Annotated in this window: 43 protein-coding genes; 30 read left to right on the top strand and 13 right to left on the bottom strand. The window is 66.4% G+C overall.

Features of this window, described 5'->3' with window-relative positions; genetic code table 11:
- Positions 1-10: 10 nt before the first annotated feature.
- Positions 11-418 carry a helix-turn-helix transcriptional regulator gene (locus AAF481_18880; GenBank protein MEM7483236.1) on the bottom strand — a complete coding sequence of 136 codons (408 nt, stop codon included), beginning with the start codon at positions 416-418 and terminating at the stop codon, positions 11-13.
- Between the two features lie 158 nt (positions 419-576).
- On the opposite strand from AAF481_18880, the gene AAF481_18875 reads away from it, so the two are divergent.
- Entirely contained in the window at positions 577-1,029 is a 453-nt protein-coding gene (locus AAF481_18875) for a hypothetical protein (protein MEM7483235.1), read from the top strand.
- Between the two features lie 10 nt (positions 1,030-1,039).
- A complete protein-coding gene (locus AAF481_18870; GenBank protein MEM7483234.1) occupies positions 1,040-1,786 on the top strand; it encodes a hypothetical protein in 747 nt (248 codons plus the stop codon).
- A gap of 684 nt (positions 1,787-2,470) precedes the next feature.
- Here the strand turns inward: AAF481_18870 and AAF481_18865 are convergent.
- Positions 2,471-4,003 carry a R3H domain-containing nucleic acid-binding protein gene (locus tag AAF481_18865; GenBank protein MEM7483233.1) on the bottom strand — a complete coding sequence of 511 codons (1,533 nt, stop codon included), beginning with the start codon at positions 4,001-4,003 and terminating at the stop codon, positions 2,471-2,473.
- 495 nt (positions 4,004-4,498) lie between these two features.
- Between AAF481_18865 and AAF481_18860 the strand changes: the two genes are divergently transcribed.
- From AAF481_18860 to AAF481_18835, 6 genes are all read left to right on the top strand, one after another.
- Complete coding sequence (locus AAF481_18860) at positions 4,499-5,134, top strand: cytochrome c3 family protein (GenBank protein ID MEM7483232.1); 636 nt, start codon at positions 4,499-4,501, stop codon at positions 5,132-5,134.
- Positions 5,131-5,985 (top strand): DUF3365 domain-containing protein, encoded by an 855-nt coding sequence (locus tag AAF481_18855; GenBank protein MEM7483231.1) that lies wholly within the window; start codon positions 5,131-5,133, stop codon positions 5,983-5,985. The genes AAF481_18860 and AAF481_18855 overlap by 4 nt, the downstream gene beginning before the upstream one ends.
- A complete protein-coding gene (locus tag AAF481_18850) occupies positions 5,982-6,461 on the top strand; it encodes a hypothetical protein (protein MEM7483230.1) in 480 nt (159 codons plus the stop codon). The genes AAF481_18855 and AAF481_18850 overlap by 4 nt, the downstream gene beginning before the upstream one ends.
- A gap of 159 nt (positions 6,462-6,620) precedes the next feature.
- Positions 6,621-7,604, top strand: coding sequence for a DUF1684 domain-containing protein (locus tag AAF481_18845; protein MEM7483229.1), 984 nt, complete (start codon positions 6,621-6,623; stop codon positions 7,602-7,604).
- Entirely contained in the window at positions 7,601-8,302 is a 702-nt protein-coding gene (gene pepE / locus AAF481_18840; protein MEM7483228.1) for a dipeptidase PepE, read from the top strand. Before AAF481_18845 ends, pepE begins: the two co-directional genes overlap by 4 nt.
- A 21-nt stretch (positions 8,303-8,323) precedes the next feature.
- Positions 8,324-9,679, top strand: a complete 1,356-nt coding sequence (locus tag AAF481_18835) for a hypothetical protein (protein ID MEM7483227.1) — start codon at positions 8,324-8,326, stop codon at positions 9,677-9,679.
- On the opposite strand, the gene AAF481_18830 is transcribed toward AAF481_18835, so the two are convergent.
- Entirely contained in the window at positions 9,648-10,004 is a 357-nt protein-coding gene (locus AAF481_18830; GenBank protein ID MEM7483226.1) for a 2Fe-2S iron-sulfur cluster-binding protein, read from the bottom strand. The two genes, AAF481_18835 and AAF481_18830, sit on opposite strands and share 32 nt — an antisense overlap.
- A 194-nt stretch (positions 10,005-10,198) precedes the next feature.
- On the opposite strand from AAF481_18830, the gene AAF481_18825 reads away from it, so the two are divergent.
- The 9 genes from AAF481_18825 to AAF481_18785 all read left to right on the top strand — a co-directional run bounded on the left by AAF481_18825 (position 10,199) and on the right by AAF481_18785 (position 25,834).
- Complete coding sequence (locus AAF481_18825; GenBank protein ID MEM7483225.1) at positions 10,199-10,570, top strand: hypothetical protein; 372 nt, start codon at positions 10,199-10,201, stop codon at positions 10,568-10,570.
- A gap of 409 nt (positions 10,571-10,979) precedes the next feature.
- Entirely contained in the window at positions 10,980-13,244 is a 2,265-nt protein-coding gene (locus tag AAF481_18820) for a TonB-dependent receptor (protein ID MEM7483224.1), read from the top strand.
- 11 nt (positions 13,245-13,255) lie between these two features.
- Complete coding sequence (locus AAF481_18815) at positions 13,256-14,440, top strand: FAD/NAD(P)-binding protein (protein MEM7483223.1); 1,185 nt, start codon at positions 13,256-13,258, stop codon at positions 14,438-14,440.
- A 165-nt stretch (positions 14,441-14,605) separates the two neighbouring features.
- Positions 14,606-17,071 carry a fused MFS/spermidine synthase gene (locus AAF481_18810; protein ID MEM7483222.1) on the top strand — a complete coding sequence of 822 codons (2,466 nt, stop codon included), beginning with the start codon at positions 14,606-14,608 and terminating at the stop codon, positions 17,069-17,071.
- A gap of 124 nt (positions 17,072-17,195) precedes the next feature.
- Complete coding sequence (locus AAF481_18805; GenBank protein ID MEM7483221.1) at positions 17,196-17,606, top strand: BlaI/MecI/CopY family transcriptional regulator; 411 nt, start codon at positions 17,196-17,198, stop codon at positions 17,604-17,606.
- Positions 17,603-19,495 (top strand): peptidoglycan DD-metalloendopeptidase family protein, encoded by a 1,893-nt coding sequence (locus tag AAF481_18800; protein MEM7483220.1) that lies wholly within the window; start codon positions 17,603-17,605, stop codon positions 19,493-19,495. Before AAF481_18805 ends, AAF481_18800 begins: the two co-directional genes overlap by 4 nt.
- A 73-nt stretch (positions 19,496-19,568) precedes the next feature.
- Positions 19,569-20,315 carry a lysophospholipid acyltransferase family protein gene (locus AAF481_18795; protein MEM7483219.1) on the top strand — a complete coding sequence of 249 codons (747 nt, stop codon included), beginning with the start codon at positions 19,569-19,571 and terminating at the stop codon, positions 20,313-20,315.
- 77 nt (positions 20,316-20,392) lie between these two features.
- A complete protein-coding gene (locus AAF481_18790) occupies positions 20,393-24,307 on the top strand; it encodes a hypothetical protein (protein MEM7483218.1) in 3,915 nt (1,304 codons plus the stop codon).
- 12 nt (positions 24,308-24,319) lie between these two features.
- Positions 24,320-25,834 (top strand): 1-acyl-sn-glycerol-3-phosphate acyltransferase, encoded by a 1,515-nt coding sequence (locus AAF481_18785; protein ID MEM7483217.1) that lies wholly within the window; start codon positions 24,320-24,322, stop codon positions 25,832-25,834.
- On the opposite strand, the gene AAF481_18780 is transcribed toward AAF481_18785, so the two are convergent.
- The 5 genes from AAF481_18780 to ilvA all read right to left on the bottom strand — a co-directional run bounded on the left by AAF481_18780 (position 25,766) and on the right by ilvA (position 30,306).
- On the bottom strand, positions 25,766-26,395 hold the full coding sequence (locus AAF481_18780; protein ID MEM7483216.1) for a LysE family translocator: 630 nt from the start codon (positions 26,393-26,395) through the stop codon (positions 25,766-25,768). The two genes, AAF481_18785 and AAF481_18780, sit on opposite strands and share 69 nt — an antisense overlap.
- A 6-nt stretch (positions 26,396-26,401) precedes the next feature.
- Positions 26,402-27,214, bottom strand: coding sequence for an FkbM family methyltransferase (locus tag AAF481_18775; protein ID MEM7483215.1), 813 nt, complete (start codon positions 27,212-27,214; stop codon positions 26,402-26,404).
- Positions 27,215-27,220: 6 nt separating this feature from the next.
- Complete coding sequence (locus AAF481_18770) at positions 27,221-28,393, bottom strand: 5-(carboxyamino)imidazole ribonucleotide synthase (protein ID MEM7483214.1); 1,173 nt, start codon at positions 28,391-28,393, stop codon at positions 27,221-27,223.
- Complete coding sequence (gene purE / locus AAF481_18765) at positions 28,390-28,884, bottom strand: 5-(carboxyamino)imidazole ribonucleotide mutase (protein ID MEM7483213.1); 495 nt, start codon at positions 28,882-28,884, stop codon at positions 28,390-28,392. The genes AAF481_18770 and purE overlap by 4 nt, the downstream gene beginning before the upstream one ends.
- Before the next feature lie 210 nt (positions 28,885-29,094).
- The gene (gene ilvA / locus AAF481_18760; GenBank protein ID MEM7483212.1) at positions 29,095-30,306 is read right to left on the bottom strand and encodes a threonine ammonia-lyase; all 1,212 of its coding nucleotides are present in this window, start codon (positions 30,304-30,306) and stop codon (positions 29,095-29,097) included.
- 215 nt (positions 30,307-30,521) lie between these two features.
- On the opposite strand from ilvA, the gene AAF481_18755 reads away from it, so the two are divergent.
- The 3 genes from AAF481_18755 to AAF481_18745 all read left to right on the top strand — a co-directional run bounded on the left by AAF481_18755 (position 30,522) and on the right by AAF481_18745 (position 34,542).
- Positions 30,522-32,357, top strand: a complete 1,836-nt coding sequence (locus AAF481_18755; protein ID MEM7483211.1) for a chorismate-binding protein — start codon at positions 30,522-30,524, stop codon at positions 32,355-32,357.
- An 18-nt stretch (positions 32,358-32,375) separates the two neighbouring features.
- Positions 32,376-33,776, top strand: coding sequence for a tetratricopeptide repeat protein (locus AAF481_18750; GenBank protein ID MEM7483210.1), 1,401 nt, complete (start codon positions 32,376-32,378; stop codon positions 33,774-33,776).
- 106 nt (positions 33,777-33,882) lie between these two features.
- The gene (locus tag AAF481_18745; protein MEM7483209.1) at positions 33,883-34,542 is read left to right on the top strand and encodes a hypothetical protein; all 660 of its coding nucleotides are present in this window, start codon (positions 33,883-33,885) and stop codon (positions 34,540-34,542) included.
- A gap of 109 nt (positions 34,543-34,651) precedes the next feature.
- Here AAF481_18745 and AAF481_18740 read toward each other — a convergent pair whose 3' ends face one another.
- Positions 34,652-35,770: an aminopeptidase gene (locus AAF481_18740; GenBank protein MEM7483208.1), complete on the bottom strand. Its 1,119-nt coding sequence runs from the start codon at positions 35,768-35,770 to the stop codon at positions 34,652-34,654.
- A gap of 74 nt (positions 35,771-35,844) precedes the next feature.
- Here AAF481_18740 and AAF481_18735 point away from each other — a divergent pair, with 74 nt between their 5' ends.
- From AAF481_18735 to AAF481_18715, 5 genes are all read left to right on the top strand, one after another.
- Positions 35,845-36,612, top strand: coding sequence for an SDR family oxidoreductase (locus tag AAF481_18735; protein MEM7483207.1), 768 nt, complete (start codon positions 35,845-35,847; stop codon positions 36,610-36,612).
- Between the two features lie 20 nt (positions 36,613-36,632).
- Positions 36,633-39,221, top strand: a complete 2,589-nt coding sequence (pulA, locus tag AAF481_18730; protein MEM7483206.1) for a pullulanase-type alpha-1,6-glucosidase — start codon at positions 36,633-36,635, stop codon at positions 39,219-39,221.
- A gap of 84 nt (positions 39,222-39,305) precedes the next feature.
- On the top strand, positions 39,306-39,974 hold the full coding sequence (locus AAF481_18725; GenBank protein ID MEM7483205.1) for a lytic transglycosylase domain-containing protein: 669 nt from the start codon (positions 39,306-39,308) through the stop codon (positions 39,972-39,974).
- Between the two features lie 75 nt (positions 39,975-40,049).
- Positions 40,050-40,616, top strand: coding sequence for a CDP-diacylglycerol--glycerol-3-phosphate 3-phosphatidyltransferase (gene pgsA / locus AAF481_18720; GenBank protein ID MEM7483204.1), 567 nt, complete (start codon positions 40,050-40,052; stop codon positions 40,614-40,616).
- Positions 40,617-40,619: 3 nt separating this feature from the next.
- On the top strand, positions 40,620-43,205 hold the full coding sequence (locus tag AAF481_18715) for an MMPL family transporter (GenBank protein ID MEM7483203.1): 2,586 nt from the start codon (positions 40,620-40,622) through the stop codon (positions 43,203-43,205).
- A gap of 8 nt (positions 43,206-43,213) precedes the next feature.
- Here AAF481_18715 and AAF481_18710 read toward each other — a convergent pair whose 3' ends face one another.
- Positions 43,214-44,140: an alpha/beta fold hydrolase gene (locus AAF481_18710; protein MEM7483202.1), complete on the bottom strand. Its 927-nt coding sequence runs from the start codon at positions 44,138-44,140 to the stop codon at positions 43,214-43,216.
- Complete coding sequence (pyk, locus tag AAF481_18705) at positions 44,137-45,684, bottom strand: pyruvate kinase (GenBank protein MEM7483201.1); 1,548 nt, start codon at positions 45,682-45,684, stop codon at positions 44,137-44,139. Before pyk ends, AAF481_18710 begins: the two co-directional genes overlap by 4 nt.
- 142 nt (positions 45,685-45,826) lie before the next feature.
- Here pyk and ffh point away from each other — a divergent pair, with 142 nt between their 5' ends.
- From ffh to AAF481_18685, 4 genes are all read left to right on the top strand, one after another.
- Positions 45,827-47,158, top strand: coding sequence for a signal recognition particle protein (gene ffh, locus AAF481_18700; GenBank protein ID MEM7483200.1), 1,332 nt, complete (start codon positions 45,827-45,829; stop codon positions 47,156-47,158).
- Between the two features lie 442 nt (positions 47,159-47,600).
- Positions 47,601-48,119 carry a hypothetical protein gene (locus AAF481_18695; protein ID MEM7483199.1) on the top strand — a complete coding sequence of 173 codons (519 nt, stop codon included), beginning with the start codon at positions 47,601-47,603 and terminating at the stop codon, positions 48,117-48,119.
- Positions 48,120-48,280: 161 nt separating this feature from the next.
- Positions 48,281-48,697 (top strand): hypothetical protein, encoded by a 417-nt coding sequence (locus AAF481_18690; protein ID MEM7483198.1) that lies wholly within the window; start codon positions 48,281-48,283, stop codon positions 48,695-48,697.
- Between the two features lie 57 nt (positions 48,698-48,754).
- Positions 48,755-48,997, top strand: coding sequence for a hypothetical protein (locus AAF481_18685; protein ID MEM7483197.1), 243 nt, complete (start codon positions 48,755-48,757; stop codon positions 48,995-48,997).
- A 429-nt stretch (positions 48,998-49,426) separates the two neighbouring features.
- On the opposite strand, the gene AAF481_18680 is transcribed toward AAF481_18685, so the two are convergent.
- Both AAF481_18680 and AAF481_18675 read right to left on the bottom strand, forming a co-directional pair.
- Positions 49,427-49,855 carry a helix-turn-helix transcriptional regulator gene (locus AAF481_18680; protein MEM7483196.1) on the bottom strand — a complete coding sequence of 143 codons (429 nt, stop codon included), beginning with the start codon at positions 49,853-49,855 and terminating at the stop codon, positions 49,427-49,429.
- The gene (locus AAF481_18675) at positions 49,852-50,331 is read right to left on the bottom strand and encodes a type II toxin-antitoxin system RelE/ParE family toxin (GenBank protein MEM7483195.1); all 480 of its coding nucleotides are present in this window, start codon (positions 50,329-50,331) and stop codon (positions 49,852-49,854) included. Before AAF481_18675 ends, AAF481_18680 begins: the two co-directional genes overlap by 4 nt.
- 96 nt (positions 50,332-50,427) lie before the next feature.
- On the opposite strand from AAF481_18675, the gene AAF481_18670 reads away from it, so the two are divergent.
- Positions 50,428-50,928, top strand: a 501-nt coding sequence (locus tag AAF481_18670) for an IS1 family transposase (GenBank protein MEM7483194.1), incomplete at its 3' end; no start/stop codon positions are given.

The following is a 50,928-nucleotide window of genomic DNA, read 5'->3' as shown; positions in this document are numbered from 1 at the left end:
GTCCATCGCTCTAGCCCGCGGCCTTGGATTTCGGGAGGGCTGACACCTTGCCCGCGATGCGATTGATCTCCTGCAGCGCATCGGCGAGGGCTGCGGTGCTGGCGTTGGCGACTCGCTGAACGTCTCGCCTCAGTTCATCCGCGATGGCCTCATTTCCTCCCTCCGGAATCTGCCACTCGTCCATCAGGTGAGCGCGAGCCTCCGGCTGTCGGCCGGCGTACTTCATGGCCACCGCCAGATCCAACAGGTCGGCATCGAGCACTTCGAGCAGCCGCAGCAGCGAGGGAATCGAGGGTAGGCCGTTCCCCTGTTCGATTCGGCTGAGGGAACCCGAGGCCATCTCCGCCTTTCGGGAGACCTCCCGCTGGGTCATGCCGGTTTTCCTGCGCAGGTGGACCAATGCCTCGTGGATGTTCATAGCCTCCGGATTGTACTTCTGGATCAGCGTTTTTTCAATCCTAGGAGCCGGTACAGTGATATGCGCCCCTTGACATCATCAGTTTGATGATTTAAAAACATCGAGCTACCCATCGCTTGCTTGAGAGTCATCCACTGCTGACTTCATCTAGAGGCCGTATGGACTACCGAGTCGTTCTTGTCTTCTTCGTCCTTGTTTTCTCCACCTTCGACGCTTCCGGCCAGGAAGCTTCTCCGGTCCCCTCGCTGGAAATCACTCGCTCCGATACCGGGGTGACGGTCACCGGCGTCACTCCCGGCGCGGAGCTGGCCCTTCTCGGAGTGGGCCGCTCGAGTTCCGGCTTCGGTCCGGTGCTGGAGACCTGGCCGGAGCCGTTGGCGGACGACGACGGTGCCGAACCAGGAACGTCGATGCAACGACCGCCGAGTCAGGAAGCTCTGAGTGGCGGTTTCTTGTCCTTCTCTGAGGCGGGTGCAGAACGGATCTCGGACCTCTTGGATGAGGAAGAAGAGGCTCTGGATCAGGACTCTCACGAAAGTGCAACCGGAAATCCTGTGGACTGTACTCGGGGAACCGTTGGAGGCGGGAGGGGAGCGAACGACTGTGGCTAGTAGACGAGCCTTGCGCGTGCTGAGCGGCTGGGCCGCTGTGGTCATGGCGGTTCTGGGAGTCTGGTGGGTCTGCAGAGCAGCTAGAATTTTCGGGGTTGAGACCATTCGCACTCCAACAGACTCGGCAGAGGTCCATTGGCGTTGGGGTGCTGTTCGCAAGGTACTCATAGATCTCGACCAAGACGGCACCTTTGACTTGGAAGGGCACTTTGAAGATTGGACGGGTGGTTTCTCCCCCGACGAACAGTTTGACTATGCCTTCGCCTCTTCTAGGTGCGACGGGGAGTTCGACACCAAGATGGTCTACGATCCACAAGAAAGCCTCTACGGACCGCCCGGAACCTATGAGGCGATCTACTTTGACTCGAATGGCGACGGGGTGAGTGAGCAGCACTCCCCGGCGGAAGGACTGCGATGGATGGCTGAGAGGTGCCAGCTTTGGACCGATCACCTAGATCAGTACTTGCACCATGCGGCCCCAGATCCTACATCCTCGGTGCCAGATGAGGTGAGCCCGTCGGTCTCCCGTGGCAAAGTGCTGTGGGCCGATAGACCGAAGCGGCATGAACTGCCGAGAAAGAAGACCGTCCATGTTCTTTTTTGGCTTCGACCTGCATACCAAGACCAGCGAGGTGTGCAAGATTTCCCGCAAGGGCAGGATCCTCCAGAAGATTTCGATCTCGAGGACGCCCGCGGGGCTGGGTCGTACCTTCCGGAGACGAGCGCGCTTTCGTATCGTGACGGAAGTGGGTGGTGAGACTCGCCAGATCTCCCATCCCCCCATCTCCCCAGCCTAGGTGCCCCCGAGCCTAGGTGCCCCCCGATTGTCTGCGGAGTTTGGATCGCATCCCCGACTCGGTGCCGGTTCCACAGATGCCAGGCGAGTGTCAAGCCTCCGCGTGACAATGACTTGAGGGCCGAGAGCCGGGATCGGTAGCGTCGAGCCCGGCAGGGCCTTCGAGTCGATGACCTCAGAATGCGGCTCGAGAGCCCCAACCTCTCGGCAAGCTTGGTTCGGTCGGTGACCGCGGCTACCCGGCGCTCGGTTTTCGAGCCCGTGCTCCCGGCGACCTGACTTTCTCTCTCCCTACGCCGGCAGAGCCTATTCCAGCGGACTGGGTACCGGTCTGCGACTAGGGGGCGGGAGCTGTCGAGGGCTACCCTCGCTCTACCATTCCTGCATTCACTGTCTTATTCACGGCACGGCACGCACTTTATCTATTAGAGGAGAAAAGGCGCTCAAGCTGGAGATCCATGGTTCGGGTCTCGCCGGGAAGAGTTGGACGGGGAAGGAGAGTACTCCCGGTCGAACGACGGCGCCTTCGTGGAGGCGGAAGAAGAACCCCATTCTCCTCTGGTCCTTTTGCTGCTTTGGAGGTCTATCGCCGGCGCGGAATAGAGCTTGCCCAACAAGGATTCCATGAGCCGATTGTCGACTGCTTCATCCGACTCCATCCGCTTCCGGCGCTGCGGCCGAAGGAACCGGAAACACCACCACCCGCCGGAACGGTTCGACGCCCCGGCTCTCGGATCGCAGTTGCCCTTCGCCGACCCGCTCGTGCTGCAGGCGCCGCAGTGCGCCGGAGCGCGGCGGCAACTCGACCGGCTTGCCTCCCGCCAGAACCTGCTGGACGGCATCTTCGGCTTCTTGGACCGCCTCGCTCCGGCCGTCCGCGGCCGGGTCGTCGGCAAACGAACGCCGGAGGAACTTTTCCATTTGCGGCAGGGTGTTGCTGCGCAGGGCGACCAGGCCGACGCCGCGGTGCTCGGCCTCGCGGAGGCGCCGAGGCCGCCGTTTTTCCTGCGCTTTGGTGGTGAGGATGACGTCCGCCATGGACGGTTGATCGACGATGTGGGCGGGAACGCCGAGCTTGCGGATGGAACGGTCGAGGCGGCCGCGATCGACGGCGTAGGGAAAGATCCTCAAGCGCCGACGGACCGACGCGAGGGCCGGTTCCGGAGCCGGCGGTGGCGCTTCGATCTCGATCCGTCCCTCTCGCCGCAGGCGCTTCTCCGGCCGGGCTTCGGTGCCGCGCAGGATGGCGTCGACCACTTCCGAAACCTGGTGATGCACCGCCAGCTCGTCCCGGCCGAGGATCTCGACGACGACGTCGAAGGTCGGCGGCGCTTTGCGTTCGAGGACGGTTTTCTGGGTCCGTCGCCGCCGGGCCTCTTCGTCCGACAAGGTGACCGCTTGGATGCCGCCGACGAGGTCGCTCAAGGGCGGATTCTGGAGCAGATTCTCGAGGGTGTTGCCGTGTGCCGTGGCGATCAACTGCACCCCCCGTTCGGCGATGGTGCGGGCAGCGAGGGCCTCGGCGCCGGTCCCGATCTCGTCGATCACGATGACTTCGGGCATGTGGTTCTCGACCGCTTCGATCATCACCGCCGCCTGTTGTTCCGGCGACGGCACCTGCATGCGCCGCGCGCCGCCGATGCCCGGGTGGGGGATGTCCCCGTCGCCGGCGATCTCGTTCGAGGTGTCGACGATCACCACCCGCTTGTCGGCGCCGTCGGCGAGCAGGCGTGCGGCTTCCCGGAGCAAGGTGGTCTTGCCCACGCCGGGTCGACCCAGGAGCAGGAGCGAGCGCCCGTCTTCGATCACATCGCGCAGGATGTCGGCAGTGCCGAAGACGGCGCGCCCTATTCGGCAGGTGAGCCCGACGATGCCGCCGGCCCGATTGCGGATCGCCGACAGGCGGTGGAGGGTGCGCTCGATACCGGCGCGGTTGTCCTGGCCGAAACGGCCGACGTTTTCGATCACCCCTTCGATGTCCGCGCGATCGATGGGCTGCGGGTCGAGAACCGATTGGCGATCGGAATAGCGGGCGATCGCCGGTCGACCGAGGTCGAGGACGATCTCCAGCAGTCCTTGCCGGTCGTCGTCCCCGGTGAGAGCTTTCCGCACCCGCGGCGGCAACACCTGGAGCAGCAGCGAGAGATCGTCGGGGGTGGTGATGGGGGGTGTCTTCAAGGGAGCGCTCGCGGGTCTTTCAAGGATTTCCAGATCTCCGGGCCGGTGGAATCCAGGATGAAGAGCATTCTAGCTGTGCGCAGCTCGTCGCAGCACATCGACGGGGCTCGGCGCGTCGATCCATCGGCCTCGGAGACAGCGAACCCAATTCAAGAGCTCCCTAAAGAATTTTGGAGATCTCATCATCAACAACGGAGGGTCTTGCTGCGAAGAGCATCCTAGGGGACGCGATGGGAGGGCTTTCCAGAGAGTCCGGGCCGTGGTGGTTCGCGACGTCTTTGGTCGGAAGAAAAAATCTGAATCCGGTAATTATGTGCTCAACTTGACGAAAAAATACATTAGAGATAGAACTGAAAGATACGTTGTGAATCGAGGTTTTTGGGGCGCACCTTGCAAGGTGCGGTCGATCCAGCGGAGGGATTGATGACCCGGAGAAAGAACGCCCGTCGTCGACAGAGGCTCGGCATTTGGTCAGGCGCTATGGGGGGCGCCGTCGTGGCTCTGGTCTTGTTCGCGCCGGGGAGCGAAACGTTCCACGCTCTCGGGCCGATGAATACCGGTCATGCGGAGGTGCAGTGCAGCGCCTGCCACCGCCAGGCACCGGGTACCTTTCGCCAGCAGGTGCAGGCCAATGCGCGCTATGCCTTCGGTCTGCGACCGGAACCTGCCGACTTCGGCCTGGCGGACGTCAGCGACGCCGCGTGTCTCGATTGCCACGAGCGTCCCAACGACCGCCACCCGACCTTCCGTTTCCTTGAACCACGATTCGCCAAGGCGCGGGAGAATCTTCAGCCGCAGACCTGTATGGGCTGTCATCTGGAGCATGCCGGCGAGCGGATCACCGTGAAGGCGGACTACTGTTCTGAGTGCCACGGTGATCTTGAGCTGAAGGTGGATCCTGTCGATACGCCGCACCACGAGCTGGTGGCGACGGCGAGCTGGAATACCTGCCTTGGCTGCCACGACTTCCACGGCAACCATTTGTGGAAAGCGCCGACGCGGATGGCCGACCGGCTGGATCCGGCCGTCATCGAAGAGTACTTCCGGGGCGGACCGTCACCCTATTCCGACGAGAAGGAATTCCGCGCCACCCGCACGACCCTCGCGCAGATCCAGGGAAGGGCTCAATGAAGCCCTTTACTTTGATCGCTCTGCTGCTGGTGGCTCTGATCGTCTACCTCTTCGTCAGCGCTCCGGCGCCGCTTGCCGTTGACGCCGCCGCTTCTGGGCGGATGCTGTCGATAGAGGAGGTGCTGCGTATTTGCGCGGCGGAGAACGCTCAGGTTCGGCGTTTGTATACCCAGGAGATCGTCGGCGCCGGTCAAGCCGTCGGTTTGGCTTTCGATGAAGACTGGAAGCAGCCGGCGGTCCAGGCCGGCCCCTTGCCGGCGCTTTTTCTGCGCTCGGCGGCGGTGAGCCTCGAGAAGAACCCGGTGCGCCTGGGGCTGTTCCTCGGCTCGGATTTCCCCATTAGCCAGTCCAATCTCTTCCAGGGCGAGCAGCTCGCAGAGTTCGAGGGCATCCGGGCGGACCAAGATCCTCGCTTCTTCGTGACCCCTGACACTGGGCTCCAAACGGCGATGTTCGCGGATTTGGCCGTCGCCGAGCCCTGTGTGACCTGCCACAACGAGCATCCCGACAGCCCGAAGACAGACTGGCGGCTAGGCGACGTGATGGGGGCGACCACGTGGACCTTCCCGTCCGACCAGGTGCCCTACGACGAGATGTTCGACATCCTCGCCGCTCTGCGCAAGAGCTTCCGCGATGCTTACGCCGGCTACCTCGAGGAGACCGAAACCTTCGATCGCCGGCCGGAGATCGGCGAGCGCTGGCCGCGGGACGGCTACTTCTTGCCGAGCGTCGAGGTGTTCATGGCGGAGGTAGAACGGCGCACCGCGACGGAATCCCTCTCTCGCTTGCTGGCCGCCGCCGAGGGGGGCTTTCAGAATAAAGGTAATGCAGCGATCGAGCCCGCCGGATGATCCGCCGCGAACGCCGGCGGGCAGCTCTCGGAATCTTTCTCCTCTCCGTCTACCTCGTGCAGGCGATTCTTGGCTGGGAATGGTCCTGGCTGGCCGGTAAGCAGCTCGACGAGTCGTTCAAACGGTGGACCGGCTGCCTGCTCCTCGCCTACCTGCTGCACCAGTGGTGGCTCACTGTCGGCCGCGCCATGGGCTGGGCGCGCGCCGCCAAGAAGAGCTACCGCCTCCACAAGAACCTGGGCTTGGTGGCGCCGGTTTTCTTCTACTTCCACTCAATGCGCCTGGGCTACGGCTACTTGCTCCTGCTGAGCAGCGTGTACCTTGGCAATCTCCTGGTTGGATATCTCCATCCCGTATCGATCGGCTTCAAGCCGAAGATGCTGTCCTTTCCCTGGATGGTCGTCCACGTGGCGCTGGCGGTGTTGACGATGCTGGTGGTGGCCTACCACACCTGGTTCGTTCTCTACTACGAGTAGCAGCCTCGGGAATCCACACCCCGGAACGTGCGTTCGGCGATCTCCTTTGAGAAGATGAGCCGATGAGGGTTCCGGATTGCGGAACCCTCATCTCGACCTCTCCGGAGCCATGGTTTGGCGTCCGGAGGCCATGGGTTCTCTTCCTTCGAGGCGCCATCTATGACCATTCGAGTCCAGCGTCCCCGTAGTCTTCGGTCCCTTCCATGCCTTTTTCTCTGTGGCGCCTTGCTGCCGTGGGCGGTTCTGGCCGGCTGTGCCTCCGAATCCGCTCCCTCGGCGGAGGAGATGGCCGCCCATCGCGAGGAGGTCGAAGCCTGGCGCAGCGAGCGACTGGAGCGCCTTCGAGCGGAAGAAGGTTGGCTGACCCTGGTCGGTTTGGACTGGCTCAGCGAGGGGGCGAACGCCGTCGGTTCGGATCCGGGCGCCACGGTGGTCTTGCCGGCTGGCAAGGCACCGGAGCGGTTGGGGGTGATCCATCGCAATGCCGAAGGGCTACGCTTCGAGGCGGCGGCGGACCTGCCGGATGCCGGTGAGGGCTTGGTGGTGGGGGAGGAGCCGTTGGCCGCGGGTGAGAGCCGCGTGCTCCAGTCGGACGCTTCCGGCGAGGCCACGACCATCGCCTGGGGCGATCTCTCCTTTTTCCCCATCGAGCGGGGCGACCGCGTCGGGATGAGGATCAAAGACCGCCAGAGCGCCACCCGCCTCGATTTTCCGGGGATCGAGATCTACCCGGTGTCCTTCGACTGGCGGCTTGCTGCGAGCTTCGAGGCGCACGATCCGCCCCGCACCCTTCCCATCGTCAATGTTCTTGGACAGGTCGAGGACACGCCGAGCGCCGGGGCGATCGTATTCGAGCACGCAGGCCAGACACATCGCCTCGACGTGATGGGGGATTTCGAAGGCGGCGAGGCCTTCGTGGTGTTCGGTGATGCGACGAACGGCGACACCACCTACGGCGGCGGCCGTTTCCTCTACGCTCCGGCGCCCGACGAGGAGGGGCGCCTGGTGCTCGACTTCAACCGCGCCTACAACCCTCCCTGCGCCTTTACGGCGTTCTCGACCTGTCCCCTGCCGCCGGCCCAGAACAAGCTGCCGGTCGCGGTGACCGCCGGTGAGAAGCGATTCGCGGAGCCAAAGGCATGAAGCATCTGCGGCTGATCAGCAACTCGACCTGCTGGGGGCACGGTTACCTAGAGCACTGCGAGAGCGCCCTCGAGGAGGTGTTCGACGGTGGTCAGCGGATTCTCTTCATTCCCTTCGCCCTGGCTGATCGCGACGGCTATGAGGACAAGGCCAGGGAGCGCTTTGCGGAATTCGGCTTCGAACTCGAGTCGCTGCACCGGGCAGCGGATCCGGTGGCGGCGGTCGAGCGGGCGGAAGGCATCTTCGTTGGCGGTGGCAACACTTTCCGACTGCTCAAGTCGCTCTACTCCCGGGGTGTGCTCGACCCCATTCGGCGGCGGGTGGCCGCCGGCATGCCCTATGCCAGCACCAGCGCCGGATCGAATGTCGCCTGCGTCTCGATCCGCACCACCAACGACATGCCCATCGTCGAGCCAGAGAGCTTCGAGGCCTTGGGGTTGGTGCCCTTCAATATCAATCCCCACTACCTGGACCCGGATCCTGATTCCAGGCACCAGGGCGAAACCCGGGAAGAGCGAATTCGCGAGTTCCACGAAGAGAACGAGCCCTGGGTGGTGGGGCTGCGGGAAGGCGCCTGGCTCAAGGTGGAGGGCGAGTCCGTCACCCTCGAAGGCGTCATCGGAGCCCGCCTCTTCGGCCGCGGCCGGGAGCCGCGGGAGCTGGAAGTGGGCGAGTCTCTGGATTTCCTGCTCGACTGAGACACATCTTTGGGACAGATCTTGCGAAAACTCTTCCTGAGCGCCGTTCTCGGCGTGCTGCTGCTGCTCTTTCTGGAGATCGTCTCCTTCGGCCTGTTCTGGTGGCGCGAAGGGGAGGCCTTCCGCTGGTCGCGCACCGCATCCCAGCGGGCGGAAGTCGGCCGGGTGCCTCAGGCAGAGGATGCGCCGCCGCCGGCCATCGAGGAGGAGATCCAGGCGTTCAAGGACGAAGTGGTGCAGCCGTTCTTGGGCTTCGTGATCGATCCCGGCAGCAACGTCGACCGCGACGGTCAGCACCTGATCATCAGCCCGGAGGGGTTTTTCCGCCGGCGCAATCCCTTTCCGCAGCCGTCCGACGATCCACTGCACATCGGGGTGTTGGGTGGCTCGGTGGCCTTCATCTTCGCTTTTCGCGGTGGCGAAGTGCTGGTCGACAATCTGCTCGAGCGCCCAGAGCTGGCCGCGCGCGGCGTGGTGGTGGATAGCTGGGGCCTCGGAGGGTACAAACAGCCGCAGCAGTTGATGACCCTCAACTGGGTGCTGGCCCGCGGCTACCCCCTCGATGTGGTGATCAACCTCGACGGCTTCAACGACATCGCCCTGGCGCAGACGGAGAATCGCTACCGCAAAGTGTCCCCTTTCTATCCGCGGAGCTGGAATGTGCGGGTGGAGGGCCTGCCGACCGGCGAGGCGGCGGCGCTGGTCGGCCGCGCAGCCTACGAGCAGGAGCGCCGTCGCGCACTCGCGCGGTCCTTTTCGCAAGCGCCCTGGCGGTGGAGTGTGACGGCCAATCTGGTCTGGCGGTCGCTCGACGCGCGGGCCGTGGAGTCCATCGCCGAGGCGCAGGTGGCGGCCGCCGCGGCGCCGGCGGCGGACGGCGAAGGGAATGCCGGCGACTTTGTAGCCCGCGGACCTGCCTACACCTACCGCAAGGGCGATCAACCGAAGGTGGCGGAAGAACTGGTGGCCTTCTGGGAGCGCTCGTCGCGCCTGATGGCCGGCCTATGCGACTCCCAGGGCATTCCCTACTTCCACTTTCTTCAACCCAATCAATATCCGGAGGGGGCCAAGCCGCTGTCTTCCGAAGAGCGCCGGGTGGCCTATTCCGAGAATCGTCCCTACCGGGCGGTGGTGCAGGGCGGCTATCAGATGCTGCGCGATGCCGGCGCTCGTCTGGCGGCGGACGGTATCGCCTTTCACGACCTGTCGATGCTCTTCGCCGACGTCCGCGAAACCCTCTACATCGACGACTGTTGCCACCTGAACCAGCGCGGCAACGAGCTGATGGCCGCGGCGATCGTGGAGATCTTGATGCGCGAGCTACCTGAGAAAACGCTGTCGGAGACTACTCGGACCGCCACTCCGGCGGAGGAGTGATCTCCGGCTCCGGCGCGGTGCCCGGCCTAACCCAAGCCTGCTCCGACACGCGCATCAACACTTCGAGCTTCATGTCCTGCCCGACCAGGCACTGACAGGCCAGACGCACCTCGCCGAGCAGCTCGGTGGCTGCGAGCTTCTTGTGCTCCGCCTCGGTCATCGCCGTCGGTTCGCCGAACTCGAATCGCACCCGACAGGTGGTGCAGCCGCCGTAGCCGCCGCAGCGGTAGCTGATGTCCTCGCCGTGGTCGGCGAGGGCGTTGACCAATCGGGTTCCCTCGGCCACTTCGAAGGTTCCCCCTCGCACCACCTCGACTTTCGGCATCGTTTCGCTCCTCGAATCTCGTCGTTGTTCGGACTGCTGAGCGATGGCAGATTAGCAGGTTCCAAAGGACCAACAGCGTTGTTTCCGCCGTCGGAGAGGTTGTCCCACGCTCCAAGAGTTCGGCACACCGGGCCTTGCCCCTAGGGTGGGCCGGTTTGCCAAGGTAGACATACCTGAGTTAGTCTCCAGCTCCTATGGGCGTCCTTCGACTCCACCGAGCTGCCCTTGCCGCGCTGCAGCTCGCCGCGCTGGTCTTCATCAGCCTGGTACCGCATGGCCATGACTGCGAGCCTCTCTCCGAGGCGCGCGGTCACACCGACCTGTCGGCCGAACCGGCTGGGAACCAACAGGCCATTGCCGCGACCCACGTCGAAGAAGCGACGTTGTTCGAGTCCTCGCCCTGCCTCGCCTGCCTCCACCAGCAGCGCCAACGTGGGGCGGAATCGCATGCGATAGCTCTTGGAGGCGTCGGACCGGATTCCTCGAGTGTCGAACTCGAACACGGTGAGCCGGTCGTATCCGGTGCCTCCCGCCTGCCGGCCTCGCGCGCACCGCCGCGCGCCTAGGTCACCTCTGATCGAAACAGCTTAGTCGGCTGCTGGCCGGCCTGCTCCTCCCCCTGACCGGCGAGGCTGTCCGGCCACCGGCGGGCCGTCTGTGCCTCGATGACGCCATTGCAGACGCTACGGCGTCTACCGCGTCACAGACGAGTCGCACCCCCGGCGCATCGGCACTCGGATGCGGCGAAGCCAGCGGGTTTCGAAGCAGGATGACCGTGATCCCGAAAAACTGACCAGCAGAACGCTCCGAGAACTCGGAGAAGTACGACTCGGCTCGCGGATGACCGCGTCGCCGAGCGAGTCTTCAACTTCAGGTAGAGGAGTCAGGTTTATGTCTTCGTATGTTTCGTTCAGACGAACGTTTTCGATTGTGTTCGGGAGCGCGCTTTGCTGCTTCCTTCTCTCTTCAATCCTTGTGGCGCAGGAGACCGGCGGAATCCGCGGTCGGATCGCAACGACCGACGGCCAGCCGGTCACCGACGCGACCGTGACGGTGGTGGGTACGCGGGTGCGTGCGCAGGTCGACGGTGAAGGACGGTTCACTCTGCCTTCGATCACCGCGGGAGAGGCGCTTCTGGATGTGACGAGCGTCCGCCACGCGGGCACCGTGGAGCGAGTCGCCGTGGTGGCCGGTGAGACGACGCAGGTCGACATCGTCATCGTGAGCCGCGTTCACTCGGAGAAGATCGTGGTCACCGCCAGTCCGCGGGCTCACGGCGAGCTCGATCTCGCCACCCTGGTGAACGTCCTGGAAGGCCGGAACCTCGCCGTGCGGATCGAGCCGACGCTCGGTGAGTCGCTGAGGCACGAAGCGGGAATCAGTTCGACCTATTTCGGTCCCGGCGCCAGCCGGCCCCTCATTCGCGGTCTTGGCGGCGATCGGATCAAGGTGATGGAGAACGGCATCGACGTGCTCGACGCCTCATCGGCGAGTCCCGATCATGCGGTGGCCGCGGATCCCATCGCCGCCGAGCGCATCGAGGTTGTGCGAGGCCCCGCGACTCTGCTCTATGGCAGCAACGCCATCGGAGGCGTCGTCAACTTGCTGGACCAGCGGATCCCGCACTTCGCTCGAACGCAGAATTTTTCCGGAACCGTCGACGTTCGCGCCGGCTCCGCCGCCGACGAGCGTGCCGCGGCCTTCGATCTCGACGGCGGTGGAGACCGGTGGGCCTGGAATCTCTTCCTCCAGTCTCGCCAGACGGACGACTACGAGATCCCGGGGCGCGCCAGCATCGACGAGCACGAGGAGGACGAGCACGAAGAAGAGGGGCACGCAGAAGAAGAGGAGATCGAGGGAGTCCTCCCCAATAGCGACATCGACAACATGAGCGGTGGCGTCGGGGCGAGCTACTTCTTCGGTGACCGCGGATTCGTGGGTGTCTCGGTGCGGGGCTTCGACACCGAGTACGGCCTGCCCGGCGGCCACGGCCACGAGGAAGAGGGGGAGCACGGAGAGGAAGAGCACAAAGAGGAGGAGCACGGCGAGGAAGACGGGCACGGTGAGGGGGACGTCCGCATCGACATGCAGCAGCGTCGCTATGACTTCGAGGGCGGCATCTCGCAGCCCTTCGGCGTTTTCGAGAAGGCGGACTTCCGCGTCGGAATCATCGACTATGAGCATGTCGAAGGCGAAGGGTCCGAAGAGGGCACGGCCTTTCTCAACGATGCCTGGGAGGCGCGAGCGGAGTTCGTACAGAAGCGGCGTGGCTCGCTCTCGGGATCCATCGGAGTCCAGCTCCGCAACCGCGACTTCGTGGTCGTCGGCGAGGAGGCGTTCGTGCCGCCGGCCGAGACCGAGAGTCTCGGGCTCTTTACCTTCCAGGAAGTGGTTCGCGGTCCGCTGAGCTACCAGTTCGGGGCGCGTTACGAGAACCAGCAAACCAGCGTGCAAAGCGACGGCCTTCCGGACCGGGATTTCGACGCTTTCTCGGCCTCCCTTGGGGTCGTCTGGCGAGCGTCCCGAAATTATTCGCTCGGAGCTTCGTTGGCTCGCTCGGTCAAGCTGCCGACCAGCGAGGAGCTCTACTCGGAAGGTCCGCATTTCGCCGTCTCGGCTTTCGAGATCGGCGACCCGGGACTCGACGAGGAGTCGGCCCTCGGTCTCGATCTCACCCTGCGCAAGGTCGAGGGGAGGGTGACCGGCTCCCTCAACCTGTTCCGCAATGACTTCTCCGATTACATCTTCCAACGCTTCACGGGGGAGGAGGAAGACGGCCTACCGGTGGTCCAGTACTCGGCGGCCGACGCCGAATTCTGGGGGGCCGAAGTCGAAGCCTCGATCCTGCTCGGCGAGACCACCCATTCCAACTGGGGGATGGATCTACTCTGGGACACGGTGCGGGCCGAATTCGCCGACGGCGGCGACCTTCCGCGCATTCCACCGCAGCGCTTCGGAGTGGGCTTCCACTACCGCAGCGATCGCCTGGGTGCCGCGGCCGAGGCACGGTTCGTGGACGACCAGGACCGTATCGCCGAGAACGAGACGCCGACCGAGGGCTACACAATGGTCAACGCCAACGTGAGCTACCGCTTCTTCTTCGAGAAGTACTTCCTCGACTTGATTCTGCGGGGCACCAACCTCATGGATGAAGACGCTCGGCTGCACACGTCGTTCGTCAAGAACGACGTGCCGCTGCCCGGACGCAACATCAGCCTGGTTGCGCGATTGGGTTTCTAGGAACGTCTCGCATGCAGCCGGATTGGCTCATCATCGGCGGTGGGATTCATGGCGTTCATCTTGCCGCTCGTCTGCTGGGAGAAGCGGGTGTTTCGCCTGACCGACTGCGTATTGTGGACCCGGGCGATCGATTGCTGGCGCGCTGGCACACCTGCACCGCGATCACCGGGATGCGCCACCTGCGTTCGCCCTCGGTCCACCACCTCGACCTCGACCCCTGGTCGCTTCAGCGCTTCGCCGGCAAGCGCAAGAGTCGAGAAGTCGGTCTCTTCGCGCCTCCCTACGAACGGCCTGCCCTCTCTCTGTTCAATGCCCACGGCGATCGGGTGATCGAGGCATTCGGGCTCTCGGACCTCCACATCAAGGACCGGGTCAGCGCGTGTTCCATCGAACGGAGTGGGGTCGGTGTCCAGCTTGCGAACGGGCGCGAGATCGTAGCGCGCAACGTCGTGCTAGCGATCGGCGCCAGCGAGCAGCCCGCCTGGCCGAGATGGGCGCCGCGGGGCGACCCTCGGGTTCACCACGTCTTCGAGCCCGGGTTCGAGGGTTGGCCGTCGACGCGCGAGACCGTCGCGGTGGTCGGTGGTGGCATTTCGGCGGGTCAGGTGGCTCTCCGCCTTCTGAAGGAGGGCCACCGGGTGCGGATCGTCGCACGCCACGGCCTGCGTCAGCACCAGTTCGACAGCAATCCGGGCTGGCTCGGTCCGAAGTTGATGCCGCGCTTCAGCTACGACCGGGACTATGTTCGTCGCCGGACCCTCATCGCCGAGGCGCGCCACACGGGCTCCGTGCCTCCGGATGTTCGAAGCGCTCTGCGCCGAGCGATCTCAGGCGACCGGCTGCGGTGGCACGAGGGGGAGGTGGAATCGCTGCGCCAGCGGAGCTGGGGGCACCGGCGCGGTGGCCTCGAACTGCGGCTGACGGCCGGGGTCGCGCTGGATTCGGAGCGCGTGCTGCTCGCCACCGGGTTCGCCTCGCGCCGGCCCGGCGGAGCGATGGTCGATGAGATGATCGCCTCGGCCTCGCTGCCGTGTGCGCCCTGCGGCTACCCGATCGTAGACTCCACGCTTTGCTGGCATCGGCGTGTGTACGTCACGGGTCCTCTCGCCGAGCTGGAGTTGGGGCCCGCGTCGCGGAACATCGCCGGGGCGAGACGAGCCGGCAACCGGCTGGTCGACGCGGCGAGAGCGGCATGATGACTTCGCCTGAAACCGTGGCACCATAGCGTGATGTCAGGGGCTACCGCACAGGGATCGCCGCCGAACCGCGGGGCCGCTCGCCCAGTGCGGCCACCCCTGCGCCTACTGCTTTGCCTGCTCTTCGTCTCCGGCTTTGCCAGCCTCGTTTACCAGGTCCTCTGGATGCGAGAGCTGACACTGCTCTTCGGGAATTCCGCCCACGCGACCGCCGGCGCGTTGGCCGTTTTCTTTGCCGGCCTGGCGATCGGCGGGGCGGTGTGGAGTCGCCGCGCTCCGCGCGTCCGCCGGCCGCTGGTCGAGTACGGCTTGCTCGAGATCGGCGTCGGCGTGTCGGGTGGCCTCTACTTCGGCTTGATGGCCGTCTACGCGGCCAGCTATTCGCCCCTCTACGAAGCGCTCGGTGAACGGCCTGCGATCTTGCTCGCGGCCAAGCTGATCCTGGTGGCGGGCGTCCTCTTGCCGCCCGCGATTCTGATGGGCGGCACCCTGCCGCTGATGTCCCAATACGTCGTAGATGCAACGAAGTCGCTGGGCCGAACGGGCACTCTGCTCTACGGGTTCAACACCCTGGGTGCTGCCGCCGGTGCTCTCGCTGCTGGTTTTTGGCTCCCGGCGTGGATCGGTTTTCGTAGCGCCTACCTCGTGGCGGTGGTCGCGTCGATGCTTATTGGCGGCGTCGCCTGGTGGGTCGGGACGCGCACGAGCCGCGCAGGCCAGGCTGTTCCCTCCCGGAGGCAGGGGGCCTCTTCGTCCGCTGGGGCGCCCGGCGTGAGTCGGGGTCTCGCCGAGTCGCTGGCGAAACCGAAGCTGGTGGTCGCCGCCGTGGCCTCCGGCACGCTCGCCTTGGGGCTGGAGGTCCTCTGGACGCGCATGTTCCAGCAGGTCCTTCAGAACTCGGTCTACACCTTCTCGATCATCCTGGTCACCTTCCTCGCCGCTCTGTCGGCGGGTGCCTTCGTTGCCCGCCGGCTGGCGCAGGCTTCATTCCATCCCTGGAGCGTGCTCGCATTCTTGATCTCGATGGCAGGGCTGGGCGCCCTGGTGACCCCGTTTCTCTTCTACGAGCTCACCGACGGTATGCGCTACCTGGGCGCCGGTGAGCCGTGGACCCACTATCTCGTTTCGGTCTTCAGCGGGGCGGCGCTGGTGCTCTTTCTGCCCGGCGTGGCGATCGGTACGGTGTTTCCCTACCTGCTCCGCGTCACCGAACGCAGCGGCGAGCCGGGACGGGTGGTCGGACGACTCTCGGCCATGAACACCGCCGGCGCGATTCTCGGCGCCCTCGTGGCGGGCTTCGTGATGCTGGGTACCCTCGGCCTGTGGGCCAGTATCCTCCTCGTCGCCGTCCTGTACTTCGCGCTCGCCGCCTGGGTGGCGGTGGGAACCTCACGACTGCCGGTGCTTCTGCCGCTCACGGGACTCGTCGTCGCGTTCACGGTGGCCAACCCTTCGGAACTGCCGGGAGTTCGTCTGAACGCCGACTCCGAGCGCCTGTTGGCTTCCTGGGAGGGCCCCGATGGATTCGTCGCGGTGATCGAGCGCAACGGATTGCGGCGCATCAAGATCAACAACTTCTACGCGCTCGGCAGCTCCTCCGCGATCGAGCACGAGCAGAATCAGACGTTGATCCCGCTGATGCCGCACCCTTCGCCCGAGAGGATCTTCTATCTCGGCATGGGCACCGGAATCACCGCCGGCGCTGCCCTGCGGTTTCCGAGCCGGCAAGTGACGGTCACGGAACTCGTGCCGGAGGTGGTCACCGCCGCCGCGAAATACTTCAACGAGGAGGCCTCTGGGCTGTTCACCGATCCGCGCGCCCGCGTTCTGGTTCGGGACGGCCGCAACGAACTCCGCGGCCGCCAGGCAAGATACGACGCGATCATTGCCGATCTTTTCATTCCGTGGAGAGCCGGTGTCGGCCATCTCTACAGTCGTGACCACTACGCGACGGCACGGACCCGGCTGGCGGCGGGCGGCGTGTACGTTCAGTGGATCCCCCTGTACCAGGTGACGAACACCGAATTTTGGACCATCGTCCGTACCTTCATGGAGGTCTTCCCTCAGGTTCACGTGTGGCGTGGAGACTTCCACGCCGACAAGCCGATCCTCGCGCTGGTCGGCTCGGTCGAAGCCGCGCCCCTGGAGCCGGCCGTGATCGTCAAGAACGGCCGCCACCTGAGAGGGGACTCCTCCCTCGATCCGACCGTCTTCCTGGCGGTGACGCTGCCGTTCTACGCGGGCAATCTGGGCGAGAGCCGGGAGATCGTTCCGGACGGACCGATCCACACCGATAACCGTCCGGTGATCGACTACCAGGCCCCGATCAGCCATCGCAACGCCCGTGCCGGCCGAGTCGAGTGGTTCACCGGCCTCGAGCTGGTCGAGTTCCTGGACCGTCTCCACGCCGCGACGCCGCCGGAGGCCGATCCGTACCTCGGTCGACTCGACTCCGCCGCGCGCGGCTTCGTCTCGGCCGGACTCAGCTATCACACCGGCGCGATTCTCCACCGCCTCGGCCGGCGTGACGAAGCCGAGCGCCACTACCGTGACTCCATCGCCCGAATGCCGATCAGGGTCGAGTTCGAAACCACCGGTGGAGGATCGTCGGAAGTCGAAGAGACGAACTGAGCGGTCGGCCACTCGCCAGGTCCCGCGTTGACAGGTCCATCTCTTGATGCTACATTTGTGGCGAGATGATGACTATGAGGGCGAGTTTTGGACGAGAGCGTCACCCCATGACGGAGAGATCCCGATGACCGAAGAACTATCTCGCGATCGCCGCCTCGACGGCCTGCCGGACCTCGCCGCTTCGGAACTCGACGTGCTGTCGGTGCTGTGGGCCGACGGCCGCCGCAGTGCCCGGGAGGTTCACGAGGCTCTCGCCGACACCCACGATTGGGCCTATTCGACTACCCGCACGGTGCTCGACCGCATGGTCAAGAAAGGCCTGGTCGACAAGGTGAGCTTTCATCGCATGTGGCTGTTTGAGCCGGCCATCAGCCGGCCGCGCGGCCTGGCGCGGCGGGTGCGCGACTTCGCCGACAAGGTCCTAGGCCTCGATGCGGCGGCCGTCGTGCCGCTGTTTGCCCGCGGCAACGCCCTCACCGCCGAGGAGATCGACGAACTCTCCCGGCTGCTCGAAACCGAGGAGACGGCGCGATGAGCTGGTTGGCCTGGGGAGAGCACTGGGGCGAACGGTGGTTGACCAACGGGTTCACCCAGGCCGTCTACGCGGCGGTGGTGTTCCTCGCGGTGGCGGCGATTCTGCGGTTGTGGCGGTCCGCCCCGCCGGCCGTCCAGGCGGGTCTGTGGAGTCTGGTGCTCATCCGCCTGCTGATGCCCGTCGACCTAGCCTCGCCGTGGAGCGCGAGAACCGCCGTCGAGTCCTGGATCGCGATTCCGTCCTGGACGGCTCCGCCGGCTTCGCTGGGGGGGATTGCGCCCGTTTCCGAAGCCGAGGTCTTCGGCGTCGCCGCCGATTCTGCGACGCCCTTGCCGCCTGCGCACCCTTTGCCGATCCCCGTCGGCGGGCCCGCTCGCGCAAATGGATCTCTCTGGAGTGCCGGGCTGTGCCTGTTGTGGGGCGCCGGCGCCTTCGGTACCTCGGTGCTGTTGGTCCTGCGTCGGCGGGCCCTTCGCCGCCGCATTCAGCGCGGCCGGGAGGTCCGAGAGGGAGCTTTGAGGGAGGTTGTCGCGCACTGGCGGCAGCGGTTGCGGGTACGCCGGACGGTGCGTCTGGTGGTGGGTGCCGGCGGTCCACCGTGCACCCTCGGCGTCCTCCGGCCGGTGATCTACCTGCCGGAGGCGCTGGTGGCCGAACCTGGAGCCGGCGAACCGGCCGCCGTCGAGGCGGTGGTCGCCCACGAGATGGCGCACATCCGCCGCTATGACGTGCTGCGTTTGGCTTTTCAGAACGTCGTTCAAATTCTCTATTTCTTCCATCCGCTGGCCTGGCTGGCGGCCTCCCGCGCCACCGACGCCCGCGAGCGGCTGGTGGACGGCTTGGTGCTGTCCAGCGGACATCTCGACCCCAAAACCTATGCCGCCAGCCTGCTGGCGGTGCTTCGCCTCGACCACGCTACGTCGCCCTCCGCCGATCTCTCGCCGGCGCCGGGTATGGGCGGCAACCCCCAAAGGAGACTCACCTTGCGCTTGCACCACATCTTGGATCGTCCCCGCACTCGTCCCTTCGCCGGCCTCCTGGGAGGGCTCCTTTGCCTGCTCCTGGCGCTGGTGCTTCTACCGATGGCGGGCTTCGCCGGTGAGGTGGATCCGCCGCCGGCTCCGAACGCTCCGAACCCTGGTCAGGCGCTGGCCGCTCCGCCGGTTCCGGAAATCGCGATGCCGCCAGCCCTTCCCAGGATGGCTCCGGTGCCGGCGCCCCCGGCTGCGCCCGCACCGGTGCCTTCCGCTTCCGACGCCGTAGCGGCGCCTTCGGTGCTGCCGCGGGCCGAGGCCGTGCCGCTATCGGAAGCTCCGCCGCTGCCCGCGGCGCCGCCGGCGCCGAGCGCTCTGCCGCAGCCGGAAGCTCTGTCGGCCCCTCCCGCGCCCCCGGCTGCGCCCCGCGGTTTGGATTCTCGGCCCTCGACGCCCGCACCACCCGCGGCGCCCGCGGCACCGTCCGAAGAGGCGGTGACCCTCCGGGCCGTGTCGCCCTTGGCCGATACCTGCGTCACCAGTGCCTTCGGTTGGCGCGCGGATCCCCGGAGCGGTGGCGCGCGTCAGCATCAGGGCGTCGATTTGAAAGCGCCGCGGGGCACTGAGGTGCGCGCCACCGCCGACGGCCGTGTGGTGGTGGCCGAGCGGGAGTATGGAGAGGACGGCGCCTGGGGTCTGACGGTGGTCATCGACCACGGTGAGGGGGTAGAGAGCGTCTATGCCCACCTCGACACCAAGACCGTGCTGTCGGGCGAGACGGTCGAGGCCGGGCAGGTCATCGGTACCGTTGGGGACAGCGGATGGGCGACGGGAGTGCATCTCCACTTTGGCATGCGAAACGGCAATTCCTGGATCGATCCCTTCGGATTGATGGCTTCGCCCGGCCCCTGCTAGGTTCCAATCTGCCGGCGCAGGACGGCTATACTCCGCCGGTGTTCGACCTCTCTTCCGACTGTCCGGGTCGCCCATGAGGGCGGTTCGCCTCGCCCTCGTCGCCCTTGCCACCGCCCGCGACTACTTCACCGTTCTCCTCGGCTCCTGGTGGTTGCGGCGCCGGCCGCGGCGTCGGGTCGCTTTCCAGCATCGGGTGATGAGGCGTTGGGGCACGAGCCTCTGCCGCCACCTTCGGGTGCGCTGGACGGTGCGCGGCTCCGTTCCGGAGCCGCCCTTTCTGCTCGTTTCGAATCACCTGAGCTATGCAGACATCGTGGTTCTCGCCGGCCTTGCCGGCGGTTCCTTCGTCGCCAAGGCGGACCTCGGCGACTGGCCCTTCTTGGGCCCCATGTGCCGCGCCTCGGACACCCTGCTGATCGACCGCAACACCAAGCGCGATCTGCTGCGGGTGGGCGCGATGGTGGAAGAGCGGATGGCCGCCGGCGGCGGAGTGATCCTGTTCGCCGAAGGTACCACCGGCGACGGCAGCGCCCTCTTGCCGTTCAAACCCTCGCTGCTGGAGGTCGCCGCGCGGACCGGACGGCCGGTCCATTGGGCGACCCTCTCCTATCGCACCGGCGCCGATGATCTCTCGCCGCGCGACGGGGTTTGCTGGTTTGGCGAAGAAGAGTTCATGCCGCATTTCCGGCGCTTCTCGCGGCTGCGCGAGATCGAGGCGGTGATCACCTTCGGCGCCGAACCGCTCGCCGGCAGCGATCGCAAAGAACTCGCCGCCCGCTTGCGGCAGGCGATGGGTGAGGTCTATGAGCCGACCGGTTGACCGTCGATCGGAAGTCCTCCGCCCAGGCCGGTAAGATCGAGTCCGTAAATACTTGCCCAGGAGGCAGTGGAGGTCCAATGATTCGTCTGGATCGCGAGAGTGCCCGCGCGACCGCAGGAGGTTTCTGCGCAGGGCGGTGCTGGGTGTCGCTGGCGGTGCTGTGCGCCCTGGCCGCGCTGCCGGTTGTCGAGGCGCAAGGTCAGACCCTCGACGAACTGGCGGCCGCTCGCCAGGCGGCGGCCGACCAATATCGTCAGGCTTCCGAACTGGTGGAGGAGCGCGCCGACGATCTGATGTATTGGAGCCTCCTGTTCGATAGCTGGACCGCCTTCCGTCGTTTGGACCGGATAGTGACGGAGCCCGCCGGGGACGAGGCATCGCCCAACTCCGACGAGGCCGCCGCCCGCCTGCGGCGCGATCAGGCGGGGTGGTTTGCGGAGTGGCAACAGCGGATGCCCGACCGGCCGGCGCTCGAGTTGATGCGGGTGCTGAGCCTGGGTGCGGCGGAACGGCGCATCGCAGATCTGAGGGAACTCGGGCAACGGTTTCCGCACCACAGCGATACGGCGAGACAGGTGGTGATGGCCTTGGGGCAGGCGGGCCTGCAGGGCGAAGCGACGGCCGCGGCCGAGGGATTTCTGCTGGCCAATCCCGAGCAGCCGGCGGCCTACGGGCTGCTGTACCGGCAGTTCGAAGCGCAAGGAGAAGCGGTCAAGGCGCGAGACCTGCTGGAAAGCTGGTCCCGCCTCGATCCCGCCGATCCACGGGCGCTCGAACTTCAGCTCGATCAAGCGGTACGCGACCGGTTGGCGACGGAAGAGCTGCTGGACTTGGCAACGCGCGGCTCCGATCGCCTGCGAGGCGAGAACAAAGTTCGCTGGTGTTCACGGCTCGCGAGATCCAGCTACCCGACCGTTCGTGATGCGGGCCTGACCTGCTTCGCCGCGGTGCTGCCGACCTTGGATGCGAATGAGGCCTCCTATGACTCGGCATGGGTGAGGTACGCCGAAGCGATGGGGCGCGATGGTGGGCCGGCGGACGTCTTGGCCCAGGTGGAAAACGCCTCGGCGCAGGTGCGAGACCGCGTTTTGGTGACGGTCGGTTCTTCTTGGCTGCAAGGAGATCGCTGTGGCGAGGGCGCGGCGTTGTTGGCTCGACGGGTTCGGCCTGGTGACGAGCTGGGCAGTCGGGCGCATGTCTTTTCGGCTTGTGCCGGTGATCCCGCCGTGCAGGACATCTTGCTGATCGGGCTCGCCTCGGCCGACGAAAACGATGTCCGCCGCCTACTCGAAGCGGCCCAAGGAGAGGTGCCGCCGGAGCGATTGGAAGCGGTACTCCTCACCCGGGCGGAGACCCGGGGTGCGGACACCCTTCGGCCTCATCTAGACGCTCTGTATGCGGCGGCCGGCTGGCGAGAGAAGCGGGTCGCCCTGCTGGAACGCTGGCTGGCGGACGACCCGCGGGCCGGGCCCGATCAAGCTAGGGCTCTGGCCGACCTGTACTTGGCCGATGATCGGCGTGACGAGGCGATCGCCGTGCTCGCGGGTCGGGCCGAAACGGACAGCGGTCGAGGTGATCAGGAACTCCACGACGCTTTGGTGGCCCTCTACCTCAGTTCCGACCGCTACGCCGAGGCGGTGGCGCTGGCCGATCATCGGCTGGTCGGGAGCGAGAACGAAGCCCTCCTCGGTCGGTTGCTCCACGCTCGCATCGCCTGGGCTCGAGGTGAAGAGGACGCGGCCCTCGCCCACTACGAGAGGTTCTTCGATCAGGCTCCGGCGCGCGAGTGGTACCGCGCCGAGGAGTACCAGGCGTTGCTGCTGGAGGTCGGCGACGAAGCTCGGCTCCGACGTTTCCTGGAGCGTCGTTGGCAGGTGCGGGAACAGAACTCTGCCGGTGCGCCCGGCAACCGTGACCTGTGGATCGCCTCACAGTTCGAGGAGATGGGTTTGGTCGAAGCCTCTTTGACGATCTACGAACGCCACATCGCAAGCGGCGAAGCGACCGGCGACCTGATCCGCCGGGTGGCCCGACAGGCCGAGATGTTGGGCGAGTGGGGGCGGGCCCTACCGATGCGCCGCCAAATGCTCGAGCGGGCACCGACGGAGTGGCATTCGTGGACTGAGTTGGCGAAGCACTTTCTCGATCGCGAGATGCCGGCACAGGCCTTCGAGGTGCTGGAAGGAGCCTTCGAGCGTCTGGAAAACCCTCCGGCCAACCTCTGGACCATGTGGGCCGACGCGCTGCTGGCGGAGGGAGCCGAAGGAGAGGTCGAGGAAGCGACCCTGCGGCAAGCGATCGAGGTGCTTCTGGAGGCGAGCGACCGGTTCGACGACAACGACTACACCCGCGCCGTGCTGAACAACCGGCTCGTGGAGCTGTACCGGCGTCTCGGAAAGAGGCCGGCGGCGCAGACGATCGCGGCGGCGAAGGAGCCGCCGTCGTTGCCTTCGGCCGCCACCGGGACCGCGCCGCCGCCGGTCGCCGCCGAGGAGTTCGCCGAGATCGCCGGAATGTCCGCGCGCCAGCGACTCGCCCGCGCCGACGCCCTCTACGCCGGCATCGGTCGGTCCGTGGATCTGGCCGCCGCCCGCTCCCTCTTCGAGTCGGCGGCAGAGGACGATCCGGTGGCAGCGTTGCGCTTGGCGACCCTGCTCACCCTCGGCGCTGCGGGATTCGACAAGGATCCGCAGCGTGCCAGCCGCCTGGCGCAGACCCACCGCCGATCGGTCGAGGCCTTGGCGGCCGAGGGCGACGCGCAGGCCCAGGCCGTCGTCGGCCTGGCGTTGCTGGTGGGTGTCGGCGGAGTAGAAGATCCCGTTGCCGCCCGCCAATGGCTCGAGGAGTGCGCCCAGCAGGAACCGTGGGCGGCCTACAACTTGGCCTGGATGACCTCCGTCGGCAAGGGGGTGAAAAAGGACCCCGCTCGCTCGCTCCGGCTGTATCTCGACGTCGCGCGGCGGGGGCACGCGAAGGCTATGTGGGTGGTCGCCTGGCGACAGCTCTACGGCGGGGCGGGGGAGCGGAACCCGCAGGAGGGGGTGGCGTGGTTGCGGCGTAGCGCGGAGGCGGGACAAGCCGAAGCGATGCGGGAACTCGGATGGTTGTTGCTGTCCGGCGAGTTCCTGAAGGCGGATTCGGCAGCCGGCCTGGGCTGGTTGCGGAAGGCCGCGCGGGTGGACTTCGCTGGAGCGTTTCACTCCCTCGGCTATGTTCACCTCAAGGGCATCGGGGTAGAGAAGGATCCGGCCCGGGCGGCAGCCTACTTCGAGCAGGCTGTCGAACGAGGAGAGGTGACGGCGACGAACTACCTCGGCGACATGTATCGCCGGGGCCTGGGCGTCGCTAAGGATCCGCAGCGAGCGATGGCCTTGCTGGCGGATGCGGTGATCGGCGGAGATCCCTGGTCGGTGGACAATCTCCACAGCCTGGTGGTCGAGAACCGCGAAACACTGGATCGCGCCAGCCTGCGGCAAGTCGTCCGGCGATTCCTAGCGGCTGCCGAAGAAGGAAACACCAACGCTGCCGCAGGGCTCGGCTTTCTTGCCTTCAACGGCGCTGGATCCGACCTCAGTTCAAAAGATGCCGCCGCCTGGTTACGTTTCGCCGCTGAAGGCGGTGTCACCCGCGCCAAGCGCCTTTATGGGGACCTCTTTAAACGCGGTTGGGGCGTCGAAAAGAGTCCCGCTCAGGCGCTCCGCTGGTGGCGCGAAGGAGCTGCCGAGGGCGACCATCTGTCGATGTATTTCATCGGCTGGAATCTGCTCTACAACGAGGAATTCCCGCGCGATGAAGCCGCAGGGCTCCGCTGGCTGCGGAAGGCTGCCGAGGCAGGCAGCATGTACGCTCAGAATCTTCTGGGTCGATTCCACGAGCACGGTGAGCATGGCTTCCCGAAGGATCTGGTGGAGGCTCGGAGCTGGTACGAGAAAGCCGCCGAGAACGGACTCGAAGAAGCGATCGGCTGGTTGGCGGTGCACGGCGAGCGCTGACGGCAGATTTCGATGACCCACTCCGTTTCGATTCCTGCCTGGTTGCTGGCGCTGCTGGTGGTGGCCGCGACCCTTTTGGTGCTGGAGCGCCTGCTGCTGCCGAGCGTGCGCTACTTTCTGCGCCGGCGGGTGAACCGGGTGCTCGACGAGCTGAACACTCGGCTGCGGATCAAGGTCCAGCCGTTCAAGCTGACCAAGCGTCAAGTTCTGATCGATCGCCTGCGCTTCGACCCGGAAGTGATGGCGGCGGTGGAGCAGGAGGCGAAGGAGAGCGGCACGCCTCGGGCGGTGTCCTCGGATCGGGTGCGTCGCTACGCGCAGGAGATTGTGCCGGCCTTCAACGCCTACCTTTACTTCCGCTTCGGCTACCGCCTCGGGCGGACCGTGGCTCGCTTCCTCTACCGGGTGCGGGTGGGCTTCACCGATGAGGAGTCCTTCGCGCGCTTCGATCCGCGCTCGACGGTGGTGTTCGTGATGAACCACCGCAGCAATATGGACTACGTGCTGGTGGCGTATCTCGCCGCCGCCAGCACCGCGCTGTCCTACGCGGTGGGGGAGTGGGCGCGCATCTGGCCCCTCCAGACCCTCATCCGCTCGATGGGCGCCTATTTCGTGCGGCGGCGCTCGAAGAACCCGCTCTACCGGCGGGTGCTGGAGCGCTATGTCGCCATGGCGACGGCCTCCGGTGTGACCCAGGCGGTGTATCCGGAGGGTGGCCTGTCCCGCGACGGCGCCCTGCGGCCGCCAAAGCTGGGCCTGCTGGACTACATGCTGCGGAGCTTCGATCCACAGGGCGAGCGCGACCTGGTGTTCGTGCCGGTGGGGCTGAACTACGACCGGGTGCTCGAAGACCGGACTCTGTTGCTCGACGTGCCCCTCGAAGGCATGCCCAGGGCGGCCAAACCCTCCTCGGCGCGGGCCGCCTGGAACACCCTCTCCTTCGTCGGCCGCAATCTCCGCCAAGTGGTGACCAACCGCTGGTATCGCTTCGGCTATGCCTGCGTCAATTTTGGCACGCCGGTGTCCATGCGCGAGTGGCTGGCTGGGCGCCGGGTGGACCTGCGCAGCCTCGAACGGCGCGAGCGCTTCGAGCACATCGGCGACCTCGCCGAGGAATTGATGGCCGGCGTCGGGCGGGTGATTCCGGTGGTACCGGTGCCGCTGGTGGCGGCGGTCTTCGTGGCCGCTCACGAAGCCGGGGACGGACCGCTCTCCAGCCTGGAAGTCAAGGCTCGGGTGCTCCGTCGTATGGACCGCCTGTCGGCGGCCGGGGCACACGTCTATGTGCCCCGGCGGGACCAGGACTATGCCGTGTCGGTCGGTTTGAGGATGCTGCTGCTGCGGCACCTCATCCGCGAACAAGACGGCCTGCACGAGGCGGTGCCGGAGGAGCTACCGGTGCTGCGCTACTACGCTCATTCGATAGCCCACCTCGAAGGGTCAGAGTCGGGCGCCGGCTCAGCCGATGCCCCCGAGGCGCCCGAGGCCGTCGAAGATCAGCACCGCTCCCAGTCCGATCAGCAGTAGGCCGCAGCCGGCCAGCACCCGTCCGTAGGCGCGCCCACGCAGGTACTTCCGTCCTCGCGCCGCGATCACCGCCAGCAGGATCTTGATGCCGACCAGCAGCGGGAAGAAGCCCGCCAGGAAGGCAATACCGCGCCAGGGTGAGTGGCGCCAGAACTCCAGGATCATCGGGCCACCGATGGTGATCCAGAAAACCCAGGGATTGGGACTGATCAGGTTGATCGCGAGGCCGCGCAGCACGTCCCGCGGCGCCTCGCTGGCGGCGCCGGCGATGTCTTCGAGGGACGGCGTCCGCCGGGCGGCGCGCAGAGTGTCGACGCCCAGGTAGATCACCACCGCCGCGCCGATGAAGGTGATGGCGACGAGAAAGCTCTCCGGTAGCGCCCGCAAGAAGAGCACGGCCACTGCGATCACCGGTGCATCCGTCAGCAGCGGCGCGATCGCCACCCGTAGGCCGGCGCCGAAGCCCCGTTCGAGAGCGGTGCTGATCACCAGCGTCGAGAGTGGACCGGGACTCACGCCGGAGGCGAAGCCGAGGCTCAGGCCGAGGAGGAGAGATTCCATGGTGAGTCAGTCGGCCTCGGCGAGCAGATGAAAGGTGTGGAGGCGAGGTCCGGCGGGCGCCGCTTCCACGGTGTGCAGCCGTTCCTCCAGGGAGCGTCCGGCTGCCGGTACCGGGGTCAGCCGATAGCCGGCCCGGCGCAGGCGCTCCACCGTCTCCCGCGCCCCGCCCGGAAACGCCGGGCTGCCGTGAACTTCGCACAGGATGCGCGGCCGATAGCGGGTGAGGGTCTCTTCCGCGCCGGAGAGCACCTGCGCCTCGGCCCCTTCGACATCGATCTTGATCCAGTCCACCCGCTGCGGGGCGTCTTCGGTGGGCGGCCGCGAGAGCCAGTCATCCAGAGAGACGGAATCCACGGCGGTGCCGTTTGGTCGGGCGGTCAGGTAGGCCATCGTTTCGTTCTCCGGCACTCGCAGAAAGTGCGTCCTGGACGTCTCGGCGACGGCGGCCTCGATCAACCGTACCTGGGAGAGCCCGTTGAGGGCCAGGGTTCGTCGCAGCGCGTTCGCCGCTCTGGATTCCGGCTCGAAGGCGATCACCCTGCCGACGCTACCCACCCGGGCCGCGAAGGCGAGGGTGAAATAGCCGTAGGAGGCGCCGAGGTCGAGCACCGTCTGCCCTTCACCCACCCGGCGGTCGATGACGGCCAGGATGGGCGCCTCGTGGAGGGCGCGCCGAAAGGACGGCCACCGTCGGATCGGCGCACAAATCTGCGATCCCCGCGCCGGGCCGGAGCGGATCCGAACGGGTCGAATACCGAACAGATCTGAGGTTCGCCAGAGGGCGTCCTTGACCCGCCGGATGACTCCCTTGCCGGGCACCTGGGATCAGCCGCCAGACTCCAGCAGCGCGCGGGACGCCAGGGCTTGGCGCTTCGCCGTCCCGGCGTCGCCCGCCAGTACCGTCAGGTGTCCCATCTTGCGGCCCGGCCGGGCTTCGCCTTTGCCGTAGAGGTGGAGCTTGAGATTCTGCTCACCGGCGACCGCCGCCCAGTCCGGCTCGCCGTGCTGCCAGAGATCGCCCAGCAGGTTGACCATCGCCGCCGGCCGCAGGCGCTCCGTCGAGCCGAGGGTCAGCCCACACACGGCCCGTAGCTGTTGCTCGAACTGGCTGGTGAGGTGGGCGTCGACGGTCAGGTGGCCGGAATTGTGGGGCCGCGGCGCCAGCTCGTTGACGATCAGCCGGCCGTCGGTCTGCAAGAACATCTCTACGCACAGCACCCCCACCAGCTCCACCGCCTCGACGATGCCGTGGGCGAGGCGCTGTGCCTCCGCGGCGACCCGCGGCGACACCGGCGCCGGCGACACGGTGACGTCCAGAATGTGGTGGCGATGGTCGTTGGCGAGCACGCCGTAATCCACCAAGGAACCGTCCAGCCCGCGTGCCGCCACCACCGAAACTTCCCGCTCGAAGTCGACAAAGCCTTCGAGCACTGCCGCCGTCTCCACCCGCTGACTGTCGAGATCGCCGCGGAACTCGCGCCACAGGTCGTCCGGGGAAACGCCGGGCTCGACTTTGATCTGTCCCTTGCCGTCGTAGCCGAAGCCGGCGGTCTTGAGCACCGCCGGGGCGCCGATCTCCGCCAGCGCCGCCGCCAGGTCTTTCGCCGAACGAACTTCCCGAAAGGGCGCTACCGGAAACCCCTGGTCGGTGAGGAAGCGCTTCTCCCGCAGGCGATTCTGGGTGGTATGCAGGATCATCCCGTCGGGGCGCACCGGGGCTTCCTCGGCGGCCACCCGTGTCGCCTCGGCGGAGACGTTCTCGAATTCGAAGGTCACCACGTCGACCCCGCGGGCGAAAGCGCTTACGGCGTCGAGATCGTCGTAGGCGGCGACCACTTCGAGATCCGCCACCTGGCCCGTCGGCGTGTCTCGGCTTGGCGACAGGGTGTGGATCCGGTAGCCCATCGCCCGGGCTTCGAGGGCCAGCATGCGCCCGAGCTGGCCGCTACCGAGAACGCCGACGGTGCTGCCCGGCAAGATCGCCGGAGGACGGCTCACGGCAGCTCGGCCTCCATCACCGTCTCGGTTTGCTCCGCCCGGAAGCGGCGGAGTGCCTCGCGCAGCTCCGGCCGCGAGTTCGAAAGGATGGCGACCGCCAGCAGCGCGGCGTTGACGGCGCCGGCCTGGCCGATGGCGAGGGTGCCGACAGGAATGCCGGCGGGCATTTGGGCGATGGAGAGGAGCGAGTCCATGCCGGAAAGCGCCTTGCTCTGGACCGGCACGCCGAGCACCGGCACAGCGGTCTGGGCGGCGACCATGCCCGGCAGGTGAGCGGCGCCCCCGGCGCCGGCGATGATCACCTCCAGGCCTCGTTCCTCGGCCCCGGCGGCGAACCGCGCCATCTTGTCCGGCGTGCGGTGGGCGGAGACCACCTGGGTGTCGCAGGCCACGTCGAAGGACTCGAGAGTCTTCACGGCGTGGCGCATGGTCTCCCAGTCGGAGGTGCTCCCCATGATCACGGCGACGGCGGGTCGATCGGTCGGTGTCATCTAGCCTGCCTTTCTCACCAGCAACCGAAGCGAGAGGTCGTAGGTGGCTGAAGATGCAAGGCATCCACAGGTTCTGTGACGAAGGCGTACTGTCAGTACGTCGAGGAGCAGGTTCTGTGGATAACGCAGCAGATTCAGTGACATACGGCCTCGCAGTAGGTGGCTGGTGAGAAGGGCAGGCTCAGGCTCCTGGTCCGAATTCGGGGGTGCTCAGCTCAAAGACTGGACTCGGTCGCCTTCGTCGACGAGGGCGCCGATGATCTCGGCGATGTGGTTCTCGCCGCGGGTTTCCAAGGTCAGCAACACTTCCACCTCGCCGACGGAGATGTCCGCAAACTCGCGGGCGTGAGTGATCTCCAGGACGTTGGCGCCGTGCTCAGCGACGGTCGCCGTCACCTCGGCCAGCAGCCCTGGCCGGTCCTGACCACGCACCTTGAGGCGGGCCACCCGCCCGTCGGAGACCAGGCCGCGGTCGATGATGCGGGCGAGGATGTTGATGTCGATGTTGCCGCCGCACAGCACCACGGCGACGGTCTCGCCCTCCACCATCGGCACCTTGCCGGCGAGGATCGCGGCCATGCCGGCGGCACCGGCGCCCTCGGTGAGGGTCTTCTGATTCTCGAGCAGGCGCAGGATGGCGGTGGCGATTTCGGCGTCGTCCACCTTCACCAGATCGTCGACCAGCCGCTCGATCAACGGAAAGGTCAGCTCACCCACCCGCTTGACGGCGATGCCGTCGGCGATGGTGTCGCGGCTGGTCACCGTGACGATCTCTCCGGCCTCTCGCGAGGCGTGCGCCGAGGGCGCCGCTTCCGCCTCCACGCCCACCACCCGGATGTCGGGCATCAGCTCTTTCAGCGCCAGGGCGATACCGGAGATCAGGCCGCCGCCGCCGATCGGTACCACCATCGTGTCGATGCGGTCGATTTGCTCCGCCAGTTCGAGGGCGACGGTGCCCTGGCCGGCGATCACCGCTTCGTCATTGAAGGCCGGCACCAGCACCAGGTCGCGCTCCTTGCGCAGTTGGTGGGCATGGTCCACGGCATCGTCGAAGGTGGCGCCGTGGAGCACCACCGTCGCCCCATAGCGGCGGGTGTTGGTGACCTTGATCAGCGGCGTGTTCTCGGGCATCACCACCGTCGAGGCGATCCCCAGGTTGCTGGCGTGGAGAGCCAAGGCCTGGGCGTGGTTGCCGGCGCTGGCGGTGATCACCCCTCTGCGTCGGGACGCCTCTTCCATGGTCAACAGCCGGTTGAGGGCGCCGCGCTCCTTGAAAGATCCCGTGCGCTGGAGATTCTCCAGCTTCAGGAACAGCCGCGCCGGCACCAGGTTGCCGTAGCCGAGAGCTTGCCGGCAGGGGGTGACCGGCAGGGTGCCGGCGATACGCTCGCGGGCGGCTCGGATGTCTGCGATGGTCGGCACGAAAGCTCCGGATGGGGCACGCTGTCGAAGGTCGGAGGGACTCTGTCCGCATGCTATCGGAAACGGCGCCTCTCGGCGTGGTAGCGTTTTCTCAGATCGTCTCGTAGCACGAGAATCCGCTGGATTTCCGCAGCGTCTCATGCCCATTCCGCAAGCCATCCACCGATTTTCCGCAGCCTTTCCGGCGCATTTCCGCAGCCTTTGAGAACGGGCCCGTGAAACCCCTAGACTACCCCGCGGCTCGCAAGCCGATTGCCCTCGTGCAGGACGGCTTCGAGGGCCGTTGGCTGCGCTTCGAAGCGCCCGTCGCGGTGCTGGTGGCTCGGCGGGTGGAAGAGGTGCCGGCCACTTTCGCCGAGGTCTGCCGGCGCACCGAGGGGGAAGGCCTGTGGGCCGCCGGTTTCGTCGCCTACGAGGCGGCCCCGGCCTTCGACTCCGCACTGGCGGCGCACCCTCCGGCGGTCGGAGGGGCGCCGCTCCTTTGGTTCGCTCTCTTCCGCCGCGCCGAGGTCGAGAAGGGTTTCGAGGCGCCGGCGGATTCAGGCCCTTTCCACATCGGAAGCTGGCGCCCGAGCGTCGACCGCCGGGACTTCGGCCGGGCGATCGGCGTGATCAAACGCGCCATCGGCCGCGGCGACACCTACCAGGTGAACTACACCTACCGGCTGCGGGCGGCCTTCGAGGGCGATCCCCTCGGCCTCTTTGCCGCCATGATCGCCGCCCAACGCTGCCGCTACGGCGCCTTCTTGGCGGACCCGGAATTCGCCATCTGCTGTGCTTCGCCGGAGCTGTTCTTCGAGCGCATGGGAGGGCCTCAAGGCCACCGACGGCGACTCGTGACGCGGCCGATGAAGGGCACCGCCCACCGCGGGCGCACCCTGGCGGAAGACCGGGCGGCGATGGCCGCCCTCGCCGATTCGCCCAAGGACCGGGCCGAGAACGTGATGATCGTCGACATGCTGCGCAACGATCTCGGGCGCATCGCCGAGGCCGGCTCCGTGCGGGTGGGCGACCTGTGGCAGGCGGAGCGCTACCCGACGGTGCTGCAGATGACCTCCACCGTCGAAGCGCAAAGCGCCGCCACCCTGCCGGAAGTCTTCGCCGCGCTGTTCCCCTGCGCCTCGATCACCGGCGCCCCCAAGGCGCGCACCAGTGAGATCATCGCGGCCCTCGAAGAATCCCCGCGCGGTCCCTACACCGGCGCCGTGGGCTACATCGGCCCGCGCGGGCAGGCTCGCTTCGCGGTGGCGATCCGCACGGCGGTGGTGGAGCGACGCGCGGACGCCGCGGCCCGGGTGACCTACGGGGTCGGCGGCGGCATGGTGTGGGACTCGCAAGCCGAAGCGGAATACCGCGAAACGGTGCTCAAGGCGCGCGTCCTGCGGCGCGCCATCGAGCGACCGGTGCCGTGGTTCTCATTGCTGGAGACGATGCGGTGGTCTCCCGAGGAGGGCTTCTTCCTGCTCGAAGAGCACCTCGCCCGCCTCGCCGAATCCGCCGAGTACTTCGCCTACCGCTGGGACGAGGAGGCGGTGCGGCGAAGCCTGGAAGACTTCCGGGCGCCCACCGCCCAGCGGGTGCGCCTGCTGGTCGATCGCACCGGAAGCCCGCTGCTCGAAGCCGGGCCGCTTCCGGCGGCGGAGGACGGTGGAGAAGTCCTCACCTGGGCGCCTGCGGCGGTCGATTCGAAGGACACCTTCCTCTTCCACAAGACTACCTACCGCGAGGTCTACGACCGGGCGCTCTCCGGTGCCCGGGACGCCGTACCGGAGACGGACGATGCGTTGTTGTTCAACGAGCGGGGGGAGGTCACCGAAACCTGCCGCGCCAACGTCGCCGTGCGTCGGGGCAAGCACCTGGTCACGCCGCCCGTCCGCTGCGGCCTGCTGGCCGGCACCCTGCGCGGGCGGCTGTTGGCGGACGGCTCCCTCGAGGAAAGAGTGATCCAGCGTAGCGAGCTCACCGCGGATTCCGAAATTTTTCTGGTCAGCGCCCTGCGCGGCCTGCGGCGGGCGAACTGGGTCGGACGGAGTCCCCAAACTCCCCGCTAGTCCCTGCGTATCCACCCCATGTTCGGATTCCGCATCGTGCTTGGGCTCTGCGCCGCTCTTTGGGTCCTGGTGTCGCCGGCGAGTGGGAAAGACTTTCCGCGCGGCGAGATCATCGATTCGGTGAGCACCGCCATTGATCCCGAGCAAAGCTACGCCCTTTACCTGCCGTCGAACTACTCGGCGGAGCGAACCTGGCCGCTGCTGCTGGTGTTTGACGCTCGTGGCCGTGGGGCGAGGACGGCGGAGTTCTTCCGGCGCGGCGCCGAGCGCTACGGCTACATCCTCGCCAGCTCCAACAACTCCGCCAGCGACGCCGGCTGGGAGCCGATGCAGAAATCGGCCACGGCCCTTTTCGACGATCTGCCGAAGCGCTTCCGGGTGCATCCTCGGCGGATCTACATGGCGGGCTTCTCGGGCACCTCCCGGGCCGTCGCGGGCATCGCCCACGGCCTGCCCGAGGTGGCCGGGGTGATCGCCGCCAGCGGCGCCCTGGCACCGGAAACGGTACCCGAGGCGGGGCTGCCCTTCGCTTGCTTCGCCACCGCGGGAACCGGGGACTTCAACTTCTGGGAAACGCAGCATCTCGACTTCCACCTGCAAGAGCGGGGCATTACCGCCCGTTTCGAGGGATTCGACGGCGGTCACACCTGGCCGCCGGAAGAAATCGCCTTCGAGGCCCTCGGCTGGATGGAACTACGGGCGATGGCCGAAGACTTGCGGCCCATCGACCAGGATCTGGTGGCGGAACTCGAGGAAGATTGGACCCAAGACGCCGAGGCGTTGGAGTCCAAGGGTGACCTTCTCGGCGCCTATCTCCGATACCGCGAACTCCACGCCGACTTCGAAGGCCTGGCCGACACATCGGATCTGGCCGCCGCCGTCCAGCGCCTCGCGAAGCAAAAGCAAGTGACCGAGGGCTTGGCGGAGACTCGTCGCGTCGCCTCCTGGGAGGCTGCGCGGCAACGGGAGATGGACGTCCTCTACACCCGTCTCGTGCAGTACGACACCCAACCAGGTCCCACTTTCTTGAGCGAGGGCCGGCGCTACATCCAGCATCTCCAGCGCGTGGTCCGAAAATCGGACTCGCCCGAAGAAGCCGACGCCGCCCGTCGCGTGCTGGCGCTTATCGCCACTCGCACTTCGTTCTACTACCCCCGCGAGCTGCTGGGGAAGGGCGAGTACGCGCGCGCTGTCACCAGCCTGCGTCTGGCCACCGAGATCCGCCCAAACGACGTTCGCGCCTGGTACAACCTCGCCTGCGCCCAGGCCCGCCTGGGCCGCAAGAAGCCGGCCTACGAAGCGCTGGAGCGGGCGGTCGCATCCGGTTTCTCGAATGCCGACCACCTCCGCAACGATGAGGATTTGAAATCCCTGCGGGGCGAGAAGCGCTTCGAAGCCCTGCTCGGGTCGCTCGAGTAACGAATCGAGGCCGGCGCCGTAGTTGAACGCGATGCCCTTACAAAGACTCTTCGCCGAGAGCGGTCCTTGCTTTCAGCTCTGGTGCCGCTGCCGCCGGTCGCCGCTCATGCGGCGAAGCGTTCTGATTCTGCGCAGCTTGCTCGCCGTGGGGTTCATGGCGCCGGGCTGGACCAAAGTGGTGGGGCTCGAATTCGCTCCGGGTATGTCCGAAGAGTTCGCTGCCGGCCGCTTCTTCGCCGCGTTCCACGCCACCGGCGCCTATTACACCTTCGTCGGCCTTGCTCAGTTCATCGCTGGCGCCCTGCTACTGTTCCGCGGGACCGCGCTCCTCGGTGCTCTCCTCTACCTGCCGATCATCGCCAACATCTGCGTCCTCACCTGGGCGGTGGATTTCGGCACCGGCACTCCCTGGATCACCGTCCTGATGCTGGCCGGCTGCACGGCCTTGGTGCTGTGGGACGCGCCTCGATGGGCGCCGATCTTCGGCGGCACGGCAACCTGGTGCCACCACGCGCCCGACGACCTGCCAGCCTCCACCGTCACCCTGCCCACCCTCGCCGCTTTCGGATACCGAGGCCTCCGCTTTCTCTATTGGCTAGGGCTGATCGCCGCCCTCACCACCACCTTCATTCTCCGGGGGCTGGCACCCCGCGTTCTCCTCTTGCCGGCGCTGGTGACGGTTCTGGGGGTCGCCTTGGTGACCCTTGTTTCCTGGGGTTGGGGTGCCTTTCGCTGGTGGAAGCGGCGCCCAGGAGGGCGACTGTGACTCCTGCTCCAGCGTGTCGAGCTTGTGCAGTATCGCTAGTCCCTTGTCGCTCGAACCGCGCTGTGCCTCACCTGGAATCGCGTCTCCAGATCGCATGCTCCTCCGCCCATCAACCCACCAACCGATCCGGATTCAACCCCTCCAACTCGTCCGTCACAAAGAGCCCATCCTTGCGCACGAGCTGGTCGTCGAACCAGACTTCGCCGCCGCCGGCTTGGGGATCCATGCGCAGCACCATGTCCCAGTGGATCTGGCTCTTGTTGCCGTTCCAGGCCTCTTCGTAGGCGTTGCCGGGGGTGAAGTGGATGCTGCCGGCGATTTTCTCGTCGAACAGGATGTCGCGCATGGGGGTGGTGATGTGGGGGTTGAAGCCGATGGCGAATTCGCCGATGTAGCGGGCGCCTTCGTCGGTGTCGAGCACCTGGTTGAGGTGCGCGGTGTCGTTGCTGGCGGCGTCGACCACCTTGCCTTCTTTAAAGGTGAGACGGATGTCGTTGTGGGCGACCCCCTGGTAGATGGTGGGGGAGTTGAACTGGATGGTGCCTTCGACGCTGTCGCGCACCGGGGCGGTGAACACCTCGCCGTCCGGTAGGTTGTAACGGCCGTCGCAGGGGATGGCCGGGATGTCTTGGATGCTGAAGGTGAGGTCGGTGCCGGGGGAAACGAGGCGCACTCGGTCGGTTTCCTCCATGCGTTCGACCAGGGGCTTCATGGCTTCGGACATGCGGGCGTAGTCCATGTTGCACACCCGGAAGTAGAAGTCTTCGAAAGACTGTGTGGAGCGGTTGGCGAGCTGCGCCATGGACGGGCTGGGCCAGCGCAGAACGACCCAGCGCAGATCCTTGATGCGGATGTCCAGATGGGCCGGCTTCCAGCAATAGGTGTTGTAGAGGTTCATCTTGTCCGCCGGCACGTCGGACCATTCGGCGACGTTTGGGTTGCCGCGGATGCCGATGTAGGCGTCGACCCGCTTCATGCGGTAGACCTCGGTTTCGCCCATCAGCCGCATCTGCTCTTCCGACGCCTCGAGCATCAGGGCGCGGACGACGGCCTGGCTCTTGATCGTGACCAGCGGCACGGCGCCCGCGTCGTGGACGGTGCGGATCAACTCGCAGAGAAAAGCCTCGGGAAGGTCGAGCGCTTCGATCAACACCTTGTCGCCGGCCTGGAGGGCGGTGGAGTAGTGGACGAGATTCTCGGCCAGCTTTCGGTAGCGTGAGTCGGTCATGGAGTATTGAGTTCCTTCCAAGAACGCGACCCTATCCGGATGCGGCCGGCCGCCGCAAGGGATACCATCCGAGGATGGATCTGGAACTGTCGGATCAGGTCGCGCTGATCACCGGCGCCAGCCGTGGGATCGGCCTCGGCATCGCTCGAGGATTGGCGGCGGAGGGTTGCCGGCTGGTGATGTGTGCGCGCGGCCGCGAGGCTCTCGAAGCGGCGGCCGCCGCGCTGCCGGTGGAGGCGCTGCCGCTGGTGATGGACGTCACCGCGGCGGGCGCCGCCGAGGCGGCGATGGCAGCGGCCCGGGAGCGCTTCGGGCGGCTGGACGTTCTGGTCAACAACGTCGGCGGCAATCGGCGCAAGCCGTTGGAGGAGACGACGGACGAGGACTGGCGGACGCTGATCGATCTCAACCTGCTGTCCCATATCCGGTTCACCCGTGAGGCCCTGCCGCTGCTTCGCCAGTCGCCCCACGGCGTGGCGATGTTCATCGCCTCGATCTACGGCCGCGAGGCCGGTGGGCCGAACCTCTCGATCTACGAAGCCACCAAGGCGGCGGTGATCGCTACCGCCAAGACCCTGGCCCTGGAACTGGCGCCGGAGGGGGTGCGGTCGGTGAGCATTGCCCCGGGCTCGATCCTCTTTCCCGGCGGCGCCTGGGCGCGGCGTCGGGAGCAAGACCCGGAGGGCATCGCCGAGTTCATCGCCGACCATCTGCCGATGGGGCGCTTCGGCACCCTCAAAGAGGTGGCCGACGTGGTGACCTTTCTCGCCTCGCCGCGGGCCGGTTGGGTCACCGGCGCCTGCATCAATGTGGACGGCGGCCAGTCCCGTTCGCTGATCTGACGATTCCCTCCGACCGGTCGATGGACCCTCTCCCCTCGGCACGAGCCCACTGGGTGGATCGCGCAACGATCCTCTTCCCGGCCGATGACCCTCAGGCCTCTCTGACGTTGGCATTTGCCCCGGACGGCGGTTTCCGCTTGGATGGGGAAACGCCGGCCGGCTGCGAGATTTTCCCGCTCACCGCGACGGGCACCCGTCTTCCGGTCGGACTGGCGAAGCGCTTTCCCCATCTTTCCCACGGCGCCGTGTTTCGCCTGCCGGAAGAGGCCATCCTCCGAGCGCGTGAGCTGTTGCGCGGCGAACTGGTGGTCGTCGAGACGAGGGCGAACGGCGAAAGGGTCACCGGCGTTCAGATCCCCGGGGTGCTGGACGATCTCTTCCGGTGGGACGGTCCGCTGGGCGCGGAAGTCTCGGCCGGTGCGGTGACCCTCCGGCTGTGGGCGCCGACCGCTCGGCGGGTGCGGGTGATTCTGTGGGACGGTCCGCGAATGGCCGAGCCGGCGGAGCGCCGCGACCTCGAACGGGACGACGAGTCCGGGCTGTGGTCGGTACGCGGGGAGGCCCCTTGGGTCGGCCGCTACTACCTCTATGAGGTCGAGGTCTATGTTCCCGCGACCGGCCGGGTGGAGCGCAATGCGGTGACGGATCCCTGGTGCGTCTCTCTCGCCCGTAACAGCCGGCGGAGCCAGATTCTCGACCTCGAAGATCCTGCCCTGGCTCCGGAGGGCTGGAACGACCGGTGGATCCGGCAGGGGGCGATTCCGGCCTTTGAGGATCGGGTGATCTACGAGCTGCACGTGCGTGACTTTTCCGCCGAGGATTTCTCCGTTCCGGACGTCCTGCGCGGCACCTATGGCGCCTTCGCCCGGCCGGACTCCCGTGGCGTGAGGCACCTGCGCGGCCTGGCCGAAGCCGGGCTCACCCATGTTCAGCTTTTGCCCGTCGCCGATTTCACTACGGTGGACGAGGATCGCGACCGCTGGCGCGAGCCGGGAGACCTCTCCGCCCATCGGGCGGATTCCGACGCGCAGCAGGCAGCGGTGGCGGCGATCGCCGACGAGGACCCCTACAACTGGGGCTACGACCCGTGGCACTTCATGGCGCCGGAGGGGAGCTATGCCCGGCAGCCGGACGGGGGAGCGCGCCTCAAAGAAGTGCGCGAGATGGTGCAGGGGCTTGGCCGAATCGGCCTCGGCGTGATTCTCGACGTGGTGTTCAACCACACTCACGAGGCGGGGCTGGACCCCTGTTCGGTGCTCGATCGGGTGGTCCCCGGCTACTACCACCGGCGCGATGCAGACGGCCGCCTGCTCACCTCGTCGTGCTGCCCGAATACCGCCAGCGAGCATCGGATGATGGAGAAGCTGATGGTCGATGCGGTGGTGCACTGGGCGCGGCACTTCCGGGTGGAGGGATTCCGCCTTGATCTGATGGGCCATCACCTGGTGGAAAACGTCTCGGCGGTGAGGGCGGCCCTCGACCGGCTGCGGCCGGAAACCGACGGCGTCGACGGCCGGCGCATCCAGCTTCTCGGCGAGGGCTGGAGCTTCGCCGAGATGACCGGCGAAGGCCGCGGCCGGAATGCCTCCCAGAAGAACCTCGCGGGCCGCGGTTTGGCGGCCACTTTCGACGACCGGCTGCGCGACGCTCTACGCGGCGGCGGTCCATTTCACGGCGCGGGCGAGGCGGGCTTCGCGACCGGCCTCTTCGAGAGCGAGGGAGACGATCCGCAGGCCCGTCTGGACCTGATGGACCGGTTGCGTGCCGGCCTCGCTGGCGGTCTGGTGGATTTCGAGTGGCTCGACCACCGGGGGGAGCGCCGGTCCGGGCAAGCCTACGGCGGCTATGGCCGAGCTCCGGGCGACGTGATCCACTATGCCGCGGCACACGACAATGAGACGTTCTTCGACGCTCTCCAGGCGAAAGCGCCGATGGACCTACCGATGGCCGAGCGGGTCCGCCTGCAGAATCTCGCCCTCAGCGTCCTGCTCCTCGCACAGGGCGTTCCGTTCCTGCACGGCGGCATGGATTTGCTGCGCTCGAAGTCCGGCGACCGCAACAGCTACAACTCCGGCGACTGGTTCAACGCCCTGGATTTTGCAGGGGACGCGCACCGCTGGGGCCGCGGCTTGCCGCCGGCGGTGGAGAACGCGGATCGCTGGCCGTGGCTCGGTCCGCTGTTGGCGGATCCGGCCCTGCGGCCATCGAAGGCGGATCTCGCCGCCTGCTCGGCCCATTGTCGCGAGATGCTGGCGCTGCGCACCGCCTCGCCGCTGTTCCGGCTGCGCAGCGCCGTGGAGGTGCAGCGCCGACTGCGTTTTCACAACACCGGACCGGCGCAGACCCCCGGTGTGGTGGTGATGAGCTTGTGGGACGAGGCGGGCGAATTCGATCCCGGATACGGCTTGTGGGTGGCAGTGTTCAACGCCCGGCCGGACCTCTGGGAGGGGATATCGCTTTCCCTGCGGGGCCGTGTCTTGACCCTGCATCCGCTACTTTGCGACTCCGCCGACGAGCGGGTGCGAGCTGCCACCTTCGACGCCACGGAAGGGGCCTTCCGGGTGCCCGCTCGTACCACGGCGGTGTTCTGCGAGGCTCGCGCCGGCTGAGCCTGCTAAACTCTAAGGCCGCCTTCGAGAGGAAGATGATGTAGGAATTCTGATGATTGTGGGTTGCTGATGATGAAGCGTTGGATGGCTGTGCTGCTCTGGGGAACTGCCTGCGGACTGGCCGCGATGTCCGTCGCGGCGGAAGTGCGCCTAGAAACTCGTCCCGACGGCTCGGTGGTGGTGTACAACGTCGGCCCGAAGAATCCGGCATCGGGCCGCGCCGCTACCGAGACCAGCGTGAACTCCGAAGGCGCCAAGCGGCGCAATGCGGTGGCGAATCACCGCGAACGCTGGTCTCCCTTTATCGAGGAGCAGAGCCGCCTCCATGGGCTCGATCCGAAGTTGGTGAAAGCCCTGATCCGGGTGGAGTCGTCCTTCGATCCCAGGGCGAAATCGAAAAAGGGCGCCATGGGCCTGATGCAGCTCATGCCGGCAACGGCTCGCGATCTCGGGGTGACGGACGCCTTCGATCCACAGCAGAATGTGCGCGGCGGGGTGACCTACCTGCGCCGCATGATCGACCGCTTCGGACGCATGGAACTGGCCCTCGCCGCCTACAACGCCGGTCCCGAGGCGGTGGCTCGCTACGGCGGCATTCCGCCCTACCGAGAGACCCGCCAATATGTCGACCGGGTGCTCAGCGTCTACCTCGGCCGGCCGGTCGAAGTCGGTCCCTTGAAAATCGCCGCCAAGCCCCGCCTGGTGCGCGATCGCTCCGGCCGGATGGTGATGACCAATCAACCGCCGGGCTGACCTCTCCTCCATCTCTCCGGGCTCCTGAGCCTGGAGTAGAATGCCGATCCCGAGCCGGGCGGTACCCCCAATCCCATGTTGAACACTCCCAACCTCCTGTCGATCTTTCGGATCCTGCTGGTGCCGCTGCTCGTGGTGATCCTGCTGACCAAGATCGACGGCAAGGAGTTTCTTGGCCTCGGGGTGTTCCTGCTGGCGGCCCTGACGGACTTCCTCGACGGCTACTTGGCGCGTCGCAACAAGCAGGAGACCCGCCTCGGCAAGTTGCTCGATCCGGCAGCCGACAAGATCCTCACCTCGGCGGCTTTCATCTCGTTGGTGGAACTTGGGCTGGCGCCGGCCTGGATGGTGGTGGCGATCATCTCGCGGGAGTTCGCGGTCAGCTCGCTACGGGCATTCATCGCCTCGGAGGGCCGAGTGCTGGCCGCCGGCTGGTCCGGCAAGGTCAAGACGGTGGTGCAGATCGTCGCCATCGCCCTGCTGATCTTCTATAACCAGCTCGGCGAGTTTGCCCACCTGGCACCGATTTCCCTGTGGGTGGCTCTGGTGATCAGCGTGTATTCCGGCCTCGAGTATTTCGCTCGCTTCGGCCGCGAAATTCTGCGCGAGCACCTCGCCGCCACCGCCGGCAACGACTCCTAGACCATGCCCACCACCTCTTTGTTGCGCCGTCTCGGGGTTTTCGCCCGGCACCGCTACTGGCAGATCTTCGCCGTCACCGCGGTGCTGGTGGTGGCGAGCGTGTATCTGACGTCGCGGCTGCGGTTCGACACGGACGTGCTGAATCTGCTGCCGAAGAACGATCCGGTGATCGACATTTTCCTCGAGACCTTGGACAGCTTCGGGTCGATCGACTATCTGCCGGTGGCGGTACGCTTGCCGGAGCGGGCGATGCTCGATCCCTACGAAACCTTCGTCGACGAGTTGGCGATGGAGCTGAAGGAGCTGGAGGAGATCGAGTCCGTCGAGTACCACCTGGGCGACACGGAATCGCTGCTCGAAGAGTTCTACCCCAAGGCGGTGTTGTTCTTGGACGAGGACGGCCGCGCCCGGTTGGCCGAAAAGCTCTCCGACGAAGGCATCCGAAAGCGCGTGCAGGAGATGCGCCGCCTCCTCGGGACGCCCCAGGGCCAGACCCTGAAGGAGTTGATGCTGGTCGATCCCTTCGGCCTGGTGGAGCTGTTCCTGGATCGGGTGCAGGGCTCCCGGGGCGCGCTGTCGGTGGACTGGTCGAGCGGCTACTACTTGTCCCAGGATCACCGGATGCTGTTGATTCTCGCCAAGCCGGTACGGCCGCCGGCGGACGTCGATTTCGACGAACTGCTGGTGGCGGCGGTGGAGGAGCGCATTGCGGCGGTGCAGAGCCGCTGGCCGGAGATGGTGGGAGTCGATCCGGAGGCCCCCGCTGAACTGGCCGCCGATCTTCCGCCCCCGCCGGAAGTCGCCCTCGGCGGCGGCTACCTGACCGCCCTGGACGATGCCCGCTTCATCCGGCGGGACGCCATCGTCGGCGGGTTGACCTCGCTGGCCGGGGTGTTGCTGCTGTTCCTGTTCGCCTTCCGGCGCCTGGGGCCGCTGCTGTTCGCCGTGGCGCCGCTGGCCTGCGGCTTGATTCTCACCTTCGGCTTTTCGGAGCTCACCCTCGGCAAGCTGTCGAGCGCCACCAGCATGACCGCCGCTCTGCTGATCGGCCTGGGGATCGACTTTGTCATCGTCTCCTATGGTCGCTACGTCGAAGAGCGGCGACGGGGCGGCGACCTCGCCAGTTCCCTGGCGGCGATGGCCGGTTCCTCCGGCCGGGCGGTGGTGGTGGGCGGCTTGACCACCGCGGCGACCTTCTACGCCTTCCTGGTGACGGACTTCACCGGCTTGCGGCAGATGGGGTTTCTGACCGGCACCGGCATCCTGCTGTGCATGCTCAGCGTGCTGTTCCTGCTGCCGGCGCTTCTCGCCTGGCGCGATGATCGTCACCGCCGCAAGAGCAGCGCCCCCAACCTCTACATGCACAGCTTCGGCCTCCAGCCGCTGATGCGCGCCTGCGTGCGGTCGCCGCGGGTGGTGGTGGCCATCGGGGTGGCGACCACCGCGGCGGCGGCCTGGTTGGCTGCCGGCCTGGGCTTCGAGGAGAGCATGCAGGCGATGCGGCCGGAAGGGAACCGCGGCATCCAGGTGACGAAGGAGGTGGGGGAGCGCTTCGGATCCGGCTTCGACTACATGATGCTGGTGCTGCATGGAGACACCCCGGAAGAGGTGCTGGCGCTGGCCGCCGAAGCCGCCGAAGGGGCGAAAGAGCTGGTCGATGAAGGGGTGCTCAACGGCTACGGCGGGGTGGGCTCACTGATCCCGCCGCCGGCCCGCCAGGCGGCGGTGCTCGACTGGCTCGACCGCAAACGCGGCGATGCGCTGGACATTGACCGCATCGCCGAGACCTTCCGCGCCGAGGCGGCCGCCCAGGGCCTGCGCTCGGATCCCTTTGAGCCGGGCATCGCCCTGCTGGGTTCTGGCCTGTCGCACTCGGAGCCCATCGGCATTCGCGATTTCGCCGACTCGGCCCAAGGCCAGGCGCTGCTCGACCGCTTCGTGCAGCGGCGCGGCGATCGCCCCGAAGACGGTTGGGTGTCGCTCGTGTACCTCTATCCTCCGGAAAACCTGTGGCGCCGGGAACCGCCGCCGCCGGCCGTCGCGCTGGCCGATGAGCTGGGTCCCCAGGCCACCCTCACCGGCACGGCGGTGATCAATGAACGAGTGCGCTCGCGGGTGCGTCCGGACGCTTGGCTCGCCGGCATCCTGGGCCTGCTGGCGGTGGGAGTGCTGCTTTATTTCGATTTTCGGTCCTTGCGCTACACCCTGCTGTCGCTCCTACCCCTGACGGTGGGCATCTGCTGGATGCTCGGCATCATGGCCCTGCTCGGCATCGACTTGAACTTCATGAACATCTTCGTTACGACCATGATCATCGGCATCGGTGTGGACTACGGTCTCCACATGGTGCACCGCTTCCGGGAGGGTTCCTCGCCCTCGGAGGTGGAGACGGGGATGACCGAGACCGGCAACGCCATCGTGGTGGCCGCGCTGTCGACCGTCTGCGGCTTCGGCTCCCTGGTGTTCTCCCACTACCCGGGGCTCCGCTCCGTCGGCTTCGTCGCCGTCCTCGGCGCCATCTCCACGGCCCTGGTCGCGGTGACCCTTTTGCCGGCGGTGCTGACCTGGGTCAAGCGGCGCAGCGCGTAGCGACTGTTTCAGCCGGCTCGGCCGGCGACGTCGGCGACCGCCGCGGCCAACTCTTCAGGCACCTCTTCCTGTAGGAAATGCCCCGCCTCGGTGTGGGTGACCGGAGCGTCCGGGAAGGCTTTTTCGTGCCACCTCAAGGCGCGACCGAGGATGGGATCTTTCGTTCCCCAGACCAGTGCGATCGGGCCGTCGAAGGACCGCGCCCAGGCCTCGCCGCGGCGCAGCGCCGGCAGGTCCGGATGGTCGAGACGGTCCGGCACCATGCGGGCGAGGGCGAGGGGCGCGACGCGGTCGCGAAGGCGGCGCAGCGGCCAGCGGTAGGCCCGGGCGATGGGTCCGCGGATGGAGGCGGGATCGCCCTGGATCTTGTGCAGGACGTTCTGCGGAAAGCCGAGAACCCGAAAAACGAAGTCGCTGAGCATCGGCCGCCGGGCGAAGCGGTGGAACGAGGTGCCGCGGGGCTTGTCCGGAATCAGCACCGAGGTGTTCCCCAGCACCATTCCGCTGATGCGCTCCGGCAGGCGAGCCCCGACGCTCACCCCGATCGGGCCGCCCCAGTCCTGGAGCAGCAGGATTGCGTCGTCGAGGCCGAGAGCCGAAACCAGTTCGGCGATGGTGTCGGCGTGGCGGTCGACGCTGTGGTCGGCGATCTTCGGCAGTTTGCTGGACAGGCCGAGGCCGAGGAGGTCCGGCGCCACGCAGCGAACCTCCGGCAGATCGGCGATCACCTTGCGCCACAGGAAGCTCCAGGTGGGATTGCCGTGGAGCATCAGGATCGGTCGGCCGTCGCGCGGGCCGTGGTCGATGAAGTGGAGGGTGCGGCCGGCATCGGTGCCCTCGCTCAGGCGGTAGGTGGCGCGCTCGAAGGGCAGGCGGGAGGCCAGAAAGTCCGGCAGCCGTGGTGCCGGTCCAAAGGGAAAGTGCTCACTGGTCATGACTTGGCTCCTGCCGTTGCGGACGACGGATCTTTTCGCGCCGGAGCCCTTTCGGCGGCGCGCCACTGGGTCTCGGTGCGCACCGGGTGCACGCGCATCAAATTCGTGCGGGTGCGTTCGCGGATCGGATCGGCCATCAGGGCGACGATGATCTCGCCGGCGGCCGCCAGGCCGCGGGCGAGGAGTTCCCGGTCCACCAGCTCAATGACCTCCGCGTGGTGCTCCAGGCGATCCGGTAGATAGTGCGGATCCACCCCCCAGACGAGCTGCAGCTGGCGGGCCACGGGGAGGCTGTTGGTGAACAATACGATGGGGGTGGAGGGCCGGTAGCGGGCCAGCAGGCGGCCGGTGAATCCGCTCTGGCTGAAGGCCACCAGGCGTACGGCCTTGAGCTGACCGGCGGTGTAAACGGCGGCGGCGCACACCATGTCCGGAATGTCCTGGGCGAAGTCTTCGGACAGGCGTCCGACCTCATTGGCGCCGAACGTTTCACTTGAAGTGCGCCGGAGATTGACTCGCTCCCGCAGGTTCTTGCGGCGGAATTCCTCCGCCGAGGCGATGGTGGCGGACATCACCGCCACCGCTTCTGCCGGGTGCTCACCGGCGGCCGTTTCGCCGGACAGCATCAGGGCGTCGGCGCCGTCGAGGGCGGCATTGGCGATATCGGTGACCTCGGCGCGGGTGGGGCGCGGCTGGGTCATCATCGATTCGAGCATCTGGGTGGCGACGACCACCGGTTTGCCGCGCTTGCGGCAGGCTTCGACGATGCGCTTCTGGAGCACCGGCACCCGGTGGATGGGCACCTCGACCCCGAGGTCGCCGCGGGCCACCATCACCGCGTCCGCTTCTTCGACGATCTCCGCCAGATGGTCGAGGGCTTGGGAGCGCTCGAGTTTGGCGACCAGCGGCAGATCGCCGCCGCACTCCGCCACCACTGCGCGAATCGCTTTGAGGTCCGCGGCCCGGCCAACGTAGCTGGCGGCGACGAAGTCCACCCCCTCGGCGAGGGCGAAGGCGATGTCGCGCCGATCCTTCGGGGTGATCCGAAAGCCGAGGTCGCTGTCCGGCAGGTTGATGCCCTTGCGGCTGGAGACGGTGCCGCCGGAGCAGACCGTGGCGACGGCGTGATCCGGCTGCTTCTCTTCGACTTGTAGCTCGACCAGACCTTGGTCGATCAGCATGCGCTGGCCCGCCTCCAACAATTCGAGGATGCCGGACTTGCCGAGGGGCAAGTCGTAGCCCTCGCCATCCCCGAGGGTGATGCGTTCGTCCTCCTGAAGGGTGCGGGGCTGCTTCATCTCCCCCAGCCGATAGCGCGGACCCATCAGGTCGAGCAGCACGGCCAGGTGACGCTGCTCTTGTTCGGCGATGGTCCGCACCTCGCGAATGCGCTGACGGTGTTCTCGGTGGGTGCCGTGGGAGAGGTTGAGGCGCACCACGTCGGCGCCCGCTCGCACGATGGTGCGCAGGGCTTCGAGGCCGGCGGTGGCCGGGCCGACGGTGGCGACGATCTTGGCGCGGCGCAGGGCGTTGGTGTATTGCACGATCAGGTTCTCCCGCCTGGCTCAGGCGCTGGGGACGAGGTGTTCGCTGGTTTGCGGGCCTCGGGTCGATCCTTTACCATTTCCCTTCCGATCCGCGGGATTCGAGGTTTCCGCGAAGAACCCACCGGGAGACCAGATCACCATGTTCGACGGACTGCAGGGAAAGCTTCAAGACGTCTTTCGCCAGCTCAAGGGCGAAGGCAAGATCACCGAAGACGCTCTCAACTCGGCGCTGCGCCAGATCCGCCTGGCATTGCTCGAAGCGGACGTTCATATTCGCGTCGTGCGGCCGTTCGTGGAGCGGGTGCGGGAGCGAGCCCTCGGGCAGGAAGTCCTTTCGAGTCTGACGCCTGCCCAGCAGGTCGTCAAGATCGTGCGCGATGAGTTGGTGTCGCTTCTCGGTGACGAAGGGCGCGAGCTGGAGTTGACCCACCGTCCGGCGGTAGTGCTGCTGTGCGGCCTTCAGGGTTCCGGCAAGACCACCACCGCCGGCAAGCTCGCCAAGCGCGTGGTCGGCAAGGGCCGCCAGCCGCTGCTGGTCGCCGGTGACCTGCAGCGCGCCGCCGCCGTCGAACAGTTGATCCAGGTCGGCGCCGGCGTCGGCGTGCCGGTTTGTGCGCCGAATCCCGGCCAGGGCGTGCTGCCCCTGGCGGACAAGGCCGAGAAGACGGCTCGCGAGGGCGGACACGATGTGATCGTCTTCGATACCGCCGGCCGGCTGCACGTGGACGACGATCTGATGTCCGAGCTGCGCTTCCTGGCGGAGCGCTTGCAGCCGGACGAGATCCTGTTCGTCGCCGACGCCATGACCGGTCAAGACGCGGTGCGCAGCGCCGAGCGCTTCGCCGCCGAGTTGCCGTTGACCGGCGTCATCCTCACCAAACTCGACGGCGACTCCCGCGGCGGTGCGGCCCTTTCCATCCGCACCGTGGCGCAGGTGCCGATCCGCTTCGTCGGCATGGGCGAGAAGGCCGAGGATCTGGACCTGTTTCATCCGGAACGCATGGCCTCGCGCATGATCGGAATGGGCGACGTGCTGACCCTGATCGAGCGTGCCGAGCAGGGGATCGATCAGGACGAAGCCCAGCGCCTCGCGACCCGCATGGCGCGCCAGGAGTTCACCCTGGAGGATCTGCGCGATCAGCTCCGGCAGCTACGCAACATGGGCCCGTTGGGCCAGCTTTTGGAACTCCTCCCCAAGGCCGGTCCCTTGAAGAACCTGGACGCCACCGAGGTGGACGAAGGTCAACTCAAGAAGGTAGAGGCCTTGATCAATTCCATGACCCCCTTCGAGCGCCGCAAGCCCCAGGTGCTCAACGCCAGCCGCAAGCGCCGGGTGGCGCGCGGCTCCGGCTCCTCCGTCCAGGACATCAACCGCTTGCTCAAGCAATACAAACAGATGAGAAAAATGTTCAAGGGCGTCAAGGGCAAGTGGTTGCGCAAGGCGATGGGCGGCGGCGCGTTCCCGCACTAGCAAGTCGCTGAAAGAGGCCTTCGGCCTATGATTTCAGCTTCCCTGCGAGCTCTCTACTCCAGGGGGCTGGGCGCCGCCTCGCCTGAAAAGACCAGTCTTTTCAGGCTTCACCCCGTCCTCGGCGCCTCCGGCGCCGCCTCGCCGGGGGCACCCAGCCCTTCGGGCGCGGAGCAGGCTGCTGAACGGTCAAGATGAGTTTCAGCTCCCTGCTAGCAGGGAGCTGAAAAACGCCTTCGGCCCATACTTTCAGCTGCTCTGCTAGCGAACTCGCGCCACTGTTTCCGATTTCTTCTTGACAGGTGACTTACGCTTCGTTACCGTTAATGTACTTTTTGTGTGTACGCGATGGCCGTGATCGGCGCGGTGGCGGCCAGCCGGCCCGCTCACAGAGTCGAGGGCAACGGACGAGCCCGGTTTGCACCAGGACGGAAGGGGGAAAGACATGACGCGAGAGAACCGCGAAGAGCGTTTGGAAGGAGTGTTCGGCACTGACCTGTTGCGCCGGCTGCGGAGGGAGGACGATCCGCCGGCCGCCTTCGAGGCCTTGCTGGCCGGGCCTTGGAAGGTAGTGGCTATTCCTCCCGAGGGGACGCCATCGCCAGGCGCCATGGCCTGGGAAGAGCCCCGGTTCGCCGTATCGCGGGGTGATGGAGATCCGCCCATCGCCCTCTGTCGGGATCGCCAAACGGCCTTGCTGATGGCGGCCGTACTGCCGAGTCTTGGCCGGCGAGATCGTTACTCGGTGCGAGACGTGGTGGGCGAAGAGGTGCTGATCGAGGGGGGCGAACCGGTGGTTCGGATCGCGCCGGAAGCCCGCGACGCGGCGCCTGGCCTGCACACCCTGAGCTGTGTGCTGCGCTCCCCGGCCTCCCTGTCGCTGTTTCTGGAGGCGGCCGGTTCCACCAGTCTTGAGCGTGCGGGTCTACTGCTCGCCCTGCGCCTCGACGCCGGCGAGGGATGAAGCGGTACCGATGACTGTCCGGGGTAGTGGCTCAGTTTGAAATCCAGAGAATTGAATCGCGCGAGGGCTTGCAGGCGCGGCTAGGGTGGTGACCTAACCCAGCGGACCGACGGAGCGCGCGAACGCTCCGCCGGCCCTAGCCACGCAAAGGAGCAAGACCTATGCGCGACCGAGCCGAGTCTACCGCTCGCCCTCATCCCCTGCCTATGTCCTGCCGTCCACCTGGGGCTCCGCCGCCCTGGGACGAAGACAGCGGCTTCCGCGAGATCTACCTAGCTGAGTTCGAGGACGCCGAAGCGCGCACCACGCTGCGCCGTCTGGCGGCCTTGATGGTGACGCTGTACCGGGAAGGCTTCCGGACCCACCCGCCGACCGCCGAGTCCTTCATGGTGCGCTCCCTACGCGCCCTGGCGGCCGATTCCCGCCACCTGCACGGCTACGCCCACATGCTGGGCCGCAGGGCCGACGAAGACGAGCTGCCGCGGGACATGGTGCCCCTGTCGGACCTGGCCCGCGACCTGGCGCCCGCCTTCGCCCAGCTCGCCGAGCGCATCGAGCGCGCCCTCCCTCTGCCGTAGACTCCTCACCACGGGGCGGGAATGGACCCGCCCCGCCCTCCTGTTACAGTAGGTGTCATGCCCAAACGCTCAAGCATTAAACGCCCGACAGACTTCAACCAACGCGCCTTCGACATCGTGCGCGAGGCCACCGGCGAGAAGGCAAAACAGGAACCGCCGGAGAAGAACCCACACGCGGTCGCCCTTGGGCGGCTCGGCGGAAAGAAGGGCGGGAAGGCGCGGGCCGTGAAGCTCACCCCGGAGGAGCGGTCGGAGATTGCGCGGAAGGCCGCCAAGGCCAGATGGAACAAAGGTCCCTAAGAGCCGGCTCTCTTGATATCCAGGGGAACGCTGCCGACCTTCTTGCCTCTAGATTCCTCATTCTTCGAAAAGTAGATGTCAAATCGATAAGTACCGAGTCCGTAAAAGCGGACGGCCTTGATCCCCGCCATGACACGAATTCGCTTGTGATCCGCTAGTTCCACCTCGACCTTTACATCCGGAGTGTTGGTTTCCCCGTTAGGTCCAACCAACGCTACGGTTTGCCAAAAGTGTTCTGCCTCACTTGGGTCGCTCCTCGTCCACAAGCACACTAGTTGTGCGTCGGTAGCAACCCCAGTATCCCCTGGCTCTGGGTCCGGCAGCACTTCTTCCCCGTCTATCGTTAGCTCTTCCAGGAGGTCGATGAGTGTGAGCAGATTGCTGGCCTTGTCAACAATTGCTCGCCTACAGATGAGGGACCAACGCAGATCAGCCATTGGCCTGGATGTTCACGAGATTTCCGAAGCCCGGCTTAGGATTGACCGTTCTGCCAGAAAAGTCGAATTGCGCCCCCGTTTGCTCTCCGACGCTATCGGCTGACCTTCGGGCACGGGCTTCGTCGAAGGCTCGCGCCTCTTCTACGCTCAGGGTTCGAACGACTTCACGCCCGTCTCTCGTCAAGCGAATCTGAACTAGGGCGTCAAGGGCCTGGGCCAACTTCGCCATGGTCCTGATCGTAAAATTGGCGCTAGACCCGTTAAGTACCTTGCTGATGTAGGCGGGCGTGGTGTCGATTGCATCAGCCAGTTCTGCCTGCGAAATATCCTGGTCAGACAAGAGCCTATGCAAGTCGTCCTCGAATCCCATTCGAGCCAGGGACATCCAGTATTCGATAGGTCGTACCCGTTCAGTCGTCATTTCTTCTCCCTTCTGAACTGTAGGACGCCAGATTGCGGCAGGCGGAGTCGCCTTTCTGCTTTCGCTTTCAAGTACAGCGACCGTCGTTTCTTGGCTTTCTTGATCTCCCGTCGAGGAGTTTTCCGTCCCTGCTTTCGGAATAAATGAGTGCAAATGATGTGACGGCGAATCTTGGGATCGCCTTCGTCGTAGAACCAGAGAACTCTCACCGATCCATCCTTGAACTCAAATATCCCGTCCTCAAGGGGGCGACACCTTGTGATGTTACTGAAGTTGGGGCCATTGTCCGGCACGCCTTTCTCCAGAAGCGCGAGCATAGAGCTGGCATTGATGTCCGCCGGATCCGCGGAGGCAAGTTCCGACTGAATGCCCTCGCCTCCAATGCCATCCATTTCCGAGACGGTCCAGACTGCGTCAGGCGCAGGCCGCCCAATCCTCACTAGGCACACATTAACCCCTGAGTTAATATCGGTCAAGAGTTTACCTCTAAGTTTACTCTCAGCGTTGTAGCTATCAAACCTCAACTCTATCTGAATTTGACATTGCTAGCTCGTTCAAGCATAATGTCAGTTATGGCAAACGTCCTCCCTACCGCAAAGCGCGTCGCTATCGTGTCGGCCCTGACTGAGGGCTGCTCGATCCGTTCTACCGCCCGCATGGTGGGCGTGTCCCGGAACACCATCACGAAGCTGCTGGTAGACCTGGGCGAGGCGTGCGCGGCCTACCAGGACGAGCACCTGCGGGAGCTGCCGTGCAAGCGGGTGCAGGCGGATGAGATCTGGAGCTTCGTGTACGCCAAGGCCAAGAACGTGCCGCAGGAGATGAAGGGCGAGTTCGGCGTAGGCGACGTGTGGACCTGGACGGCGCTCTGCGCGGACTCGAAGCTGATGGTGTCCTGGCTGGTGGGCTCGCGGGACTCGGGCGTTGCTACCGAGTTCATGCAGGACGTGGCGGGGCGCCTGTCGAACCGCGTGCAGCTCACCACGGACGGCCACCGGCCCTACCTAGAGGCGGTCGAGGATGCCTTCGGCGCGGATGTGGACTACGCCATGCTCCAGAAGCTCTACGGGAGC

It is taken from the genome of Acidobacteriota bacterium (assembly GCA_039030395.1).
In the GTDB taxonomy this organism is placed as follows: domain Bacteria; phylum Acidobacteriota; class Thermoanaerobaculia; order Multivoradales; family JBCCEF01; genus JBCCEF01.
This window is presented reverse-complemented; position numbering and strand designations above follow the sequence as displayed.

Excerpts from the sequence above, each read along its gene's own strand:
- AAF481_18810 (MEM7483222.1), top strand. The coding sequence starts at position 14,606 with ATGCGAGAGCTGACACTGCTCTTCGGGAATTCCGCCCACGCGACCGCC.
- AAF481_18780 (MEM7483216.1), bottom strand. The coding sequence starts at position 26,395 with ATGGAATCTCTCCTCCTCGGCCTGAGCCTCGGCTTCGCCTCCGGCGTG.
- ffh (MEM7483200.1), top strand. The coding sequence starts at position 45,827 with ATGTTCGACGGACTGCAGGGAAAGCTTCAAGACGTCTTTCGCCAGCTC.
- AAF481_18800 (MEM7483220.1), top strand. The coding sequence starts at position 17,603 with ATGAGCTGGTTGGCCTGGGGAGAGCACTGGGGCGAACGGTGGTTGACC.
- AAF481_18715 (MEM7483203.1), top strand. The coding sequence starts at position 40,620 with ATGCCCACCACCTCTTTGTTGCGCCGTCTCGGGGTTTTCGCCCGGCAC.
- AAF481_18725 (MEM7483205.1), top strand. The coding sequence starts at position 39,306 with ATGGCTGTGCTGCTCTGGGGAACTGCCTGCGGACTGGCCGCGATGTCC.
- AAF481_18710 (MEM7483202.1), bottom strand. The coding sequence starts at position 44,140 with ATGACCAGTGAGCACTTTCCCTTTGGACCGGCACCACGGCTGCCGGAC.
- AAF481_18790 (MEM7483218.1), top strand. The coding sequence starts at position 20,393 with ATGATTCGTCTGGATCGCGAGAGTGCCCGCGCGACCGCAGGAGGTTTC.
- AAF481_18845 (MEM7483229.1), top strand. The coding sequence starts at position 6,621 with ATGACCATTCGAGTCCAGCGTCCCCGTAGTCTTCGGTCCCTTCCATGC.
- AAF481_18750 (MEM7483210.1), top strand. The coding sequence starts at position 32,376 with ATGTTCGGATTCCGCATCGTGCTTGGGCTCTGCGCCGCTCTTTGGGTC.
- AAF481_18745 (MEM7483209.1), top strand. The coding sequence starts at position 33,883 with ATGCGGCGAAGCGTTCTGATTCTGCGCAGCTTGCTCGCCGTGGGGTTC.
- AAF481_18875 (MEM7483235.1), top strand. The coding sequence starts at position 577 with ATGGACTACCGAGTCGTTCTTGTCTTCTTCGTCCTTGTTTTCTCCACC.
- AAF481_18855 (MEM7483231.1), top strand. The coding sequence starts at position 5,131 with ATGAAGCCCTTTACTTTGATCGCTCTGCTGCTGGTGGCTCTGATCGTC.
- AAF481_18690 (MEM7483198.1), top strand. The coding sequence starts at position 48,281 with ATGCGCGACCGAGCCGAGTCTACCGCTCGCCCTCATCCCCTGCCTATG.
- AAF481_18805 (MEM7483221.1), top strand. The coding sequence starts at position 17,196 with ATGACCGAAGAACTATCTCGCGATCGCCGCCTCGACGGCCTGCCGGAC.
- pgsA (MEM7483204.1), top strand. The coding sequence starts at position 40,050 with ATGTTGAACACTCCCAACCTCCTGTCGATCTTTCGGATCCTGCTGGTG.
- AAF481_18815 (MEM7483223.1), top strand. The coding sequence starts at position 13,256 with ATGCAGCCGGATTGGCTCATCATCGGCGGTGGGATTCATGGCGTTCAT.
- AAF481_18785 (MEM7483217.1), top strand. The coding sequence starts at position 24,320 with ATGACCCACTCCGTTTCGATTCCTGCCTGGTTGCTGGCGCTGCTGGTG.
- AAF481_18825 (MEM7483225.1), top strand. The coding sequence starts at position 10,199 with ATGGGCGTCCTTCGACTCCACCGAGCTGCCCTTGCCGCGCTGCAGCTC.
- AAF481_18880 (MEM7483236.1), bottom strand. The coding sequence starts at position 418 with ATGAACATCCACGAGGCATTGGTCCACCTGCGCAGGAAAACCGGCATG.
- AAF481_18685 (MEM7483197.1), top strand. The coding sequence starts at position 48,755 with ATGCCCAAACGCTCAAGCATTAAACGCCCGACAGACTTCAACCAACGC.
- AAF481_18735 (MEM7483207.1), top strand. The coding sequence starts at position 35,845 with ATGGATCTGGAACTGTCGGATCAGGTCGCGCTGATCACCGGCGCCAGC.
- purE (MEM7483213.1), bottom strand. The coding sequence starts at position 28,884 with ATGACACCGACCGATCGACCCGCCGTCGCCGTGATCATGGGGAGCACC.
- AAF481_18680 (MEM7483196.1), bottom strand. The coding sequence starts at position 49,855 with ATGACGACTGAACGGGTACGACCTATCGAATACTGGATGTCCCTGGCT.
- AAF481_18740 (MEM7483208.1), bottom strand. The coding sequence starts at position 35,770 with ATGACCGACTCACGCTACCGAAAGCTGGCCGAGAATCTCGTCCACTAC.
- AAF481_18830 (MEM7483226.1), bottom strand. The coding sequence starts at position 10,004 with ATGCCGAAAGTCGAGGTGGTGCGAGGGGGAACCTTCGAAGTGGCCGAG.
- AAF481_18850 (MEM7483230.1), top strand. The coding sequence starts at position 5,982 with ATGATCCGCCGCGAACGCCGGCGGGCAGCTCTCGGAATCTTTCTCCTC.
- pulA (MEM7483206.1), top strand. The coding sequence starts at position 36,633 with ATGGACCCTCTCCCCTCGGCACGAGCCCACTGGGTGGATCGCGCAACG.
- AAF481_18795 (MEM7483219.1), top strand. The coding sequence starts at position 19,569 with ATGAGGGCGGTTCGCCTCGCCCTCGTCGCCCTTGCCACCGCCCGCGAC.
- pepE (MEM7483228.1), top strand. The coding sequence starts at position 7,601 with ATGAAGCATCTGCGGCTGATCAGCAACTCGACCTGCTGGGGGCACGGT.
- AAF481_18695 (MEM7483199.1), top strand. The coding sequence starts at position 47,601 with ATGACGCGAGAGAACCGCGAAGAGCGTTTGGAAGGAGTGTTCGGCACT.